A 50493-nucleotide genomic window follows, 5' to 3' on the forward strand; every position below is an offset into this window, starting at 1 on the left:
CGGCGCTCTCCTTCGCCGACCAACCTCTCACCCGGCTATCCGTTTCAGCCCGCTCGGACAGCGCTCTAGGAACGGCGGTCCTGGATTATGCGGTTCGGGTTGCTGGTCTTGGCCGTCGTCAGTCCTGAGGCTTCTGAGCGCGCTACAGGCCCTCGTATTTCCGGTAGAGCACTTCGAGGAGTTCGGGGGCGCCGCCCTGCTCGCGCCAAATCTTACGGACCATCCGCCTCATCGCTTGGCGCTGTGTGTCGTAGGACTTGCGGCGCTCTCCTACCAAGTTACTCCATCACCGTCTGTGCGCACACGATGCGCATGGCTCCGCCACTTTGGACTTGGGATTACGCCTGGGGTGGGCGCTGGACGGTAATGAGGTTCATTGTTGAACCTGCGGCGATAGAAGATCCCGAGCTTCCAGCGTTCCATATCTCGTGCGCACTTCGTCCTGGAGGGAACGGGCTTGCCCGCTATGAGGAGATCAATCGCCTCATCTGTCCGGCGCGGCCAATTTTGCGCGCGGCGGTGCTTGTGGTCGATCCGATGCGTCATGACAGCATCCTCTCGCCAGAGGAGCCCCGCCGCCTGGGGGTGGGAAAAGCGGCGGGGCCGTCGCTGTTCGGCGACTGAGCCGTGTCGCAGCGGCTCACCGGCAGGGTCGGCCGACGCGGTTAACGAGACTTGAAGATCCGGGAGGCCAGCCGCTTTAGTGCGGTTCACGGCAATCCAAGAAGCGCGGACATCATCAAGCCCGTCCCCTGGATTGCCGCCCGTTCGGGTTGAGGGGAAGCCGTCCCGGGACCGGGATCTGAGCACGAATGGAGATGATCCGGAAGCCGGGACGGATAGGAAAACGTCCCATCTTTCACCGCCTCAGTGGATGAATACAGCGCTCGCGCTTGCGGCAGAAATCAAAGCGTATTGCGCATCATGTAAATCAATTACACATCCATTGCTCAGATCTTTTCGACCATCTTTCACGCGTCCGCTGGAACATCCGCCTCCCGACCAGATTGGACTGATTATCTGCAATCCCAGGGGACCTCCCGTCATGGGTCAAGATGAACCGCCGCAACGTGCGTTAAACTCCGCGCTCCAAGCGGCACTGAACGCTTCCGGCTTCGTCGGCACATGGGAGACCGACCTCAGCAAGGCCACGGTCTACCCTTCAGGTTCGTTCGCAAGCCTCATCGGCGTTGACGCGCAGCACGCCACCAGCGGTGTTCCTCTCGCTGACTTTCTGCAAGGCGTCCATCCTGACGACCGTGAGCGGATCGCGGCCCTCACCCACGAAGCCCATGAAACCGCAGGACGCTTCGAGGCCGAATTCCGCACGCTCGACCTGAATGGCCTGACACACTGGATCGCTGCGCGCGGTCAGGTCGAAACCGATGCACACGGCAAAGGCTTGCGCTGCCTCGGCATTGCTGTCGATGTGACCGACACGCGCCAAGGCGATACGGCGGACGCAGAGAGGGCCCTTCGGACGACGAACCAGATCGTCGAGGCCATCGTCTCTGTGCGGCATTCGATCGGCACCCTCGGCGTGCCCGTCCTGCAGACGCTGGTCGACCTGCTATTGTTCGAACTCGGAATGGAGCTCAGTCGACGCGCCGGCCGGCCGGCGGGGGCAGAGCTCCAGTCTCGATCACAGCACCTTCACTGACGCGGCCGCGCAGCCGATTGGATGAAATCGAGGAGGTACTGACGTGTCCTATGATCCTCGATCTTGAGGTATGCCTGCAAGAGCACCGAGGCCTCGAACAAGCTCGGCACTTCACCAGCCCGTGCCCGCGCCTCATCGCCGCTTCGGCCAAGCAGGGCAGTGGTGATGCCAAGCGCATCTGCGATCTGGTTTAGTGCCTGCTCTGCGGCTGCCGGTAGCGGCACCATCCGAGGATCATTCCCGTCGCTCATGAAGCCATCAGCTTCTGCTGTCCCCCTCGTACTTCCAGCACCATGGTAAGCCATCTGGTCCTCTTTTGTGGCGCTCTGTAGCCACGCCTGTTGAGGCCAGGATCGCTTGCACCGAACGTTCCCAACCAAGCTGCATACAATGCACGTTATGCGATTGTTGGTTGCGTTCATTTTCAGGTTGTAACGAGAAGTTGAACGATGGGCGATCATCCCTTAGCGGTCGACGCTCTGGAAAGGTGATTTCGCGTGCGAAGTCGAACACACGATTGGTCGATCAAACCCTTTGGAGACCAGACAATCGTCGCGTCGGCCGGGGGAGTCGCTGGCACATGGGTTTGGACGGCCGAGAGCAACGTGCACGTCCTCGATCGTGATGCGGCAGAGATCCTGACCGGTGACCCAGATCTAGCTGACACCGAATTGCCGCTGGAGACGGTGATCCAGCGTCTCCATCCAGATGACCGGGCGACGTTCCTGGCCGCCGTGGAACGGGCTGAGCGCGAGAGTGGCGTGGTGGTTGTGGAGTACCGCGTACAGACGCCAGAAGGCACGCGCTGGTTACTGGATCACGGGCGAACTTACCCCGCAACGGCAGGCATGCCCGCTCACGGGCATGGTGTCCTAATCGATGTAACGCACCAGAAATTGCAGGCTGTAGAACCAGTCCATCAACCGGCTCAAGCGAGGGCTCCCTTGGATCGAGCGGCAGAGCACGCCATTGCGACCCGCGAGGCAATCGATGCGGACGGCAGCGCCTCGCTCCGTCTGCTAATCGACATGGTGCTTCTGGAAATCGGGCGTGTGATTGCGCGGCGCGTCGCGAAAGACCGAGCGACAGGCCTCAATTGAGCGAGCTGCCCCGCCGCCCGATCTGATCCCGGGCCGGCGGGGAGGGTCGTTCATCTCACGTGCGAGCCGGTCCGCAACTCGGCTCGTAGGCAGGGTGCCGGAGGCGCGCTACCTGAGCCTCAAGCTCCTGCGGCGTCCATCTGTCCAGAATGGGAATGTCGCGGCCTAACCCGCTTCGAAGAAGACGTATGGCCCGCCTATGCCCCCGTGGCCCCCGCATGAGAAATCGCCGGCGCTTCTGTCACGATGAAGTTCAAGCAGAACAGGATGAGACCGACGCTATCGGTCACCTCCAAGCGCCATTCTTCGCCCACGGCCAGCCGAGTAGCCTCATCCTCCAACAGCGCCCCAGCATAGCGGATCGCCTCTCGACGCGCGAACGTCGTATTCGGCAATTCCGTCCCGTCGTCATCAAGCAAGCTACGACCATCATGGACGTTGAAATGATAGCGAGGCACGCACTGCTCCGGGCCATAGGAAGCGAGAACGCAAGGCTCTCAGTCACCGGCTTGCCAAGGAGTAGGGCTGATGATGAGCTCTCATGACATACGGCCCAAAGATCGCGCCAACATATGACGTGTTTCGCGATGATCGTGGGCACGACAGCGAGCGCGCGGCGAATGCGCGATGATGAGCCTAACAGTGCTCTTCTGCATTGTCCGATTTTCGAATGAGAGGTCGATGCGCCACTGCGTGAGGCAAAAACGCATCATCTTCCCGGCGACACCGTAGGGCAGCCTCAAGCCATTCTGGGAGGTTGGCGGCCACACTGCGGCTCAGGCCGAACCGACACTACAGCTTCGGTTGGGGCAGATTTGGCCGCCAAGCTCATCATGCCCGCATAATGTTTGAGCATTTCTCGCAATTTGGCTTGAAGGATCAGCTCGGCGACGCGAGTTACGTCTGTGATGCGCAGGCGTTCATCGATCCAACTTGGTGATCTTGACCAGCACGGTGGCCCAAGCGCCCTCGTCCTCCTCAATCGCGTTCATCATCCGTTGCTGAAGCGACGTGAGTTGCTGACTATCCTCCTCGTGGCCTCCGGTGCATCGTTTGCCACGATTATTCCGCTGAAACTCGACTCGGTTGAGAAATTGTCGCTCGTCGATGTGCAGGTCGAACCGGCGCCGTTGGATCTGAGTGCTGAAGCACCTGATGTGGTTCCGCTTGCGTCTCCTCTCACAGTCGAGGCCGATAGAACACAACCGGAGGAGGCTCGTACGCTGGGTCCGGCAGCGGCACAGCAATCCAGATCTTTAGAGCTTGGCCTAAACGCGCATGGCAATGAGGCTGTGAAGGAACTCAACCCACTCGGATCAGTGCGGGTGGAAGGGGTTCGTACAACACTCGATGTTCAGCAGAGAGGCCCATCAGCGGAACGCTCACCACCAGTGCAGGCCGACCTTATCGAAGCGCCGTCCGTTGTCCCTTCTCAATTGACCAGCCCGGTTCGCATCACTCCGTCAGGACGACAGGTACGACCAGTTGAGCCTAGTCTGACATCTACGATCTCGCCAGACGAGAAGGTACAGCCTCTTGTCCCGCATCTCAGAAGGCCACGCCTGACGCTGCAATCACGCCGAGGTCGTGCTCCGAGCGCGCAATCCGCCTCATCGGAGATCGGTGCTACCGGCACGATTCTAGCATTGCGCGCAACGTCCAAGCTTCATCGCGGCTCCAGTCAAGTTTCCGCTCCACAGACGCTGAACAAACCCTCTGCGCCATGGGAATTGCCTTCGTCCCTCGCGCCGACTGATTGACAGCCACCCGCATACAACGACCAATATGTCTTCATCTCAGGCCGGAGCAACTTCATGATACGCAGGGCGATCCTCAGCGGCGTGCTCACTGCCTTCGCCTCAAGCATCTACTTCTTACTTGATCCACCCATCACGCTTGCGGCCGGGGAGGCGAACTCGTCCGCAGCCACATGGCAGATGCCATGGCAAATTTCGCCCATCTCGCCGGTGTCCGAGGCCAGCGGTGAGAAGACGGTTCTCTCGTTTGTCTGGGGCACGGGCTTTGTGAAGGGCACGCCGGAAGCATTGGCTTCGATCGGCCGCCCGCTTGCAGGCTCACCGATCCCCAGCCGGACGTTGGACACGTGCCGGACAACCGTTTGGAGCGAGGCGAGCAAGGTCGGTGCGAAGGACATTGAAGCTGTGCCGGTGGCTGCCGACAAGCAGGACCGAAAGGGACATTATTTCGCTCCGGTCCTGATGCGGGTCACGTATGTTCGACCGCTGGCTTTAGAAGTTCGCCAGTCGATGTTGATCTGCGTCGTTGACCGCTCCGGCAGCATCGTGGATGCCTACACGCCTGAGTAACAGAGCCTTGCTTCTCGCCGACTGGGCCCAGGTTAGCTTCGCCTGAGCCAAGCGCGGTATATTGAGTCCAATCACGCATACGTCCGCCGAACAGATCCCCACGTGCCCTTCTGCGGAACAGCGTGACCCAACGCCGCCGCTGATGCTCAGGGCGGTCGTGCAGCGTGTGACAGCATTGGCAGAAAGCCACGAGGTTCGCGTCCGCGTTGTTCGAGGTCTCTTGATCGCGATGGGCGGTGGCCGGCACCACCTTGGTCAGGCGCCTGGCCGTCAGATCCGCAATCATCGCGGGCTCACGAAGGGGCGGCCCGGCGGCATCGCGCCAGGTGCCGACCGGAGCGTCCCACCACCGATCATCATTGAGACAGTCGATCGACTGCCCATGCGGGCGTCCACAGCCCTCACAACAGCCCCCTGCCCTCCGGAACCGGATCACGGCTGAGAGCTGCGGCCAGTCGATGGGATCGAAGAAGCGGTGTTCGCGCCGGATGGGCTTGCCACAAGTGGCCACGCTTCCGGGCTGTTCGGCAAGCGCTCACCGGAGGGCGGGATCACGGGCGGCTCGCGTTCCGATAGGGTCATCGACGTCGGTTCCCTCACGGCTTTGGGTCACAGGCCCCAAGCGTGCAGAACCACTTCGGCGCGTGCGTCGACCGATCCCTTAGGTCAAGCCCTATTGGAACGACGTCCAAACAGGCAGGTGCCCCAGCCCACGAAACGGCCGTCCTGATGCAAATTGCCCGGGCAAACCCAATCCATGATGGCGCAGGCCCTGCCCGTCCGTGCGACAACGGACCATCGTTGGCCGAGATCCTGGCCGTCAGCGGCTGCGAGACCTGTGTGCTCCCGCCTGTCTTGCATTCTGCGGAGAGCCCAATGCCACGCTATTTCATTGATACTGACGATGAAGCGTTCGCGGTCCACGACGATGAGGGCCAGATCTTCCGCGATCTGAGTGCGGCGCGCGATATCGCGCACCGCGTTTTGCCCGAGATGGTGAGGCAGAAAAGGCCGAACGACGACGGCCACACCTTCACGGCCAGCGTGCGAGACGAGAGCGGCACAGTGGTGTACGTCGCTACTCTGGCGTTCGCGGGTGAGTGGAAAGTGCCTCGGCCAACGCGCTGAGTCACAGTTTTGCCTCTCTTGAAGCAAAGCACGCCAAAAATAATTTTCCGATAGAGACTTAGTTTACCTATGAGAGTGGTCGGTAGCCATTTGTGTTCTATGTTGCGCTCATCGCCCGCCGGTTGAGACAGGCGCGGGTGGCTGGAAGAGGCGCGCGCTTCCGCCTGCGAGGCAAGGCGCGGCATCGATGGCCTCCGATCATTCGCTGAACATGCTCGTCCGTAGATTGGACAGCATCGCCACCCTCTCAGACGCGGAGCGTCAGGCTATCGAGAGCCTGCCGGCCAGAACCCGCGTTCTGAAGCCTGGGCAGGATATCGTGCGCGACGGTGACCAGCCCTCGCAGTGCTGCCTGCTGCTCAGCGGCTGGGCCTGCCGCTACAAGGTGGTAGGCGAAGGCAAGCGCCAGATCCTGTCGTTTCACATTCCCGGCGACATTCCCGACCTGCAGAGCCTGCATCTGCACACCATGGACCACAGCCTCGGGACGCTGACCGAGGCCACGGTCGCCTTTATCCCGCACGAGAGCCTACGCGAGTTGACAGTACGCTCCCCTGGCGTCGGCGCCGTGCTCTGGCGTGAGACCCTGGTCGATGCGGCGACCTTCCGCGAGTGGATGACCGGCATGGGCCGGCGCTCGGCGTACGAGCGGATCGCGCACCTGTTCTGCGAGCTTTACCTCAAGCTTGAGGCGGTGGAGTTGGCCGGTGAGCATCGCTGTCCCTGGCCCCTGACACAGGTCGATCTTGGCGACGCTACGGGCTTGTCGAACGTGCACGTGAACCGAACGCTGCAAGAGATGCGTGGCCAGGGCCTGATCACGCTGCGCGGGTGCACGTTGGTGATCCAAGCCTGGGACGAGCTTATCCGTGCCTCGGAGTTTGATCCGACATACCTGCATCTGGAGAAGCGGGCCACCTGAACCGCTCCAACGGCTGGCGCCTTGCGACCGGTTGCTCCGTCTTGAATGCGCCAGGGATCAGGACGCCGCTTTGGGGGGTTGAGCCTCGAACGCCGCTCACGGCGTACGCTTCTGTTTCAGGTGGAGTTGTTGGTGCCGCGCTATTTTTTCGACATCAGATCTGCCGGCTCGCCGCAGGACCGGGACGACGAGGGTACGGAGTGCGCCGACCTCGCTGCGGTTCGCAAAGCGGCAATGAGGGTCCTGCCGGACATCGCCAGGGACGACATTCCGAAGGATGGCGACCGGCAGACATTCACCGTGGTCGCACGGGACGAGGACGGGCAGGCAGTCTACACGGCGACGCTCACGTTCGCGGGATTGCAGCTTCTCCGGTAGCCCAGTTGCGACGCATCATGATTCCACCTCCGCGAGCCGGGCGGTTCGATAACACCCATCCAGCGCACAGTGGCGCCCTCCTACGGAAACCCGCTCCCCGAGTGGCCCTTGAACGCGTTCACCCGGCGGAGGTAGCGGACGACCGTCCGGGTATATCGGTGCCCGCTCTGATCCATGATCCGAACGCGATCGGCGCCACGCTCGGCTGTCGTCGTGGTGTAGCCAGATCGAACGCCATGTGATCTACCCAAATTCACTCGGCTTCAGTGCCGAGCATAGTTGGATCCACGATCCACGAGCCGGCAAATTTGATCCAGATGCCGGCCAGTTGCCCTACTGCCTTTCAGGTTTTGGAGATCCGCGTGACGTTTCCTGCGACCACGGCGTTCTATACCGGACTGTTCGCCATGCTCTATGTCGGGCTGTCTGCCTGGGTTGTAGCCACGCGCGTCAATTCTGACGTCCTGCATGGAGATGGGGGAAACGAGACCCTAGAGAAGCGCATCCGTGCTCAAGGCAATTTCGGCGAGTACGTGCCATTCGCTGTGCTGCTGATCGCGCTCCTCGAAGCTGGTGGCTCCGGGCATACCTTGGTGCAGTCTTTGTTGATCGTCCTTCTGGTCGCCAGAATTCTGCATCCCTTTGGCATGCTCGCACCGAAGAACTCGGCCCAACAATATGCCTGTCGCGGTGGTGGTATCCTCGCGACGTTCATCGTCATCGCGGTCGCGGGAATCGCGCTACTTCTTCGCTAGGCCTAAACTTTTAGAAATGCCTGCGCTTAGTTTGCGGTCACGCTGGAGGCCGGAGATGTCGAGGCATTCCTCACCGCCTCATCTCGCTGCCAGACTTACAACGCGCGCTGGACCATCACCAATGTTTTGGTGCGCGATGCTTATGGCAGCCATTCTGGAAAAAGTGAGAGCCGCGCGCGAAACAGGACTTTCCCGGCCTCATCGGACACATGCGTCAGGCAATCTCGCCGATCCCCAGCAGGCCTTGCATCCTTGGCGACGTTGAACAGGGTGCTGAGAGCTTCGTCCCGTGCTGCGTTTATGTCAGGAAATTCCTGCCCGTCATCATCGAAGCTGCGGCGGCAGCCGTCATGAAAATCAAAATAGTAAAGCGGCATCAGGCCCTCCGCTTTATGCAAGAGCGAGCAAATCGACTCGCTATCCGCCAATGCAGAGAATTTCGGTCGATTGGCAGAGCGAGCGCCACCTTCGATAAATGTGCAATAACATGGATTATGTCTTCGGCAGTTAGGCGTTATCGCGGTACGTACTCATTAGTACGCGATCATGGTGACGTCCCCACTCTGTGAAGGTTGCTTTCGCGACAAGAATTGGGTGGGCAACGCCTACAGGAAACCCGATCCGAAGTGATCCTTGAAAGCGTTGGTCCTGCGGATGTAGCTGACGACCATCCGGGTGTCCCGGTGTCCGGACTGGCGCTGCAGAGGTGAGAGCGGGCGCGACATACGCACTGCGGAGCGGCGGCCTGAGCGCAACGACGCGCGTGCTGCACTGGAGCGTCGCACTCGGCATCCTCCTCATGCTGGCCTGCGGCTTCTGGATTCAGTGGCTGCCCGATGGCCCGGGCAGGGGCGTGGCGATCCGCGCACATAAATCCACGGGGCTGCTCGTCCTCGCGCTCGTCCCTGCCCGTGTTCTGTGGCGTTGGCGCGAGGGGCTGCCGGGTCCAGCCGGACGGCATGCTCCCTGGGAGCGACGCGCCGCCCGCATGATGCACGGCGCGCTGATCGCCGCGACCCTCTTGATGCCGCTCTCGGGGATCGCGCGCTCCCTGGCCTATCCGCGCGCACTCGCCCTGTTCGGGCTGCCCCTGATCCCGCAATGCTTCGAGACGCGGCAGCAGACGCTCTACGCCGCCTCGGCCGCGCTGCATGTCCGAGGCGATCGCCGACAACCCCACCCTGACGCTCCTGATGGCCGAGAGCGCGACCGAGGTGCTCGGCATCGCGGCCCGCAACACGGCCGGCAACGAGTTCCGCGCGCGCGCCGGTTCCGCCGACGGAGGCGCGGATCGGGCAGGCCGAGGGAAGACTGTGATGCCAAGTCTCGAACGACCCCGGGGCCTGACCCGCCGCGCCGGCCTCACGCTCGGGCTCGCGGCCGCCACCGCGTCAGCCTGCGGCCCGACCGGCGCGGACGCGGCCCCGCGCCGCTACGCCCTTGACCCCGTCCGCATCGCGCTGGGCGTCCGGACCATCTACGGCACGCAGGAGGCGATCACAGCGGAGAATGGCGGCGCCATTGCCAACGTCACCCTGCTGGACACCAGCGAGGGCTGCGTGCTCATCGACGCTGGCCCCTCGCACCGCTACGGCATAGCCCTCGACGCGCTGGCGTGGGAACTCACCGGCAAGCCGGTCGCCCGCGTCTACCTCACGCATTTCCACGCCGACCACAGCCTCGGCGCGACCGCCTTCTCGGACGCGGTGCTCTGGGCCGGACCCGGCCTGCGCGCCGAGCTCGCGCGCTTCGGCAACGATCTCCGCATCGGAATGCCGCGCATCGAAGCGAAACTCCCGATCACCGGGCGGCTGCCCCTCCGCACAGGCCGGTGCGGAGGCGCGATTTGTGAGAGGCGCTATCGCCCGCGGGATCTTGCGGCGCCCTGCCGCAGTTGGTGCAACCTCATCGCGATCCAGTCCGCTTCGCGGCGGAGAAGCGTCTTGAGCTCGTGCCGGCGCTTCGCGTCGAGACGCCCCTCGATGGCTCCGATCGACAGCGCGCCGATCGGTCGCCCATCCTCGCCGCGAATGGCCATGCCGATCGCCCACGAGCCGGACAGCATCAGGCCGGGATTGAACGCATATCCGTTCCGGCGTGTTTCGCTGACAAGTCGCGGCAGGGCCGGCCCGGCGTAGTTCGGATACTTCTCGGACAGGATATCCGCGTTGGCGGCGATGATCTGATCGACCTCCCTGTCCGGAAGGGCCGAAAGGAGCGCGAGACTTCCGGCGCCGACGCCGAGGGGATGGCGATCACCCGCCTCGAGCGACTGCACCTTGATCGGATAGGGACCGTCCTCGCGGTGAAGGCAGATCGAATAGACGTCGTGTGCGACGGAGAGAAAGGCGGAATCGCCCGATTCCTGGCTGAGACGCGTCAGGGCCCGCATCGAAACCGGATGCAGGCCGAAGCGAGCGCTCGCGAGCGTGCCGAGCACGTAGATCTCGGGGCCGAGATGGTAGCGGCGCGTCTGCGGATCCTGGTCCAGCAATCCGGCCCGCACGAGCGCGGTCAGCATGCGGTGCACGGTCGGTTTGGTCAGGTCCGTCTGGACGATCAGATCCGCCAGGCGCGCGCCCGAGGGACCCGCACGGCCCACGAGAATCAGGAGCGTCGCCGCTCGGTCGAGGCTCTGAGCGCCACGGGCGCCCGTGGTGGTCTGAACTGCCTTGCGGGCCGAGATCGATTTTGGATGTTCCATATGATGGATCTCTGGCCGACTCGGCCGCAGCCCTTCTCGAAGGGAAAATCAGGCCGCTACGAAGGCCGCTTGACACGGTGCTGCTGCGCTTGCCTGATGGGCTTACTAAAATAATAAGGTCCACAAGATGGACCTTCAGGGTTGAGGAAGCAAGAGCTCTCCAGGGGCTCCGTCCGGGAGGTTCATCCATGCACCCATCACGCCGCCGCCTGCTGACCCTCGGCTCCTCGGCCGCTGTCGGCAGCCTCGTCGGGGCCCCACGGGTCGTCCGCGCTCAGGCCGCCGAGTTCACCTACAAGTACGCCAACAACCTCCCCGACACGCACCCCATGAACCTGCGGGCCCGTGAGATGGCGGCTTCCCTCAAGGCGGAGACCAAGGGCCGCTTCGATCTGCAGATCTTCCCCTCGAGCCAGCTCGGCTCGGACACCGACACCCTGAGCCAGATCCGGGCCGGTGCCGTCGAGTTCTTCACGCTGTCGCCGCTGATCCTGGCGACCCTGGTTCCCGCCGCCTCGATCAGCGGGATGGGCTTCGCCTTCCCGGACTACGAGACGGTCTGGAAGGCGATGGACGGGGCGCTCGGCGCGCATGTCCGGCAGCAGATCTCGAAGGTCGGGCTCGTCGCCATGGAGAAGATCTGGGACAACGGCTTCCGTCAGACGACCTCGTCGTCCCGTCAGATCCGGACGCCCGACGATCTGCGTGGCTTCAAGATCCGGGTCCCGCCCTCGCCGCTCTGGACGTCCATGTACAAGGCCTTCGAGGCCGCTCCGACGTCGATCAACTTCAATGAGGTCTATTCGGCCCTGCAGACGAAAATCGTCGATGGCCAGGAGAACCCTCTGGCGCTGATCGCCACCGCGAAGCTCTACGAGGTGCAGAAGCACTGCTCCCTGACGAACCACATGTGGGACGGGTTCTGGTTCCTGGCGAACCGGCGCGCCTGGGAGCGGCTGCCGCCGGATCTGCAGGCCGTGGTCGCCAGGCACATCAACGCGGCCGGCATGAAGGAGCGCGAGGACGTCGCCGAGCTCAACGGCAAGCTCCAGCAGGATCTGACCGCGAAGGGCCTGACCTTCAACACACCGGATCCTACCCTGTTCAGCGATAAGCTTCGCAAATCCGGATTCTATACGGAATGGAAGGGGCGCTACGGGCAGGAGCCCTGGGAGATGCTCGAGAAATTCACCGGAAAACTGGCGTGACGACGATGGCCCATCCCGAGGCCCTTCCCCTGGACGGCAGCCTTCGTTTCCCACGCTGTCGACCGGCCGCATCACCGCCGTCCAAGACGACGCACGTCGGGACCCTGTGCGTCGAGGGCCGCAGCCGAACGTGTTCCCACGCAAGCCTGACGGGAGACCTGATATGACGCGTGCCTGCATCGTGGGCTGGGCCCACACGCCCTTCGGCAAGCTCGAAGACCCGGATGTCGAGAGCCTCATGGCCCGCGTGTCCGGCGCGGCGCTCGCCCATGCGGGCGTGGCGCCCGAGCAGGTCGACGGGATCTATGTCGGCGTCATGAACAACGGCTTCTCGAAGCAGGGCTTCGAGGCCGCCCAGGTCGCCCTTCGTCAACCGGCCCTCGCCCACGTGCCCGCGACGCGCGTCGAGAATGCCTGCGCCACCGGCTCGGCGGCGCTCTACACGGCCCTCGATTTCGTGGAGAGCGGGCGCGGGCGCGTCGCCCTCGTGGTCGGCGCCGAGAAGATGACCGCCAAGCCCGTCGTCGAGACCAGCGACATCCTGCTCAGCGCCTCCTACCGCCGGGAGGAGGGCGACATCGACGGCGGCTTCGCGGGCGTGTTCGGGCGCATCGCCGCCAACTACTTCCAGCGCTACGGCGACCGCAGCGAGGAGCTCGCCCGCATCGCCGCCAAGAATCATCGCAACGGCGTCGCCAACCCCTACGCCCAGATGCGGCGGGATTTCGGGTTCGCGTTCTGCAACAGCGTCTCGGACAAGAACCCCTACGTGGCGAGCCCCCTGCGCCGCACCGACTGCTCGCTGATCTCGGACGGGGCGGCTGCCCTGGTCGTGGCGGATGCGGAGACGGCAGAGACGCTGGAGCGCGCCATCGGGTTCCGCACGCGTCAGCACGTCAACGACCACCTGCCCCTGTCGCGGCGCGACCCCACGGCCTTCCAGGGCGCACGCCTCGCCTGGGAGAAGGCGCGGGCCGCGGCCGGCATCACGCTCGACGACCTCGACCTCGTCGAGACCCACGATTGCTTCACCGTCGCGGAGCTGATCGAGTACGAGGCCATGGGCCTCGCCGCGCCTGGGGAGGGCTACCGGGTGGTGCGCGAGGGCCTGGCCGAGATGGGCGGCAGGCTGCCGATCAACCCCTCGGGCGGGCTCAAGGCCAAGGGGCATCCCATCGGGGCGACCGGCGTGTCCCAGCACGTCATGGCCTGCCTGCAGCTGATGAACGAGGCCGATGCCATGCAGGTCAAGGGCGCGGCGCTGGCGGGTGTCTTCAACATGGGCGGGGCCGCCGTCAGCAACTACGTCTCGATCCTGGAGCGCCGCAGATGACCACGGCCTGCGAGGCTCCCAGGGGCGGTGTCGCACCGGTCTCGAAGCGCGTGATGAACCTCGCGCACTTCATGCGCCGGGCGGCCCGCCGCCAGCGCGATGAGACCGGTCTGGTGTGGGGCGAGAGGACCTGGACATGGTCCGAGCTGGACCGCCGCATCGACGCCATGGCGGCCGCGCTCGCCGCGCGGGGCGTGACGAAGGGCGACCGGGTGCTGGTGCAGGCCAAGAACTGCAATCAGCTGTTCGAGTCGATGTTCGTCTGCTTCCGCCTCGGAGCCGTCTGGGTGCCGACGAACTTCCGCCAGACGCCCGGCGAGGTCGCCTACCTTGGCCGCGCCAGCGGCGCCACGGTCATGATCTGCCACGGCGATTTTCCCGACCATGCGGCGGCCGTCCGGGCGGCGCTGCCGAACCTCCGCGCGGTCGTCTCGATCGGCGCCTCAGATCTCGGTGCCGATTACGATGCGCTCGTGGCGGCCTACGACGGACGGGCCGTCGCTCCGGCTCCGGTCGACCACGACGACCCGTGCTGGTTCTTCTTCACCTCGGGCACGACGGGCCGGCCCAAGGCGGCGGTGCTGACCCACGGCCAGATGGCGTTCGTCGCCACCAACCACCTGTGCGATCTCATGCCCGGAACCACGGATCAGGACGCCTCCCTGGTGGTGGCGCCCCTCTCGCACGGTGCGGGCATCCATCAGCTGGCCCAGGTCGCGGCGGGGGCCAAGACGGTGCTGCTGACCAGCGACCGCCTCGACACCGATGAGGTTTGGGCGCTCGTCGCGCGCTGGCGCATCACCAATATGTTCACGGTGCCGACCATCGTGAAGATGCTGACCGAACATCCATCCGTCGACCTCCATGATCATTCATCGCTGCGGTATGTCATCTATGCCGGCGCACCGATGTACCGGGAGGATCAGAAGCACGCCCTGCAGAAACTCGGAAAGGTTCTGGTCCAGTACTTCGGCCTGGGCGAGGTTACCGGCAACATCACCGTGCTTCCGCCGGCCCTGCATGAGCCGGCCGACGGTCCCGGTGTGAAGGTCGGAACCTGCGGATTCGAGCGCACCGGCATGCAGGTGCAGATCCAGGATGAGCAGGGCCGTGAAGCCGCGCCCGGTCAGACCGGTGAGATCTGCGTTTGCGGGCCTGCCGTCTTCGCGGGCTACTACAATGACGCCGAGGCCAATCAGCGTTCGTTCCGGGAGGGTTGGTTCCTTACGGGTGATCTCGGGCACGTCGACGAAGAAGGCTTCTTGTTCATCACGGGCCGTGCCTCCGACATGTACATCTCGGGAGGCTCGAACGTCTATCCACGGGAAACCGAGGAGAAGGTGCTCCAGCATCCGGCGGTGGCGGAGATCGCCATCCTGGGCGTGCCGGATCAGACCTGGGGCGAAGTCGGCGTTGCCGTTTGCGTGCTGAAATCGGGCGCAGCCCTGAACGAACGGGACTTGTTGTCCTGGCTGGAAAGCAAAGTCTCCCGATACAAGCTGCCGAAGCGTGTGTTCATCTGGGACGAACTGCCGAAGTCCGGCTACGGAAAGGTCACGAAGAAGGCCATCCGGACGGAACTCGAGGCGCGCGGTTGTCTGCCCGTCGATTAGGGCAACCGATCATCCGCCCCGATTTCCCGGACATAGTTCCATCGCGACGTCCCGACGAGGCGTCGGCATGAAGGCCCAGGCTAGCATCGCGAGCGAGCAGGCCGATGCCTCAAACGGTCCGCGATGTCGGCGCGCGCGGTCCACGTCGGCTCCTCGGGGGCCGGCAACATCGTTAAGCTCGTCAACAATCTGCTCGTGGCCGCCCACCGCGTCACGACGGGCGAGGCCATGCGGCTCTCGGAAGCCGCGGGCCTGTCCGCACAGGAAGCGGTGTCGGTGGTCAACGCGGCCACCGGGCGCAGCGCGATCAGCGAAGTGATGCTCCCGCGCTGGGTCCTCCCGGGCACCTTCGACAGCGGCTTCTCCGCCGGACTGATGCGCAAGGACGTGCGCCTCGCCCTCGAACTCGCGGCCGAGAGCGGCCTCGACTTGCCGCTCCCGGCACGCGTGGGGTCGATCTGGGAGGAAACGCGAGAGCGCATCCCGGACGCCGCCGACTTCACCCGAATGGCCGACGACCGCGACGGAAGAAGAGCCCGATGTTCGACAACCACCACACGGAAGCGGCCCGGCGCGCCGGGGCGATCCTCGCCGACCTCCTGCCCGGCGACCGGATCGGCAGCGTCGTCTTCGCCGCCTTCGAGGAGGCGCGCACCGCCGCGTTCGTGGCGCGCGAGCTTGCCGCCGCCGGCCTCGCGGTCCGAACCGGCATCGGGAGGACCGGGGTCGTCGGCACGCTGGTCCGCGGCGGCGGTCCGTCGGTCGGGCTGCGGGCGGACATGGATGCGCTGCCGGTCGCGGAGACGACCGGCCTGCCGTACGCCTCCCGCACCCCCGGGGTCATGCACGCGTGCGGCCATCACGGCCACGTGGCGATGCTCCTGGGCGCCCCGCGCCACCTCGCTGCGCGAGGCGACCTGCGGGGTACGGTGCATTTCATCTTCCAACCCGCGGAGGCGTGCGAAGGCGGCGGTCGGGCCATGGTCGAGGACGGCCTGTTTCGCGACTTCCCGTATGCGAGCGTCTGGGGGCTGCATAGCTGGCCCGGGATGCCGCTCGGTGCGTTCGGCACGCGCGCCGGGGCCATCATGGCCTCGCTCGACACGTTTGAGATCCGCGTGCGCGGTGCCGGCACGCAAGCGGCCATGCCGGAGCGCGGGATCGACCCCTTCGTCCCCGCGTCCGAGACCGTCCTGGCGCTTCAGACGGTCGTGAACCGGCGCATTGCCGCCTTCGCGCCTGCGGTGGTGAGCGTGACCCAGGTCCACGGCGGCGACGCTTGGAACATGATCCCGGACGACGTCGTCATACACGGGACAGTGCGCTGCCTCGCGCGCGGCGTGGCGTCGACCCATGGCGCTGGGGCCGAGGTCGCGGTGAACCCCGGATATTCCGCGACCGTGAACGAGTGTGCCGCCGCGCCGGTAGCGCTCGCCGCGGCGCGCAGGGTGGAGGCCATCCGCTCGGTCGACCCCGAGGTCACTCCGTCGATGGCCTCCGAGGATTTCGCCTACATGCTGCAGGCCTGCCCCGGAGCGTACGCATGGCTCGGCGTTGACGGGAAGACACCGTCGCGTCCCCTGCACAACGCGGGCTTCGACTTCAACGACGATGCGCTCCCGATCGGTGCCGCCTACCGGGTCACGCTCGCGGACGAAGCCCTCGGAGCGGCACGGCGGGCCGCGTAGGGCGGCTCTCTGCGCCGGGCGCACCAATGCGGGCCGCCCAAAACGACCGACCAGGGCGTGGCCGTGGCCGCCGCCCTCAACCTGAATCGCCTCGCAGCCTGGTTCTCACCCCGACCGCTGCTCCGGTGCATTTCTCGCGCTTCGACGCTCTCGCCGCAGAGCCGTCGAATTCGCCAACAATGTCCCGATGTTTCCGCGACGCTGCCTTTTGTCCGACGGCCACCGGCAGCCGTTCCGCAAACGTCTACGACATGTCCCCGGACGCGTTCCCAACCCCCGCAGATTGAGAGGCCTACGGGAAAGTCCTGGAAGAGTTGATACGGGCACCCTATGGGAAGTCTGCGCGGACAGGAACGTTCGAGGCGGCGCCCCTCAGGGAGCGGGTGTCTCGTATCTTTGATCGGAAAGACGGTCCCAGAGCGCGTCAGCCGCATGGTTGCGGAACTCAAGGGATCGGAACAGCCTGATTTCAATCGGGACATCGAACAGGTCTGGGCCCGCGCGGACGAGGCGTCCGCGCGCTTGATCTTCGGCCGCGACGGTCTGCGGAAGCCAAGCGATGCCGTGGCCGTCCCGAGCCATCGTCATGAGCGTCGCGGCAAGATGCGATGTGAGCGCCGTCGCCGTGTGCATGTGCTCCCGATCCTGACAGGCTGCGAGGATGCGGCCGAGCCCCGAGGCTTGGCTGTAAGCAAGATATGGGACCGGCTTGCCTGCTGTTCCCGGCAGCACCCACATGGCCTGTCCATCCGCGCCGACCGCGCTGTAGGGGATGAGCACGTCGCCTCCCACCGGCAGGCTTGGGAAGCGGTCGGCCTCGAAGCGGGTTGGCGCACCCGGATGAAAGTGACAGAGCAGAAAATGCACCTCACCGGCCAGCATGACGGCTTCACAAGCCTCCATGCTGTCCGAGATCAGGTTGAGCGAGCCGAAGGCTTGAACCTGCATCAGGCGACGTATCCAGCCCGGAAAGAACGTGAACGACAAGGCGTGTGTCGCCGCGACTGACAGCGTCACCGTATCCTGATCACCGACTGCGCGCGTCGTACGACGTGCACGCTCCAGGTTCCGCACCAACTCATCCGCGGCGGGCTGAAAGTGGAGACCCGCCGGTGTCAGCGTGGCTCCTTGCGCCCCACGCGCGAAGAGAGGAGCCCCGATCCAGTCCTCAAGCGCCCGGATCCGACGGCTGAACGCCGGCTGCGTCACGTTCCGGGCGTCAGCCGCCCGCGAGAACGTCTTCAGCTCGGCCAGCGCCAGGAAGTCTTTGAGCCAGTCGTGGTCCATGCCGATGCCGTTTGCGCATAACGCGCTTCGAACATGGCATTGGCCTCTCCTGAGTGTCCAGAACTATGTTGCCAGCAAGCTCCCGTCCGAGGAGCCGCTGCCCTCCAGCGCAGGGCACCAATAAGCGGAGGAAATCAGCCATGACGGGTTGGCTAAGCCGGCTGTATGTTCAGGTTTTCATTGCAATTATACTGGGTGGTCTGATCGGATATTTCCTGCCTGACGTCGGCATCACCCTGCAGCCGTTGGCGGATGGCTTCATCAAGCTGATCAAGATGCTGCTCGCGCCAGTCATTTTTGGCACGATCGTCGTCGGCGTGGCGAAGATGGGCAACTTGAAGGAAGTCGGCCGCATCGGCGTGCGCGCCCTCATCTACTTCGAGGTTCTCTCCACCCTGGCGCTCGTCATCGGCTTGATCGTCGTCAACGTCATGCAGCCTGGCGCAGGCATGAACATCGACGCCGCGCAGATCGATGGGAGTGCCATCGCGGGCTATGCGAAGCGGGCGGAGGCGCAGCCCGGTTTCGTCGGCTTCCTGATGGACATCATTCCCTCGACGATGGTGGATGCCTTCGCCAAGGGCGCCATGCTGCAGATCATCCTGATCTCAGTCCTACTGGGCGTCGCCCTCGTCCAGGCTGGCGAGCGCGGCAAGCCGGTGGTCGCCGTCATCGACAGCCTGCTGGACGCGCTGTTTCGCATCGTTGCTATGGTAATGCGGCTCGCCCCGATTGGCGCCGGCGCCGGTATCGCCTTCACCATCAGCAAGTACGGCCTGAGCACAGTCTGGTCGCTCGCGTACCTGATGCTGGGCGTCTACATTACCTCGATCCTCTTCGTGGCAATCGTTCTTGGTGCGGTCTGCACCTGGACCGGCTTCTCGCTCACCAAGGTCCTCAGCTACTTCAAGGACGAGATCCTCATCACTTTCGGCACCTGCTCGACCGAGGCCGTCATGCCGCGCATGATGGCCAAGCTGGAGCGGCTCGGCTGTGAGAAATCCGTGGTCGGGCTGGTCCTGCCGACCGGCTACACCTTCAACGCGGACGGCACTTGCATCTACCTGACCATGGCGGCGATCTTCGTCGCCCAGGCCACCAACACGCCGCTCGGAATCGGCGACCAGCTCGTCGTGCTCGGCGTCCTGCTCCTAACGTCGAAGGGATCGGCAGGGGTGGCGGGTGCAGGGTTCGTCACGCTCGCCGCGACGCTGTCGAGCATCCACACAGTCCCGGTTGCCGGCCTGGTACTGCTGCTCGGCGTCGACCGCTTCATGAACGAGGCGCGGGCGGTCACCAACCTGATCGGCAACGCGGTCGCCACCATCGCTGTCGCGAGGTGGGAAGGCGCCTTCGACCGCACCAAGGCCGAGGACGTCTACCGCAACCGGGCGGCTGTCGCGGCTGAGGATGCCATCCCCGAGACCGAAGCCGGGCACCCGCTGCCCCGTCCGGTGGCAGTCGCGCCGTAGGTTCCGGCCCCGCCTCTCAACACCCTTCCTGCCTGGTCAACATCAAGGAGAGAACCCATGCGTATCGTCGACGTCTGCGAGATCACCAAGCCGATCTCATCCCCCATCCGCAATGCCTATATCGACTTCTCGAAGATGACCGCGAGCCTCGTGGCCGTCGTCACGGATGTCGAGCGTGACGGTCGCCGCGTCGTCGGCTACGGCTTCAATTCGAATGGCCGCTACGGCCAGGGTGGCCTCATCCGCGAGCGGTTCCGCAACCGCATCCTGGAGGCAGACCCGAAGAGCGTCCTCAACGAGGCCGGTGACAACCTCTGCCCGCACAAGCTCTGGGCAACGATGATGACGAACGAGAAGCCCGGCGGCCACGGCGAGCGCTCGGTGGCGGTCGGCACCCTCGACATGGCGATCTGGGATGCGACCGCCAAGATCGCCGGCAAGCCGCTGTTCCGGCATCTCGCCGAGCAGAAGGGCGTCGAGGCCAACCCGCGGGTCTTCGTCTACGCGGCCGGCGGCTATTACTACCCGGGCAAGGGCTACAGCGCCCTGCGCGCCGAGATGCGCGGCTACCTCGATCGCGGCTATAACGTGGTGAAGATGAAGATCGGTGGCGCGCCGATCGAGGAGGATCAGCGCCGCATCGAGGAGGTGCTGAAGGAAATCGGCTCTCAAGCACAACTAGCGGTGGATGTGAACGGTCGGTTCAACCTTGAGCAGGGCATCGCCTACGCCAAGATGCTGCGGGAGTACCCGCTGTTCTGGTACGAGGAGGTCGGCGATCCGCTCGACTACGCCCTGCAGGCGGCTCTGTCGGAGTTCTATCCCGGTCCGATGGCCACTGGTGAGAACCTGTTCTCGCATCAGGACGCACGTAACCTCCTGCGCTACGGCGGCATGCGGTCGGATCGTGACTACCTGCAGTTCGACTGCGCCCTGTCCTATGGCCTGGTGGAATACCTGCGCACCCTCGACGTCTTGCATCAGTTTGGCTGGTCGCCTTCCCGCTGCATCCCGCACGGCGGGCATCAGATGTCGCTCAACATCGCGGCCGGGCTTGGGCTTGGCGGTAACGAGAGTTACCCGGACCTGTTCCAGCCCTACGGCGGCTTCCCGGACGGGGTGAAGGTCCAGGATGGTCACATCGTCATGCCCGAGCTGCCGGGCATCGGCTTCGAGGGCAAATCGGACCTGATCAAGGTCATGCGCGAACTGGCTGAGTAGGTCCGTCGAGGCTGGACGGCGCAATCGGCGCTGTCGAGCCTCTTCCATGGTTGCATTGAGCAGCTACGACAAGGATCCCGACAACTTCCTCGCCAGCGTCAAGCTCGCAGCCCTGCGGGTCTGCCTGCGAGCTTAATGAGCCCACGCTCTAGATCGAATGAGTGCTTTCCATGAAGCCGGACGTTCTGCTGCTCAAGGCAATTTTGCCGGATACGATCCAGGCTTTGGAGGAATGTTTTACCGTGCATCGCCTGGATCAGGCGAAAGACAGGAACGCTCTTCTAGCCGCGGTCGGCCCCGTCATCCGTGCCGTTGTCGTTGGTGGGCAGGCGCCTGCAGGATCGGAGCTGTTCGCGCAGTTGCCGGCCCTTGAGATCATCGCCAACTTCGGTGTCGGGTACGATACGATCGATGTCGCATCCGCCCGGCGCCATGGCGCCATTGTCACCAACACGCCCGATGTGCTCACCGAGGAGGTCGCCGATCTCGCCCTCGGCTTGCTCCTCGCCGTCGTCCGGCGCATTCCCCAAGCCGATCGATACCTGCGGGCGGAAGCTTGGCCGAAGGCGGCGTTTCCACTTTCGGCCTCCTTGCGCGAACGCCGGATCGGCATCCTCGGCCTCGGGCGGATCGGACGTGCCGTCGCCAGGCGTCTGGAAGGTTTTGGGAGCGCTATCGCTTATCACGGCCGGAACCGCCAGAAGGACGTGGCCTATACCTACCATGCCACCGCGATCGAGCTCGCGCAGGCCTGCGACGTTCTTGTCGTCGTGGCCCCGGGCGGCGGCGCCGAGGCCCTCGTGAACGCGGAGGTGCTCGCAGCGCTCGGTCCCGACGGCATCCTGATCAACGTGGCCCGCGGAAGCCTCGTCGACGAGGCCGCTCTGATCGTGGCCTTGCAACAGGGAGTGATCCATTCTGCCGGCCTCGACGTGTTCGCCGATGAGCCACGGGTTCCCAGCGCGCTCATCGCCTTGGACAATGTCGTGCTGCTCCCGCATGTCGGCTCGGCCTCCCACCACACGCGACGAGCCATGGGAAGGCTGCTCGTGGACAATCTCGTCTCCTGGTTCGCCGGCCGAGGGCCGGTGACGCCCGTATCCGAGACGCCCTGGCTGCCGAGCGCCGGCTGACACCCCAACCGAGCCCTCCCGCCCGCATGGAGCAGATCAGATGACATCACGCCGCTATTGCGTTGCCGTTATCCCTGGCGACGGGATCGGCAGGGAGGTGGTGCCCGAGGGCGTCCGCGTGCTCGAAGCCACAGCCAAGCGGCACGGCTTTACGCTCCAGCTCGACTGGTTCGACTTAGCGTCCTGCGACTATTACGAGCGGCACGGCCGCATGATGCCCGATGACTGGAAGGCGCAGATCGGTGCTCACGACGCAATCTTCTTCGGCGCCGTCGGCATGCCGGAGCGCGTCCCCGACCACATCTCGCTGTGGGGCTCGCTCATCCTGTTCCGGCGCGAGTTCGACCATTACGCCACCCTGCGCCCCGTGCGTCTGATGCCCGGCGTACCGAGCCCGCTCGTCAACCGGAAGCCCGGGGACATCGACTTCTGGGTGGTGCGCGTGAACACGGAAGGCGAGTACTCGAACGCAGGCGGGCGCATGTTCGCCGGCACCGAGCGCGAGTTCGCCATGCAGGAAACGATCATGACCCGCCACGGGGTTGATCGGATCCTGACGTTCGCCTTCGAGCTCGCGCAGTCGCGGCCCAAGAAGCACTTGACCTCGGCGACGAAGTCGAACGGCATCTCGATCACGATGCCCTACTGGGACGAGCGCGTGCGGGCCATGGCCGAGCACTACCCGGATGTCCGATGGGACCAGTACCACATCGACATCCTGACCGCGCATTACCGAGGTCGCGATGCGGAAGGCCGGCGTCGAGCCGAACATCGTGATGGAGATCGGCAGCCGCGAGGCGGTCCGGGAGGCGGTGGCGAGCGGGGTCGGGATCGGAGTGGTCTCGAGCGCCGAGCACGTCCCCGACCCACGCATCACCTGCCTGCCGTTCGCCGATGCCGAGATCTACAACTACGCGCATATCGTCTGCCTGCAGGACCGGCGCAGTTCGAGGCTGATCAGCGCCTTCATCGACGCGGCCAGGGTGAAGAGGCTGGCCTGAGGTCGGCATCTCGGCGCGCAGAGACGAACGACACCGATCGGGTGAGGCGGATTCACCGGGCTTGAGACCGCAGCGACATTCGACGTCCCACGACAGGCACTCGCGACCTCGACAGGCATGCCGCCTGTCGCCGGGCCCCGAACCTGATCCCATGCCTCGTCCAAGGGAGGCGAACACGGCGCGGAACACGGCGCGGAGCTAGACAGCCGCGAGAGTCGTTTGCGATACACAGACTCACGTCGCACTCGCAAAGGTTCCGGTGCTTGTCACGCTACGTCAGATCGGCCAGCGTCGCTCGCCGTATTTTCATCGTCGGCGCTATACCGGTCATCGTCGCCCTTCTGATCGCTGTCGCGGCGTGGATGCTTTTGATCGAGGCCGAGCGGGCCCGCGACGGGGCCGTGATCTCGAGCGAGACGTTCCATACGTTCACGTCCCTCAACAAGGCGCGCGACGATTACATCGCTCAGACCTCCGTCACGCGGGATGCGGCCCGCCTCCGGTTCGAGGCCCTGACGACGACCGTGTCGAGCCAGCTGGCGCGCCTCGCCAGGACCGCCCGAACCGACGATCAGTCCATGCGCGTCGAGACCGTGACGCGCGACCTCGCCGCGCAGAGGGATCAGATGCGGGGGCTGGTGACGCTCGAGACCGCGCTGGAGGGTCTCGCCACCACCATGGCGCAGCGCGCCGACACCCTCGTCGCCCTGACGGATGCGGAGCGACAGCGGCAGCAGGCCCAGAACGCCAGAGTCGTGTCCGTGCTCACGCGCCGGGACATGGACCTCGATCGGAAGCAGGGCGTGGTGACGGCGCTGCGGGACCTCCGGGAGGCGATCTCGGCGGTCGAGCTGAACAGGACCCGCGTCGGGCGCCCGGTTTTCCAGATCGAGTTCGACGAGCTGGAGGCGGATCTTCGGCAGCTCAACCGCGCGGGCGCGCGGCTGCACGCGGTGCTGGCCACGGCCGGAAGCAGGACGGAAGCCGCGGAACTGTCGGCCCTCTCGCAATCCTACAAGGAGCGTAGCAAGAACGACGTCGGCCTGAACCGCGTCATCGCGGAGGGCTTCGAGCTGACGCGCGCGACGCAATCCGGCCACGAGATCATCGCCTGGTGCGACGATCTCATCCGGGCGAACGGCGAGCAACAGCGCTCCCTCCAGGTCGAGGTCGCGGCGTTGATCCGGAACTCCGTAGCTGCGAACGAGGCGGAGCTTACGGCGCAGAACATCGCGTTGGCGGCCCTGCGGCTCGCTCAGCAATCGAAATCCGCGCTCGACCGCCGCAATCCCGACGAGGCCGCGAATGCCGTGAGCGAGGGAACGGATCTCGCCAAGCGCGCCCGGGCGCTCGCCATGCCGTCCGGGATTCAAGGCGGGATGGCGGCCGCGATCGAGGGCTGGCGCGAGCAGCTCTCGGCCACCGTCGCGAAGGTCCGCGACCAGAGCGCGCTGGTCGCCGACATGGATCGGCGGGCCGAGATCATCAACCAGAACGCCCAGGCCCTCAGCCGCGCGTTCATCGACGACGCGGACCGATTCGGCACCTCCATCCGGCGCCTTCTCCTCGCGGGCGCCGCCGGGGCCCTCCTTCTCGGAACCGCTGCGGTGGTCAGCGTCGCGCGCTCGATCACGCGCCCCCTGCGAGTGCTTCAGGACGACATGCTGCGGGCGGCCGTCGATCCCGCGATCGGCCATGTCGGTCTGGCCGGGCGGCGGGACGAACTCGGCGAGATCGCGCGCGCGTCGAACACCTTCCTGGCCGAGCTGCGACGGCGCGAGGAAGGCTGGCGGGATGCGGCCACCCGGGCGGACGAAGCCCTCAACCGGTTGCGTCAGACCCAGGACGACCTCGTGCGCTCCGAGAAGCTGGCCTCGCTGGGCCAGCTCGTGGCCGGCGTCTCGCACGAGATCAGCACACCCCTCGGCATCGCGCTCACGACCTCGACCCAGGTCCAGGCCGATTCGGCGGCATTCGAGGCTTTGGTCCACGAGAACCAGCTCTCGCGCTCGCGCCTGCTGCAGTACACCGCGCGGATGCGGGAGGGCGCCCACCTCCTGACCGCGAACCTGATGCGCGCGACGGATCTCCTCTACAGCTTCAAGCAGGTCGCCGCCGACCAAGCCCTCGAGGAGCGCCGCATCATCGATCTCGGATCCTGGATCCAAGAATTGCTGAAGAGCCTGAAGGCCCTCGCGCGACCCGGGGGACACGCGATCCGGCTTGACTGTCCGGATGCCATCGATCTGGACACCGACCCGGGCGCCCTGGCGCAGGTGCTGACGAACGCGATCAAGAACGCGATCGATCACGGCCTGCGCGACAGACGGAACGGGACGATCACCGTCACGGTGAGAAGCGGTCCCGCATCCGTGAGCATCGATATCGCGGATGACGGGGCCGGGATCCAGCCGGAGCATCTCGGCCGCATCTTCGATCCCTTCTTCACCACGGCGCGCGGGCGGGGCGGAACCGGCCTCGGCCTCCACATCGTCCACAACCTCGTGGTGAACCGGCTCCAGGGCAGCGTCGAGATGCACAGCGTCGTCGGCCAGGGCGCGCGGCTTCGCCTGAGGCTTCCCCGGCTCCTCGACGAAGCGGCCCCCTCGTTCCAGGGAGCGGCGTGATGCGTGCAGCACCCAGCGGCCTCACAGGCTCGCCGTCACGCCAGGGCCGCCCGTGAGCCCTCCGCGCAGCTTCCTCGCCGGCCTCGTCCTAGCGCTGCTCCCGGTGGCGGCGCACGCGGCGACCGAGCTTCAGCTCTGGCACTCGCTCGACGGCGCCAACGGCGCGCTGGTCGCGCGGATGGCGGACGATTTCAACGCCTCGCAGAGCGCCTACCGGGTCATCACGATCTACAAGGGCCCGTACGCGGAGACGATCAACGGCGGCATCGCCGCCTATCGGGCCGGCGAGGCGCCCCACATCCTCCAGGTCTTCGAGGTCGGCAACGGAACCATGGCGGCCGCGATCGGTGCGGTGAAGCCGGTTTCCGAGGTGCTGCGCGCGGCGGGCCGCGCCGTCGAGCCGGACGCCTTCCTGCCGGTGATCGCGACGAACTATCTGGCACGCGACGGCCACATGCTCTCGCTGCCCTTCAACATCTCCGCCATGGTGATGTGGATCAACCTCGACCGGTTCCGCCGGGCGGGACTCGATCCCGACCGCCTGCCGGAGACGTGGCCCCAGCTGTTCGATGCCGCCCGAGCGCTCAAGCGCACGGACCCCTCGGCCTGCGCCTTCTCGACCGCGTGGCCGACCTGGGCCCATATCGAGCAATTGTCGGTCTGGCACGATCGCCCGATCGCCACGCGCTCGAACGGGCTCGATGGCTTCGATGCCGAGCTCGTGTTCAACGCTCCCTTCCAGGTTCGGCACCTGCAGAACATCGTCGACCTGCACCGAGACGGTGCCTTCGAGTATACCGGCCGCACCAATCGCGGGGAGGCCCGGTTCATCGCCGGGGAGTGTGCGATCTTCCTGACCTCCTCGAGCATGTACGGCTCGATCGCCGCGCGCGGCCGCTTCCACTGGGCGATGCGGCCGATGCCGTATTACCCGGATCAGGCGGGCGCCCCGCAGAACGCGATTCTGGGCGGCGGTTCGCTCTATGTCATGCAGGGCAAGACGGAGCACGAATACGCGGGCGTCGCCGAGTTCCTCGCCTTCGTGCTCAGCTTCCCCCAGCAGGCGCTGCTCTATCGCAATTCGGGCTACATGCCGGTGACGCGGGCGGCCTACGAGGACGCGCGAGGTGCCGGCTTCTACGAGCGGAATCCGATGCTCCAGATCGCGGTCCGCTCCATCACCAACAAGGAGCCCACCCGCAACTCGGCCGGCCTGCGCCTCGGCAACATGCTGCAGATCCGCGACCTCTGGTCGGAAGAGATCGAGGCCGCCCTCGACGGATCCAAGACACCGCAGCGGGCTCTCGACGACGCGGTCGCGCGCGGCAACGCCGTGCTGCGGTTGTTTCAGCGCAGGACCGCACGATAACAGCCGGAGGGGTCACAAGAGCAAAGCAAGAGGCGGGTGTCGTTGGAACCGGAGTTTTCCTTAAGTCGGCTGCAAGCTCTCGAGGATCACTTCTCACGATATCATGGAACAAATTCCCTGCGAGCGCACAGTTTCAGCAACGCGCTTTTGGAAAATTCCTGGCAGCGCTTCGTCGACGAACCGTCAACAGGCGAGAGACGCGCAGCGCTGAGGTCCGCAACAGCATTCAGGTCTCGACAAGCCCGAAACCGAATCGGCCTCTCAGGCGTGCCGCCCGGCTCGGTTCGACCTCGATGCCGCGTGCGGCATTGTGATTGCTTGTCAACACAACAGTTGAGCTCGGAGTGATGTCAAGACGTTAGGAGATTTCCAGCTTGCACGATTGTGCGAGATGGCCTCCTATAGCCGCGCCGGGCCTTTTTCACTGTGGGCGATCACCCGATGGCGATGGATCAGGTTCAGGGACCTTTACCCTCCTCCACGCCCCTCGAGCGCGACGCCCGCTTGGCCTCCACCGACCATAAGGTCGCGCCGAGCGAGATCGCCATCGGCGTGATCATCGGCCGGGCCGCGGAATATTTCGACTTCTTCGTCTTTGCCATCGCGTCCGTGGTGGTCTTCCCCAAGGTGTTCTTCCCCTTCGCCGAGCCCCTGACGGCGACGCTCTACGCCTTCGCCATGTTCTCGCTGGCCTTCATCGCCCGGCCGGTCGGCTCGATCATCTTCACGGCGGTGGACCGGCGGCACGGCCGGGGCGTCAAGCTGGCCATCGCGCTGTTCCTGCTCGGCTTCTCCACCATGGCCATCTCCTTCCTGCCGAGCTACGCGCAGATCGGCGCCTGGTCCCTGTACCTCCTCGGGGTCCTGCGGATCGGGCAGGGCCTCGCCCTGGGAGGCGCCTGGGATGGGCTCGCCTCGCTCCTCGCGCTCAACGCGCCGATCGAGCGGCGCGGCTTCTATGCCGCCCTGCCGCAGCTCGGCGCGCCCCTCGGCTTCATGCTGGCGAGCGTCCTGTTCGCGTTCTTCATGCTGAACCTCCCCGAGGGCGAGTTCCTCGACTGGGGCTGGCGCTATCCCTTCTTCTGCGCCTTCGCCATCAACGTCGTGGCCTTGTTCGCGCGGCTGCGGCTCGTGGCCACCGACGAGTTCTCGCGCCTGCTCGAATTGCGGCGGCTCGAACCCTCGCCGATCCTCCCGCTGATCCGGAATCACGGCCGGGACCTTCTCATCGGCGCGCTGATCCCGCTCGCGAGCTTCGCGCTGTTCCACCTCGTGACCGTGTTCCCGGTCAGCTGGATCAGCCTGTTCACGCATCGTTCGGCGGGCGAGTTCCTGATGGTGCAGTGCTCGGGCGCCTTCATCTGCGCGGGCGCGATCCTGGCGTCGGGGCTGATCGCCGACCAGATCGGCCGCCGCATGCTGCTCCTGCTCTCGGCCTCCCTCATCGCCGTCTTCGCCGTCGGCAGCACCATCGCCCCGTTGCTGGTCGAGGAGAACGCGATCGGGCAGACGATCTACGTCAATGCCGGCTTCCTGCTGCTCGGCCTGTCCTACGGGCAATCGTCGGGCGCGGTGACGTCGCGGCTCGACCAGCGCTACCGCTACACGGGCGCGGCGCTCACGAACGACCTCGCCTGGCTGCTCGGCGCGGGCTTCGCGCCGCTGATCGTCCTGTTCCTGTCGGCGCGCTACGGTCTCGCCTGCGTCGGCCTCTACCTTCTCTCGGGGGCGGTGACGACCCTGCTGGCGCTCGGCCTCTCGCGCTCGGAGATCCGGCAGGTCTGAGGCAGGCGCCGTGTCATCCGTTCCACGCGGGACGCATCTCGCCGCTGAGACCGGCGAGGGATCATGGAGTGATCACCCTGGCCATTCCACTCGCCCCCACACCCGCCGGCCGCCGGCAGCGCCGGTCCGTCGCCCTCCGATCCCTGCGCGGCGTGGCGCTGCTCGCGATCGCGGGGCTGCTCGCCGGCTGCAACATGGTCGTGATGAATCCCGCGGGCGACGTCGCGGTCCAGCAGCGCAACCTGATCATCGCGTCCACCGCGCTGATGCTGCTCGTCATCCTGCCCGTGATCGCGCTCACCTTCCTGTTCGGATGGCGCTACCGGGCTTCGAACACGGAGGCGACCTACGACCCCGACTGGCACCATTCGACCCAGCTCGAGGTGGTCATCTGGACGGTGCCCCTGCTCATCATCATCGCGTTGGGAGCCATGACCTGGATCAGCACGCACACGCTCGATCCCTACCAGCCGCTGACGCGCCTCGCCCCCAACAAGCCCGTGCCTGCCGACGTGAAGCCCCTGACCGTCGAGGTCGTGGCGCTCGACTGGAAATGGCTGTTCATCTACCCCGAACTCGGCGTGGCCAGCCTGAACGAGATGGCGGCGCCGGCCAATGTCCCGCTCACTTTCAAGATCACCTCCTCGTCGGTCTGGAACACCTTCTACGTGCCCGCCCTCGCGGGCATGATCTACGCGATGCCGGGCATGCAGACGCCGCTCCACGCCGTCATGAACCAGGAGGGGGACTTCAGGGGCCAGTCGGCGCATTACAGCGGATCGGGCTTCTCCCGCATGAACTTCGACTTCCGGAGCCTGTCTCACCAGGGCTTCGAGGCGTGGGTGGCCAAGGTCAAGGACGCCGGAAAATCCCTCGACCGCGCGGCCTATCTCGATCTCGAGAAGCCGAGCGAGGCTGAGCCGGTCCAGTACTACGGCTCGGTCGAGGACGGCCTCTACGCCGCCATCCTGGGCATGTGCGTCGCGCCCGGCCAGATGTGCGTCGGAGAGATGCACCATATCGACAAGACGGGCGGTGCCGGCAGGGAGAGCGAGGCCAACCGCGAGCGCCTCGACTACGACAACCGCCGCCTGAAGACCGGTCACGAGCCGTCCGGCGCCACCTTCCCGGCGTCGGGCCGGCCGCCAAAGGGCACGGTCCAGCCGGAGGGCATGATGCCCCGCGATCAGGATCTGAGCCGGGGCGGCGTCAACGAGCCCAAGACCGCGCCGGATCAGGGGCAGGGCAACGCCCTGCCGGACGCCGACAGGGGGCCTGCGCCGGCCCAGCTGAACACCCGGCCCACCGAACGCCACCAGCACTGATCCAGACGAGCGCCCGCATGTTCTCGAACCTCGATCTGCAGCAACTCATCTTCGGGCGCCTGTCGCTCGAAGCCATTCCCTACCACGAGCCGATCCTGCTGATGACGTTCGTGGTCGTGGCCGTGGGCGGCGCCGCGCTCCTCGGCGCGATCACCTGGTACGGCAAGTGGGGCTACCTGTGGGAGGAATGGTTCACGAGCGTCGATCACAAGAAGATCGGCATCATGTACGTCGTGCTCGCCATCGTGATGCTGCTGCGGGGCTTTGCCGACGCGATCATGATGGTGACGCAGAAGGCGCTCTCGGTCGGCGCCGCGGAGGGCTACCTGCCCCCGCACCACTATGACCAGATCTTCACGGCCCACGGCACGATCATGATCTTCTTCATGGCCATGCCGTTCGTGACCGGCGTGATGAACTACGTCATGCCCCTGCAGATCGGCGCCCGCGACGTCGCCTTCCCGTTCCTCAACAATTTCAGCTTCTGGATGACGGCCGGAGGCGCCGTCCTCACGATGCTGTCGCTGTTCGTGGGCGAGTTCGCGCGCACCGGCTGGCTCGCCTATCCGCCGCTGTCGGGGGCGGCCTACAGCCCGGGCGTCGGCGTCGACTACTACATCTGGGGCCTCCAGGTCGCGGGCGTCGGCACCACGCTGTCGGGCATCAACCTGATCGCCACCATCGTGAAGATGCGGGCGCCCGGCATGAGCATGATGAAGATGCCCGTCTTCTGCTGGACGACGCTCTGCAGCAACGCCCTCATCGTGACGATCTTCCCGGTCCTGACCGCGACCTTGGCGCTCCTGTCGCTCGACCGTTACGTGGGAACGCATTTCTTCACGAACGATTACGGCGGCAACTCGATGATGTACATGAACCTCATCTGGATCTGGGGTCATCCGGAGGTTTACGTCCTCGTCCTGCCAGCATTCGGCATTTATTCCGAAGTCGTTTCGACCTTCTGCGGCAAGAGGCTCTTCGGCTACACGTCGATGGTCTACGCGACGGCGGTGATCGCCATCCTGTCCTGGCTCGTCTGGCTGCACCACTTCTTCACCATGGGCGCGGGTGCCAACGTGAACGCCTTCTTCGGCATCACGACGATGATCATCTCGATCCCGACGGGCGCGAAGGTGTTCAACTGGCTCTTCACCATGTATCGCGGGCGGATCCGCTTCGAGACGCCGATGATCTGGGTGATGGGCTTCATCCCGACCTTCGTGCTCGGGGGATTGACCGGCGTGCTGCTCGCGGTGCCGCCGGCCGACTTCGTCCTGCACAACAGCCTCTTCCTGGTCGCGCATTTCCACAACGTCATCATCGGCGGCGTCGTGTTCGGGCTGTTCGCGGGCGTCAATTACTGGTTTCCCAAAGCGTTCGGGTACAAGCTCGACCCGTTCTGGGGAAAGATGTCGTTCTGGTGCTGGCTCGTCGGCTTCTGGGTCGTGTTCACGCCGATCTACGCCCTCGGCCTGATGGGCGTGACGCGCCGGACCCAGCATTTCGACGATCCGACCCTGCAGCCCTACCTGACGGCGGCGGCGATCGGCGCCGTCATCATCATGGCCGGGATCGCGGCGTTCATCGTGCAGCTCATCGTCAGCTTCGTCCGGCGCGAGCAATTGCGCGACGTCACGGGCGATCCCTGGGGCGGGCGGACGCTCGAGTGGTCGACCTCCTCGCCGCCGCCGCCCTACAACTTCGCCGTCACGCCGGTCGTCCGCGATCTCGATGCCTGGTGGGACATGAAGAAGCGCGGCCAGAACCAGCCGCAGCAAGGCTACAAGCCGATCCACATGCCGAAGAACACCGGCGCGGGTGTCGTCCTGGCGGGGCTCAGCACAGTCCTCGGTTTCGCGATGATCTGGTACATCTGGTGGCTCGCCGCCCTGTCCTTCGTGGGTCTCGTCGCGGCGGCGATCGTCCACACGTTCAACTACAATCGCGACTACTACATTCCGGCCCAAGAGGTCGTGCGGTTCGAGAGCCTGAGAGAAGCGCAACTCGCGGAAAGGGTCCGAGCCGATGCATGAACTGACCGCTCCGCCCGGCGCGACGGCCCCGGTCGAGTACGAGGAGGAGCACGGCCACGGCGACGGCGGCACGCTGCTGGGCTTCTGGCTCTACCTGATGAGCGACTGCCTCATCTTCGCAGTCCTGTTCGCCACGTTCGGGGTACTCGGCCGCAACTACGCGGCGGGTCCCTCGGGGGCCGACCTGTTCGATCTGCGGCTGGTCGCGGTCAATACGGGCCTCCTGCTCCTGTCCTCCATCACCTACGGCTTCGCCATGCTGGAGATGGACAAGGACCGGATCGATGCAACGCTCAAGTGGCTGGCGATCACGGGCCTGTTCGGAGCGGGCTTTCTCAGTATCGAGCTCTATGAGTTCGCGCATTTATTTCACGAGGGCGCCACTCCGCAGCGCAGTGCCTTCCTGTCTTCGTTCTTCACCCTCGTCGGTACGCACGGGCTGCACGTCACGTTCGGCACGATCTGGCTGGTGACGCTGATGGTTCAGGTGCGCCGATACGGTCTGATCGCGGAGAACCGGCGCCGGCTGATGTGCCTGTCGATGTTCTGGCACTTCCTCGACGTGGTCTGGATCGGCGTGTTCACCTTCGTCTACCTGATGGGAGCCATGCGATGAGTGCGCTGATGGAGGCCGGGGCCGCGCGGGACGGTGGCGGCGGGCCCGGATCGGCTCACCCAGGATCCCATCCGCACGGGGCGCATGGCACATTCCGGAGCTACATGACCGGCTTCGTGCTGTCGGTCATCCTGACGGCGATTCCGTTCTGGCTCGTGATGGGCAACGTCCTGAACGACACGTTCATGACCGGCATCATCATCATGGCGCTCGCGGCGGTGCAGATCGTGGTGCACATGATCTACTTCCTCCACATGAACACCAAATCGGAGGGCGGCTGGACTTTCCTCGCCCTGGTCTTCACGCTCACGCTCGTGGTGATTACGCTCGTCGGCTCGATCTGGGTGATGTATCACCTTGACCAGAACATGATGCCGATGTCGCCGCACGAGGCTCTGCAGCGGCCCTGAGGGCCGGATCCATGGAAGAAATCATGAACGACCCCACCGGGATCCGCCCATTTTGGCGGTCGGATCCCGGTGCGGTCCGTCAGAGATCCAGCGTGACGCCGACGCGGGCCCGGGACACGCAAGGGGTCATCCGGTCCTGCCGGCTCGCCACCGGCAGGACGACGTCGCGGTGGATCACCACCCCGTCCCGGTAGCCGCAGGTGCAGGTGCCGCACACGCCGAGCTCGCAGGAGGAGGCGGTGGCGAGCCCGTGCTCGCGCAGGACCTGGAGCAGCGAGCGGTCGGCCGGCACGTGCAGCACCGCGCCGGTGGAGGCGATGCGCGCGTCGAAGGGCTCTGGCTTGAAGTTCTCGTCGAGGGTCGCCTGGAACACCTCGCTGTGGACCTGCGCGTCCGGCCAGCCGGCCGCGCCGAGGGAGGCCCGCACGGCGTCGAGCAGGCGCTGCGGCCCGCAGGCGTAGACGTGGGCGCCGTCCCGGGGCGGCCCGATCGCGGCGGGATCGAAGCGCCGGCCCCCGGCGGAGAACCAGCCGCGCAGGCGCTCGCCGCAGATGGCGCGCAGCTCGTCGAGGAGGGGGGCGCGGGCGGGCGAGGGCGCGCAATCGTGGAGGACGAAGGAGCGGCCCTGCGCGGCGAGCTGGCGCGCCATCGCCACGAGCGGCGTCACGCCGATGCCGCCGCCGATCAGGATGTGCTCGCGGGCGGCGTCCACGAGGGGGAAGTTGTTGCGCGGCGCCGAGACGTGGGCGACGGCGCCGGGCAGGAGGTTCCGGTGCGCCCAGGCCGAGCCGCCCCGGCCCGCCTCCTCGCGCTTGACCGCGATCTCGTAGCGCGTGCGGTCGGCCGGGTCCCCGCAGAGGGAGTACTGGCGCACGCGCCCGTCCGGCAGCCGCAGGTCGACATGCGCGCCCGGCGTCCAGGCCGGAAGCTCCGGGCGCTGCGGGTGGACGAGGCAGAGATGCAGCACCTCGGGCGTCGTCGGCCGCGCCGACGCCACCCTGAGCTTCATGATCATGCGGGCGGTCATGGGCTCAGTCCGCGTGTCCGTCGAGGAGGTGGATCGCGTCGCCGGGGCGGATCACGCCGCCGCGCTCGATGCTGCAGTTCAGCCCCGAGCGGTTGTAGAGCGGCAGGTAGACCGGCAGCCCGAGCAGCTCCTCCAGGTACTTGCAGGGGAAGTTCAGGCGCCCGCCCCGGAGGATCACCGAACCGACCCGGAAGCGGCGGCCGACGAGGTGGTTCAGCGGCACGCCCCGGACCGTGAGGTTGCGGCGGTGGTCGACCGGTGACAGCGTGATCGGGCCGCCCTGGAGCGGGGGATCGTTGCGCGCCAGGGCATCGAGGGCTTCCTGCTCGATCAGGGTGACCTCGCGCACGTCGGGCTTCGGCGAGTAGGTGCCGGTCCCGGAGAAGTAGCGGTCGCCCGCGATGCCGCGCCCGGCGACGCAGGTCGCCTCCTGCAATTCCTCCATCTCGTAGCTCGCCGCGGGGGCGATGTGGATGTGGAGCAGCGTGCCGCTCCAGGCCGTCGCGCCGCCGGGCACCGGGACGGCCGCCGATCCGGCGGGGTGCGCGAAGGCCTCGAGCATGGCCGGGCCGGCCTCGAGGCTGGCCTCCGGGCTCATGCGTTCGCTCCCGTCGCGAGGGCGATGGCCTCGATCTCCACGAGGACGTCGCGGGGCAGGCGCGCGACCTCGACCGTCGAGCGGGCCGGCGGCGCCGCGGGGAAGTGCTCGGCATAGACCCCGTTCATCGCCGCGAAGTCGTCCATGTTCTTGAGGAACACCGTCGTCTTGGCGATCGAGGCGAGGCTCGCGCCCCCGGCCGCCAGCACCGCCGCGAGGTTGGCGAGGGATTGCCGGGTCTGGGCCTCGACGCCGTCCGGGATCGCGCCGGTCGCCGGATCGATCGGGAGCTGCCCGGAGGCGAAGACGAGGTCGCCCACGCGCGTCCCCTGCGCGTAGGGCCCGACCGCCTTGGCGGCCCCCTCGGTGCTGAGTACCGTCCTGGTCGTCATCGATTCCTCCGTCGCTGCCTCGGTTTCGCCGCCCATCGTGGAGGAATTTCCATCATAATGGAACCGTCCTGGGCGGCGATGCTGCTTTTTCAGGCTCTGGCGATGTCGAGATGGCGCGTCTCCGCCGCCACCATCGTGGCGACGAAGCTCACGCCCGCGAGGACGATCAGGTAGAGCGCGATCGGCCAGGTCGCCCCCGCCCAGGCGAGGAGCCCGGTGGCGATGATCGGCGCGAAGCCCCCCGAGATCGCCGCCGCGACCTGGCAGCCCAGGGAGGCGCCGCTGTAGCGGGTGCGCGTGCCGAACAGTTCCGGCATGAAGGCCGCCTGCGGCCCGAACATCATCGCGTGGGTCAGACTCATGATGACCGCGATGGTCACCACCACGGTGGTCGGGTCGCGGGTGTCGAGGAGGCCGAAGAGCACGAGGGCGCAGGCCGCGCTGATGGCCGAGCCCGCAAAGTACATCGGCCGCCGCCCGACCTTGTCCGAGAGCCAGCCGAACAGCGGCATGGTGACGAGTTCGAGGGCCGCCGCGATCAGGATCGCGTTGAGGATCAGGGAGCGGGGAAGCTCGAGGGTCTTCGTCGCGTAGACGATCGAGAACACGGTCAGGATGTAGACCCAGGCGACCTCCGAGACCTTGAGCCCGACCGCGGTCAGGAAGGTGCGCGGCTGCCGCATGATCACGTCGAGGAGGGGCATCGGCGCCACCGCGGCCTCCTCCTTGACGCGGGCGAAGGCGGGCGTCTCGACGAGGCGCAGGCGCACGAACAGGCCGATGCCGATCAGGAGTGCGCTCGCCAGGAACGGCAGGCGCCAGCCCCAGGACAGGAAGTCGGCCTCGGGCAGGCTGGTCAGCCAGCGGAAGGTCGCGGTCGAGGCCGCGATCCCGAGGGGGAAGCCGACCTGGACGAGGCTGCCGTAGAGCCCGCGCCGGTGCTCGGGGGCGTGCTCGATCACCATCAGGACCGCGCCGCCCCACTCGCCGCCGATGCCGATGCCCTGCAGGAGCCGCAGGCTCACGAGGAGGATCGGCGCCCACAGGCCGATCTGCGCGTAGGTGGGCAGGCAGCCGATTAGGAAGGTGCCGACGCCCATGATCAGCATGGTGAGGGTCAGCATCGCCTTGCGCCCGAGCCGGTCCCCGTAATGGCCGAAGATCGCGCCGCCGAGCGGGCGCGCCACGAAGCCGACCGCGTAGGACGCGAAGGCCGCGAGCGTGCCGGCGACGGGGTCGAGGCTCGGGAAGAACAGCTTGTTGAACACCAGCGCGGCGGCGGTGCCGTAGATCAGGAAGTCGTACCACTCGATGATGGTGCCGAGCATGCTCGCCAGGATGATCTGGCGCATCTGCCGGTCGTCGGCGGGTGCGGCTTCGAGGTTCAACGCGGCGACAGCAGGGGTGCTGGTCATGACGGGCCCGCCTCTCTCTTTGGAGTGGAATGAATTCCACTATCGGAGAGGCAAACGGTGTGCCATGTTGGATCGTGCGAGCTGCCTGGACGCGGCTCCGTGCGAGCCGCCGGGGCTTGGACGCGGCTCGGCGCGAGCCGCCGGGAGGCAGGCCCGGTGCCGGGCCGGGTCTCAGCGCAGGCGGGACGCGTCGATCACCAGGAAGTATTCGCAGGGCTCGGAGCCGATGTTGGTGAAGGCATGGCCGGCGTCGGCCTCGAAATACAGGCTGTCGCCCGCGTTCGCGACCAGGACCCGGTCGCCGATGACCGCCTGCAGCCGGCCTTTGAGGACGTAGATGTACTCGGACACGCCCCGCCGGTGCGCCACGAACTCCCCCGTGCTCGCCCGGGGCGGCAGCGTGTTGAGCACCCAGTCGATGCCGCGTCCCGGCAGGACCGGCGAGAGGCAGCGGCGCAGAAAGCCCGAGGCCTCGTCGCGCAGGACGGGCTGGCGCGCGGCGGGGATCAGCAGGACCTCGCGCTCGGTCTCCGGCGCCATCAGGCGCGAGAAGGTGACCCCGAGGGCCTCGGCGAGGCGGGACAGCACGGCCGTCGACGGCACGGCCTCGCCTCGCTCGATCTTCGAGATCATCGAGCGGCTGACGCCGGACAGGGCCGCGAGCGCCTCGAGGGAGAGGTCGCGCTCCTTGCGGTGGAGGCGCACCTCGTCGGCCAGGATCGCGAGCTGGGAGCGTGCCTCGCCCTCGATCTGCTCCCGCCGCACTGTGGTTCGAAGTGTCATTCTGTCCCGTCCAGCCTGAAGGTCGATGGTCCTGCGACGGGACCGGCCCGGCGATCAAGAGGAGACTATCATGCGAGACCGGGACGCACCCGCGCGCATCGGCGTGATCGTGTATCCGGGCATCGAGCCCATCGACCTCGGCGGGACGGTCGGCGTCCTGTCGATGGCCCGGCGGATCCTGCCCAATCTCGGCGACGCCGTGATCGCGGCCGAGGCGGGGCCGGTCCGGATGGCGGGGGGCCTCGCCGTCGTGGTGCCCTTCGGGGTCGCCGACGCGCCGGATTGCGACGTGTTCGTGGTCTGCGGCGGGCCCGGCTGGCCGGAGGCGGCGCAGGATGACCGGCTCCTCGCCTTCCTGCGCGGCCGGCGGCCCGAGGCGCTCGCCTCCGTCTGCACCGGGGCCCTGATCCTCGCGGCGGCGGGCAGCCTCGACGGGCGCATGGCCACGACGCGCCGCGCGGCGGTGGGCGCCGAGGTGACCGCGCCCCTCGACCTGCTGGCCACGCGGGCCGACCGCGTCCGCCCCCGCGCGGCGGCGATCGTCGACGACGTCGTGGTCACGGGCGGCGGCGTCTCGCTCGCGATCGACACCACCCTCTACCTGATCGGCAAGCTCTACGGCGCCGACGCCTGCCAGGACGTGGCGCGGCTGATCGAGTACGACCGGGCGCTCGCGGCGAACGCGCAGGCCCTCGGCGTGGTGGCGCCCTGACGCCCGTGCCCGAAGGCCGAGGCGACTGGCGATGCGACTGCCGGCGCTACTGGCGGCGCCCCTCCTTCCAGACCTCGAGGATCGCCGTGCTGTTGGCGATGTCGGCGGCGGGATCGGCCGACAGCACCACGAAGTCGGCGCGCCGCCCCGGCTCCAGCCGGCCCCGATCGGACAGGCCGAGGAGCTCGGCGGCGCGGGCGGTCGCGATGGTCAGCGCATCCTGGGGCGTCAGGCCGGCCTGGACCATCAGCGCCAGCTCGCGGTGCTCGGACACGCCGGGGACCCGCTCCGGGGTCGCCCCGCTGTCGGTGCCGAAGCCGAGGCGCACGCCCGCCTCGTGCAGGGTCTTGAGGTTCTGCAGGTTCATCGCCAGCGAGCGGCGCGCGCCCTCGGCCTTGGCGCCCGCACGGGTCTCGCGCTGCCAGGCCGGGTCGTCGAACCGCGCCCGGAGCTCGGGCGAGAGGGCCTCGCGCACGAAGGCGCTCTGCGTCCAGTCCGGCCGCTCGGCGTACACGAAGGTCGCCTCGTCGAGGGCGAGCGTGGCGATGTACCAGGTGCCGCGCGCCTTCAGCAGCGCGACGAAGGCGGGATCGACGGGCTTGTCGCGCACCCCGTGCGCCAGGATGTCCGCGCCGGCCTGCACGATCGCCCGCGCATCCTCGAGGTCGTGGACATGGGCCGCCACCCGCAGGTCGAGCTTGTGCGCCTCGTCGATCACGGCCTCGTAGACCGCCGGCTGCATCTTGGCCGGCACCGAGCCCCCGAAATCGTCGAGCCAGAGCTTCACCAGATCGGTGCCCCGCGCCTTCATGGCGCGGACCGCCTCGCGGCCCTCCTCCGCATTGGCCGGACGCAGCAGCTGATCGAGGCCGACGCGCAGCATCGGCTGCGGCGGCGCCCCGTCCGGCACGCCGATGCCGCGGTCGACCCCGAACAGGTCGGCCCCCGGCAGCCGGCCGGCATGGGCCTCGGCCCGCAGATCCGGGAAGATCGCGCCGTTGAGCCCGAGCGCCATGATGGTGGTCACGCCCCGGGCCGTGTAGGCCCTCAGCTGCGCGAGGATGTTCTCGCGCGTGTAGTTCGCGGACCCGTTGCTGACGCCCTGCACCTGCCCGACATGCGAGTGGTCGGAGATGAGGCCGGGCAGGATCGTGCGGCCCGCATAGTCCCGGACCTGCGCGCCCTCGGGGATCACGACCGCACCGCGCCGGCCGGCCGCGACGATCCGGCCCCCGTCGATGACGAGCACGGCCTCGTCGGTCGGCGCATTCACCCCGTCGATCAGGCGGATCCCCGTCAGGGCGACCGGCTGCGCCCGCGCCCCCGGACCGGCCAGGATGAGCATCACGGCCGCAGCCAGGACCCAACCGACGTGCATGGCACCCTCCTCCCGGGCCCGCCTCCGGCGACGGACCGGCCCCGATCGGCCCCAGGATGCCGGGCCGTCACCGGGACGCCCCGACAAGATGGTTCGGGCCGGCGCGAAGTCGAGCCGGGCGGTGCCGCGGCGCGATCCGCCCCGTCGGGTTGCCGCCCCCCCTTAGTCCCAGTCGATATCGAGGGACCGCTCGAAGGCTGCCGCCGCGACTTCCCGGCCGCCGGGTTCGACGACCACGATGTCCCGGAAGCCGCGCCGCTGCAGCTCCCAGGTCTTCTCCATCGCCTGCTCATCCGTCCCGCAGGCGAAGGACATGGCCCTGCCCGATGGATCGACACCCTTCACTGTGAACACGACTCGCTCTCCGCTGTTGACCGGAGAGATAGGGTCGGCAGGCGGTGGACAGTACCGGCCTCGCCCCGCTCCGATCTGTCCCCGGGACATCTGTCCCCGGGACCCTGCGCGCGCAGCGGCCTCGCGTGCCGAAGCGGCTCGGGCCGTGCAGGCTTGGCGCGGCGCTTCCGTCGCAGACCGTCCGCGGAACGCCGGGACCCGGCCCACGTTGGCCGCCGGACCGGGCGGCCTCCGGGTGGTCGCCCCCTCGAACCGGAGGTGACAGATGGCCGAGACTGACGATCACGCGGACACCTACAGGGCGTTCAAGGCGGCCGTGAACATGACGGCCTCCGCCCTGGAGAAGCACCTCGGGAGCGAGGCGAGCCAGTCGGTCGGCCAGAAGACGGGCGGCTCCGGCGAGGCAACGGGCCATCGGGAGGGCCGGCGCATCGTCGAGATCCTGCACAAGGCGAAGTCCGACCTCTCGGACGCGGATTACGGGCACATGCGCAAGGTGGTCGGCTACGTGCACCGGCACCTGAAGCAGGGCGGCCCGAAGGACAAGGCCGCGGTCGAGGACTCGCCCTGGCGGCTGTCGCTGATGAACTGGGGCCACGATCCTGCGAAGGATTCGTGAGGATGGATGACCCGGCCCCGTGGCCGTCCCCGTCGGGGCCTGCGGCGAGACCCGTGAGCGCTTGCGCCGGCACCTGACCGACGCGGGCGGCGCGTCCATCGGAAGCCCGCGAGACCGGCCGGCCGCACGGTATTCATTTCACAGTATTCCTTTCCGCGGCGATCGTACGCAATGGAACAACGCCGCCGCGCAATCCGATGCGCATCAGTGCCCGTGCCATCGAGCACAGATCTTTCTCTGCCGATCAGTCAATTCTATGCGGGCAATTGGCGAGGAGATCAGCGATGTTTGCGTCGGTGGCCCGCATTGTACAGCTTTGGTACTGCACGCGACGTGCCTATCGGGAGTTGGAGATCCTCGACGACAGGAGCCTGGCCGATATCGGCCTCCACCCTTACGAGGTCCCCCATCGCCGCACCTGGCCCTGAGCGGCGCAGGAGCGACCGGCGGGAACCGGCCGCGCCCCGAGGAACGTCCCGAAGCGCCGGCGCCAGCCCTGCGGCGCTGGGTTCGCGATCCGTGGCCGGTTCGGTCGAGCCGCGGCGGACGAGGCGCCGCCGCTAAGGCCTCACCCGCATCGCTTCGAGATAGGATCGGCGACAGCGCAGGGCCGCGATGATGGCCTCGATCTCGGTCAGGATGCGCTCGGCCGCGACCGTGCTCTCGGCCTGCCGGGTCAGGTGCTCGATCAGGACGACCTGCTCGATCCGGTGCTCCTCGGCCTCGCCGAGCAGGTGATCGACGACGTCGAGCGTGAGGTCCTCGGGCAACCCGACCATGTCCGGCCCTCCCTGTCGGGCGGACGATAGCACTTCCGGCGAGAAGCCAGAATGAGGCCCGGTCCGCCTGCGCGGCGGGCGGTCGGAGGCCCCGGATTCCTGTGGCCGCGCAGGCACACCGGCGGGATCACGGGATCGTGTGCCCGCGCGAGCACAGCCGTGCCGCGCGGCCGGATCTAAAGTCGCGCTTCGACGAACCGGTGTGACGGCGATTGCGGAAGCGTGAGATGTCGGATCTGAGCCAGGAAGCATTCGCGGGCGCGCTGGAGGCGGCCTGGGAGCATGTCCAGCGGGTGCGCGAGGAGACCGGTGTCGTGGTCGAGCTGCGGCTCACCACGGTCGGGCTGACCGCGCTGGCCGTCGACATGCCGTGCAACCGGATGGCCACGGTGTCGTGGCGCGAACTCGCCCGGTCCGAGGACCTGCCCGGGCTCCTGTTCGCCCGGATCTCCGACGTCGCGCAGGGTCAGCGGCGCGCGCGCCGGACCGGGCCGGTCCCGCTTGCCTCGGCGGCTTAGCGGCCATCGCTCACCGCGCGCCGACGGCGAACTGCTCGATCCCGCGGATCTGCGAATCCGTCCTCGCCCAGGAGACGATCACCAGCGCCGCGCAGAGGCATAGCGCGACGGCGGCCAGGATCCTGGTCGCATGGCTCGAGCCGTTCCGAATCGGTGTGCGCATCATTCCATCCGTCTCTGGACGGGGGATGCGGCAACAGCTTGACCGTTTCACATGATTGTCCCGTCCTGGACCTCCTCGCTCGCGCTGAGATCCGGGTGGTACGAGCGGCCGATCGCCGAGGCGGCAACCAGGGCCAGGACCGACAGAACCACCAATCCGATGAGCTTGATCGTGCGCATGGAACGCTCCTCCGTGACGGGAGCATCATCCGCCGACCGACCCTCGCCGACCGTGATCCGGATCACGCCGGTTTCCGCGATCCGCGCCCCGGGCGATCGAGCCTCGTCCGTGATCCGAGGATCCCCTGACGGGCGCTAATCCGCGTTCAGCGTCCGAAGCGAGCCCGCGATCTCGCGCGCGCCGAGGTCGTGCAGGCGCAGCGCCCCCGAAACCGTGAAGGTGGCGACGGTCACGAGGAGAGCGGCCCCGAGAAGGCCCATGACGGCGTCGTTGGAATGCGGGCGATGGATGATCTGCATGACCACCTCCGAATCCCCCGATTGCCCGGACACCATGAGCCCGCCGCGGCGGAACGGCGGTGCCGGGCCGCACACGGCCATCGTCGAGGCGGATGGGGCACTCCCGAAGCGCCGCCCGAGCGGACGTCAAAAGACGTTGCGGACGGGTGGAGGGAGGGTCCACAACGATCCGGCGCGGACGATTTCCGGAAACGGGAGTGTCATAGGCCGATGGCAGTCAGTTCGCCCGAGCTGAAGGCGTTCCTGATCGATACCCCCTTCTTCGGTGGTCTCTCGGACACGAGCCTCGAACGTCTGATCGCGATGCTGGTCGAGCGTCGCTTCGAGGCGGGCGATACGGTCATGACCGAGGGAGAGGCGGGGCGCTCGATGTATATCGTCCGCTCCGGGACGCTCCTGGTGAGCAAGCTCGGGGCCACGGGGTGCCTGATCGACATGAACCGCCTCGGGCCCGGTGACTTCTTCGGCGAGATGACGCTCATCGAGGTGCAGAACCGGTCGGCCACCCTCGTCGCGGAGAGCCCGATCAGCCTGTACGAGCTCACGGCCCGGAACCTCTACACGTTCTACAAGGCCGACATCTACGCGTACGCGATGGTGATGCAGAACATCAATCGCGAGATCTGCCGGCGGCTCCGCCGCGCCGACAATCGCATTGCCGAGCTGATCAACGCGGCGCGCGGCTCGGCGACGTAGCCTCGTCTCCGTTCCGGGGCGTGAGGACGGGTCGGCGGCGGGATCTCCCGACGGAATCCGAGCCGGTCGCGCTCGCGCCGGACGCTCCCTGCCGGCGCCCTGCCCAGGCGGGGTGAGGCCGGCCGAGGGGGACGCGACACGGGCCGGGGGGCCGGGCGATCACCCGCCGCGCGACTGCGGGCCGGGGGTGCGCGCGACGTTCATCAGCCAGCAGACCATCGCGAAATAGCCGACCAGGGTGAGAAGCTCCACGGTCTCCGGCTCGCCCCAGGCCGAGAGGGATCGCCCGTAGGTCTCCTCGCTCAGGCGGTGCCCGGTCAGGAGTTCGCGCACGACCAGGCGCGCGAGCGCGAGATCACTCCGGAGGTCGGCGGGCGTCGGTGCGCCGCGCTCCACGGCGGCCAGGGCTGCGGGCGGCACGCCGGCGGCCTCGGCCAGGGGCAGGTGCATGTCCCACTCGAACACGTTGGAGGCTTCCCGCGCCACGACGCAGATCGTCCACTCGCGCAAGGCGGTGTCGAGCCTGCCCTCAAAACGCAGCGTCTCGCCGACCCGGGCGATTGCCTGCAGGAGCGGCGGCCGATGCAGCAGCGGCCGGAAGGGACCGTAGATGCCGCCACGCGGACCGTTGATCAGCGCGTCGGCCGCCGCCTGCTGGGCGGCGTCGAGTGGGTCCGGTGGCCCCAGCCGTTCGGGCAGGCCGGCCTCCGGGAAGGCGGGGGTCGCGGTGGCGGAGGGGTTCGGCTTCATTCGGCTTGCCTCACGAGTGGGGGAACGTGTTGCGGATCACGCCACAGCCACGCCGCCGTCACCACGAGCAGCGCGGTCGCCAGGGCTCCGACCAGGCCGAGGGCATCCCAGCCGGCCCAGCGGCCGTCCCCGAGACTGCGGACCAGCACCGGGCCGGCGATCTGCCCCGCGGCGAACGCGGCGGTCATTCGGGCCAAGAGCGGCGTCGGATTGTCCGGACGCGCCTCGCGGGCAAGCTGCAGGCCGGCCATGGTCGCGACCATGAACGTGCCGCCGACGAGCACCGCCGATGTGGCCACCGCCCAGAGCGCCTGGGCGGCCAGGGGCAGCGCGGTGCCGAGCGCCATGACGCCCTGCGCGAAGGCCCAGACGCGCCGGCGCGGTGCGTTCGGGAGCCAGCGCGCGACGGCAGCGACCGACAGAGCGGCGGCCATCCCGAAGAGCGGCCATGTGAGCCCGAACACCAGCGGGTCGGGCGCGAGTTCGCGGGCCATGGCCGGCAGGAAGGTGGCCGGCACGATGTAGCCGAAGCCGAAGGCGCCGTAGCAGAGAACGAGCGCCGGCTGCCCGCCGCGCGCGCGCGGCGCGAACGCGGCGGCTTCGCGCTCCGCCGGCGCGGCCACCCTTGTGCGCTGCCCGCGAGTGCGCCACCAGACGAAGAGGGCGCCCGCTCCGGCGATCAGCCCCAATTCGAGCCACAGCCGATCGGCCGGCTGGCGGCCGCCGAGCCAGGCCAGCATTCCGGTCAGCGCGATGCCCAGGCCGACGCCGGTGTAGATCCAGGCTCCCAGCTGCGGCACCCTGCGCCGGGCAAGCTCGGCCAGGCACCAGCTGCTCGCGCAGACCAGCGACCAGGCACTGAACACGCCTGCGGCGGCGCGCAACGCAGCACCCGGGAGCCCGCTCGCCCCGCCATCGACCCACGTCACCGCGAGCGTGGCCAGGGCGACACCGAGGAGGCTCAGCAGCACGCCGCGCCGCGGATCGCGCGAGAACCAGGAGGCGGTCAGGGCGCCGATGAAGTAGCCGCCGTAATTCGCGGCCGCCCATTCGGCACCGACGGCCGTGGTCAGGGTGCCGTCGCGGATCATCAGCGGCATCAATGGCGTGAAGGCGAACCGGCCGATCCCCATGGCGACGGCGAGAGCCACGAGCCCGCTGACGACGACGAGCCCGCTCGCGCGGTCGGGCAGAATGGCGGCAGGGCGCACGGTGCTCATGGCATCCCCGGCATAAGACCATTTCGGCTTCTTGAAAAATGAATTTATCTGACACATCATTCTCTCGATGAGAACGATGGACCTCGACGACCTGGATATCTTCCGCTGCGTGGTGCGGGAGGGCGGGATCACGCGCGCGGCCAGCCAGCTTCACCGGGTCCCGTCCAACGTCACCACCCGGATCAAGCAGTTCGAGGCGCGGTTGGGCGTGTCCCTGTTCCGCCGCCAGGGTCGCGCCCTCGCCCTCACCGAGGCCGGGCATCGGTTGCTCGGGCACGCCGAGCGCCTGCTCCAGATGGCCGACCTCGCCGAGCACGAGCTGCGCAGCGGCACGGTCCGCGGCATCCTGCGGCTGGGCTCGCTCGAGAGCGCGGCGGGCGCGAGGCTGCCGCCGATCCTGTCGGCGTTTCACGCCCAGTACCCCGACGTATCCCTCGAGCTGCAGACCGGCACCACCCGCACGCTCCTCCGGCAGCTGGATCGTTTCGAGATCGAGGCGGCCTTCGTGTCGGAGCCCTTCGAGAAGGGAAGCCTCTCCTCCGTTCCGGCCTTCGACGAGGAGCTGGTGCTGATCACCGCCAGGGGCGTCCCCGCAATCCGCCTCGGCTCGGACCTGAGCGGGCAGACGCTGGTGGCGTTCCCGCACGGTTGCTCGTACCGTCAGCGCCTCGTCGAGTGGCTGGCCGAGGGCGGCGCCTGGCCCGGACGGATCCTCGACCTGGGCTCCTACCACGCCATCGTGGCCTGCGTGGCAGCCGGCACCGGCGCGGCCATCGTCCCCGCGGAGGTGCTCGATCAGGCCGTGTTGAGCCGGGCGGTGGAGCGCCATCCCCTGCCGAGACCGCTGCGGGTCAACCGTACGCACCTCGTGTGGTCGGGCGCGCCGAGCACGGCCCTGCAGGCGCTGACGGCGCTGCTGCCGGACCCCGCCGCCGGCGCTCATCCGCTCGCCTGAGCATCCGGGGCTTCGAGGGCCTCGATCTTCGGGCTTTTGGCCATTGCAGCCCGCACGTCGTCGGAGCGGAATGTTCGGGCGCGGAGGTGGGCGATCGTCCCGAAGGCAGGCCCGTCGGGGCCGCGGCCCTCGAACCGGACGGGCTGATGGGCGGCGCCCTCGTGCGGCTCGAAGGAGGTCCCTGCCCGGGCGCGCCCGGGCGCGTCCGCTACGCCGGCCCGACCGTCTCCTGGGTGCCCCCCGCGACGGCGTCCTTGGCCGAGCGCGCCACGGCTCGCAAGGTCGTGGAGACCAGCCCGGCGTCGCTGCCCGCCCCGATGAAGGTAACGCCGGCCCGGGCGTATTGGGCGACGGCAGCCGCGTCGTACTGGATGATCCCGGCCGCCTTCCCGGCCGCCCGGATGCGCTCGATCAACCGGTCGATCTCGGCCAGGACCTCCGGCTCCGTGGGGCGCCCCGGAAAGCCCATGTCGGCGGAGAGGTCGGCAGGGCCGATGAAGACCGCGTCCACCCCGTCGACGGCCGCGATGGCATCGATCCGGTCGGCCGCCGCCCGCGTCTCCACCTGCACGATGACGCAGATCTCGTCGTTGGCGGTCGTGACGTAATCCGCGACCGCGCCGTATCCGGAGGCCCGCACGATCGGCGCGGCCACCCCCCGGATGCCCTGGGGCGGGTAGCGGCAGGCGGCGACGGCCCGCGCGGCCGCCTCGGCGCTCTCGACCATCGGGACGAGGACGGTCTGTGCGCCGAGGTCGAGCACCTGCTTCAGGAGCCACGCCTCATTGATGGGAACGCGAACGACCGGCGCCGCGCGCTCACCGATGGCCTGAAGCTGCGCGCGGATGTCCGTGACGGTGTTCGGCCCGTGCTCGGCATCGACGAGGCACCAGTCGAAACCCGCGGAGGCGGCGATCTCCGCGATGAGCGGGTCGGTCAGCCCGAGCCAGAGGCCGATCTGCACCCGTCCCTGCGCGAGCGCGGCCTTCAGCGGGTTCCGAGGTGCGGGCATGGCGATCTCCTCCGGCTTCGTGGACAATCCTCGACGGACCCTCACGGTTACCCCGGCGCGTCGGAGCTGGGAACAGGGCCTATGCCGCTCGCGCCGGCAGGGCCGACAGCCGAGTCGAGGCCGGCGCCCCGATGGCAGCGGTTCGCCGAGCCCCCGGTCGGTCGGATCGGCATCGTGTGGCCGCGCGCGCGGTCCCCCATCTCGGCGGGCCTCCCGGTCCGAGATGCCGACCCCTCACCGGATCCCGCCCGAACTTCGACGGGATGGATCGGTCCGAGGCCGCCCTCGGCCCGTCCGCGCCAAGGACCGTCTCGCCGAGACCATCCGGGACGGTGCCCCTGCTGGACCTATCCGTGCGGATGCCACGACCCGTGTCCGGGTCCCGTGCCGGTTCGCGGCAGGCTGCGAGGCTGCGTGCTTCTCGCCGGATCGTCCGGTCGCGATGCTGCGCGTCGGTTCGCCCTCCGGACCGTCGATCTCGGGTCCTGATCGGCAGCCGGCACGCCAGGTGGCCGCCGCGTGGTCCGAGAGATCTCGCGATCCCTCCGTCGCTGCGCTAGACTTACCCGGGACGCAGGAGGAGCGCCGTATGCCGATCGTCGTTTCCGCCAAGATCATGGAAGAAGGCAAAGCGGCGCGGGCCGCCGGCAAGACCATTTCGGCCGATCCTTATCGGGCAGGCTCGCAACAGAGCGCGGATTGGCTCGCGGGCTATCTCCACGACGAGCCCGAGCAGAACGTCGATCGGCCGGAAGGGGCCGAGGGCTGAGGCGATCGGGCGCGCCGCATCGCCGCCCTGCGGGCGTGCCCCGGCGGGCGCCGTCGCGGCGGCTGCCCGATCGCGCCCGGTGCCCGGCTCCGGCGAGCGGTTCCGTGCCGGCCGTGCAGCGGCTGGGAACACGGAGCTTGCGCGATACCGTACCGATGGCGGTATACCGCCATCATGGAAACCTTGCTGCTCCCCTCGGCCCTGTCGTCGCTCTTCGTCGTCGGATGCCTGACCATCAAAGCGCTGAGCCGTTGGCCGGATCAGGTCCGCAACGGCCTCGCGATCTGCCTCGTGGCGGCGGTGTCGCTCATCTTCGTCGAAGTGATCCTGGACTACGCACCGCGGCAATCCGCCCATCGCGCGGCCGAGCCCGTGGCGTCGGCGACGGCGCTGTATGGCGGCGTGGCCGGCACCCACCTCGCGGGCGAACCGGAATAAGCCGGCGGCCGGCAGGGGCACAATGCCGTGAGCCCGATGCCCTGGGCCCTCGGCATTGGGCGCGGCGGGCGCCCTACTTCGCGCCTTCGCTCCCGCTGTTGTTCTGTTCGCGGCAGCGATAGCCGACGAAGCATTGCGCGTTGTCGAGGGTCGGCTCAAAGGCCGGCAGCGCGGTCATCTCGCGGCCGCACGCGCCGCTGGCGTTGTGGACCATCTCGTACGCGTTCGCGCTCGATGCCAACGTGATGTCGCGTTGCTGGGCGACGGTCGCCTGGGCGGCCTGGCAGGACATTCCGGGCGTGAACGGCCGCTCCTGCGCGCTGGCGGCGCCGGCCGCGAGGCAGAGGCAAACGGCGGCCAAGGGCAGCGATCTCATCGATTGACGTCCATCCGGTGCAGGCAGCGGCGCCCTTCATAACCGCTCGGCACCCGGATCCCAACTGCGTTGATCCGTCTCCGGGACAGGTTTCGCTTCCAAGATTCGAATCCTGTCCGCTGACATCGACGAGCAACACGACGCGGTTAACGCTAACCCCTGCACCGAGGGAAATGCGTCATGATCGACGATGCTGATGACGGCCGGGCGGCGCTGATCACCGATCTTGCTCTGTCGGCGATCTTCTCCAGCGTGTTCCTGACCGCGATCTGCCTGCTGATGCTCGGCTTCTAGCCCTACCCGGTGAGATGGCGATGTGGGCCGCGATGTCGCGCGAGATGGCGAGGATGCGTTGCGTCAGGCCGCGCGCGTCGGGTCTTCCTCCCCCCGATTTCGCGGTTCTTCCGCATTTTGCGTGGATCAGGCCGCGATGAGGATTGGATCGCGACCATGGTGCTGATGGTTGGCGGTGAGCCGCACGAAAGCGGCGACAAGGGCCGGCCCTTGGATCTCCCCATCATCATCGACGCGCTCAGGGCAGAGATCGGCCGGCGTGCCGCGGCGTGGTGTCAGGGGGTCGGTGTCAGCCGCTGACCTTCACCCCTTCCTGCGCTCGCCCGGTGGCGCGGACCGTGAACGTGTAGGCGCCGACCAAGGCCAGCACGGTGGCGATGATGTCGATGCGACGGGGGATCTCGGGCAGGTAGATCATGGCGGCATCAGCCACGACGAGCACCGCGAACGCACCTGCCCATACGGCCGTGATGTTGCGGTTGACGGCATAGAACTGCGGCGTCGACCACACCTCCCGTGGGGCGCTCTCCCGCGCGTATTGCAGCGTGAACGGCACCCGGATCGCCAGGGAGAACAGAGCGATCAGCAGAAGTCCCCCATCCACGATCAGGCGCACGGCCGGGATGGTCCATTCGTGGTCGACCCGGCTGGTGTAGGCGGCCAGTCCCGCAAACAGCACCATCGTGCCGAGTTCGAGGATTTTGATCGAGCGGCCGAGCACCAGACGATCACGAAGGAGCAATCCCCCTGCCGTGAGCGCGCCCGCCCATAGTCCGGCTTCAGCATACCCGAGGTGGATCAGGACGGCGAAGACGATGAAGGGGGCGAAGCTGAATAGCAGGTTCATGCCGGCCGCCCATCATCCTGGGTTCCCACTTCGAGGATCTTGGCGGGCAATTCAGGCTGGAGGCAATGGCGGCCCTCGTACCAAGATTGTCGGATTGCCGCTCTGGCACCCGAAGATCAATGAAAGACCGGCGAATTGGCGCCGAGGAAAGCAAAACATGACACAAGGGTTAGGCCGCCAGCCATCTCGAAAGTTGCGGTCCGTGCGTGGGCACGCGGTGCGCAAGACGCCAGAGTAACGCCCACACACAAGGTCATAAGGCTCAGCGCCGCGATCGTCCCAACTCCTGGCTCGCACTGGAACCGCGCGTAAGCACACGGGGACGCGTGACGCTGCCAATAGCACCCTCCATCGTGAGCGATGCCCTTCTGCGAGCGACAATCGAGCAAGTTCCGGCCTCCCGGATGGCCAGGGCTCATCCGGTGCAGCGATGACGCGAAACCTGCACGCTCCCGTTGATAAGCTTTGCCATTTCAGGAAGCAGCGAGTTTGCCGACAAGCTGAGCGTTAACCAAATTTCAAACTTCGTTAACAATTCCTTAGCGGAATACTCGAAAATTTGGTACATCGACATACCGCCTGAGTCGTCCTCCCTCACTGTTGAGCGCCGCTATGCGCAGTCCCTCCCGGATGTGGTCTCTCGTCGCGTCCACATTGATCATGGGTTTGCCTCTGCTCTGGAGCAGCGAGGCAAGCGCCCACGTGAAGTGGTTCTGCGCCTACAACGTCGCGGGCGCGCCTCAGGGACTAGAGAATGTGCTCTGCGCCGATTTCGAGTGGCTCGTCGCGGTGGCGCTCGTCTGCCTGATGTTCGGCTGCCTTGC

55 protein-coding genes and 5 pseudogenes are annotated in these 50493 nt (G+C 67.1%); 37 read left to right on the plus strand and 23 right to left on the minus strand.

All coding sequences use genetic code 11. The features are described 5' to 3' along the window. Positions 1 to 366 precede the first annotated feature (366 nt). Together F6X51_RS24435 and F6X51_RS24440 are read left to right on the plus strand one after the other, a co-directional pair. Positions 367 to 624 carry a hypothetical protein gene (locus tag F6X51_RS24435; protein ID WP_150966392.1) on the plus strand — a complete coding sequence of 86 codons (258 nt, stop codon included), beginning with the start codon at positions 367 to 369 and terminating at the stop codon, positions 622 to 624. A 421-nt stretch (positions 625 to 1045) separates the two neighbouring features. Beyond that, on the plus strand, positions 1046 to 1660 hold the full coding sequence (locus F6X51_RS24440; protein ID WP_191970249.1) for a PAS domain-containing protein: 615 nt from the start codon (positions 1046 to 1048) through the stop codon (positions 1658 to 1660). Here the strand turns inward: F6X51_RS24440 and F6X51_RS24445 are convergent. Continuing rightward, positions 1654 to 1911 (minus strand): hypothetical protein, encoded by a 258-nt coding sequence (locus tag F6X51_RS24445; RefSeq protein WP_150966396.1) that lies wholly within the window; start codon positions 1909 to 1911, stop codon positions 1654 to 1656. The genes F6X51_RS24440 and F6X51_RS24445 overlap by 7 nt on opposite strands. A gap of 354 nt (positions 1912 to 2265) precedes the next feature. On the opposite strand from F6X51_RS24445, the gene F6X51_RS24450 reads away from it, so the two are divergent. After that, entirely contained in the window at positions 2266 to 2760 is a 495-nt protein-coding gene (locus F6X51_RS24450; RefSeq protein WP_191970250.1) for a PAS domain-containing protein, read from the plus strand. Between the two features lie 197 nt (positions 2761 to 2957). Here the strand turns inward: F6X51_RS24450 and F6X51_RS24455 are convergent, their stop codons facing one another. Then, entirely contained in the window at positions 2958 to 3218 is a 261-nt protein-coding gene (locus F6X51_RS24455; RefSeq protein ID WP_150966400.1) for a DUF6894 family protein, read from the minus strand. Positions 3219 to 3668: 450 nt separating this feature from the next. Here F6X51_RS24455 and F6X51_RS24460 point away from each other — a divergent pair, with 450 nt between their 5' ends. Beyond that, on the plus strand, positions 3669 to 4520 hold the full coding sequence (locus F6X51_RS24460) for a hypothetical protein (protein WP_150966402.1): 852 nt from the start codon (positions 3669 to 3671) through the stop codon (positions 4518 to 4520). Positions 4521 to 4574: 54 nt separating this feature from the next. Beyond that, positions 4575 to 5087, plus strand: a complete 513-nt coding sequence (locus F6X51_RS24465) for a hypothetical protein (RefSeq protein ID WP_150966404.1) — start codon at positions 4575 to 4577, stop codon at positions 5085 to 5087. Positions 5088 to 5169: 82 nt separating this feature from the next. Here F6X51_RS24465 and F6X51_RS28750 read toward each other — a convergent pair. Next, a pseudogene (locus F6X51_RS28750) lies at positions 5170 to 5598 on the minus strand (HNH endonuclease); the annotation flags it as partial. 365 nt (positions 5599 to 5963) lie between these two features. Here F6X51_RS28750 and F6X51_RS24475 point away from each other — a divergent pair. From F6X51_RS24475 to F6X51_RS24495, 4 genes are all read left to right on the plus strand, one after another. Continuing rightward, a complete protein-coding gene (locus F6X51_RS24475) occupies positions 5964 to 6215 on the plus strand; it encodes a DUF6894 family protein (protein WP_150966406.1) in 252 nt (83 codons plus the stop codon). A gap of 187 nt (positions 6216 to 6402) precedes the next feature. Further along, entirely contained in the window at positions 6403 to 7137 is a 735-nt protein-coding gene (locus tag F6X51_RS24480) for a Crp/Fnr family transcriptional regulator (protein WP_150966408.1), read from the plus strand. A gap of 78 nt (positions 7138 to 7215) precedes the next feature. Beyond that, on the plus strand, positions 7216 to 7515 hold the full coding sequence (locus F6X51_RS24485) for a DUF6894 family protein (RefSeq protein WP_407658676.1): 300 nt from the start codon (positions 7216 to 7218) through the stop codon (positions 7513 to 7515). A 317-nt stretch (positions 7516 to 7832) separates the two neighbouring features. Next, on the plus strand, positions 7833 to 8270 hold the full coding sequence (locus tag F6X51_RS24495) for an MAPEG family protein (protein WP_407658678.1): 438 nt from the start codon (positions 7833 to 7835) through the stop codon (positions 8268 to 8270). A gap of 140 nt (positions 8271 to 8410) precedes the next feature. On the opposite strand, the gene F6X51_RS24500 is transcribed toward F6X51_RS24495, so the two are convergent. Then, positions 8411 to 8647 carry a DUF6894 family protein gene (locus F6X51_RS24500; RefSeq protein ID WP_150966412.1) on the minus strand — a complete coding sequence of 79 codons (237 nt, stop codon included), beginning with the start codon at positions 8645 to 8647 and terminating at the stop codon, positions 8411 to 8413. A 329-nt stretch (positions 8648 to 8976) separates the two neighbouring features. Between F6X51_RS24500 and F6X51_RS29100 the strand changes: the two genes are divergently transcribed. Both F6X51_RS29100 and F6X51_RS29105 read left to right on the plus strand, forming a co-directional pair. Further along, a complete protein-coding gene (locus F6X51_RS29100) occupies positions 8977 to 9714 on the plus strand; it encodes a cytochrome b (protein WP_150966415.1) in 738 nt (245 codons plus the stop codon). Between the two features lie 76 nt (positions 9715 to 9790). After that, positions 9791 to 9964: pseudogene (locus F6X51_RS29105) on the plus strand (MBL fold metallo-hydrolase); the annotation flags it as partial. 164 nt (positions 9965 to 10128) lie between these two features. Here F6X51_RS29105 and F6X51_RS24520 read toward each other — a convergent pair. Next, positions 10129 to 10974 (minus strand): IclR family transcriptional regulator, encoded by an 846-nt coding sequence (locus F6X51_RS24520; RefSeq protein WP_150966417.1) that lies wholly within the window; start codon positions 10972 to 10974, stop codon positions 10129 to 10131. A gap of 188 nt (positions 10975 to 11162) precedes the next feature. Between F6X51_RS24520 and F6X51_RS24525 the strand changes: the two genes are divergently transcribed. Next, the gene (locus tag F6X51_RS24525; protein ID WP_150966419.1) at positions 11163 to 12182 is read left to right on the plus strand and encodes a TRAP transporter substrate-binding protein; all 1020 of its coding nucleotides are present in this window, start codon (positions 11163 to 11165) and stop codon (positions 12180 to 12182) included. Between the two features lie 71 nt (positions 12183 to 12253). Here the strand turns inward: F6X51_RS24525 and F6X51_RS29110 are convergent. Beyond that, a pseudogene (locus F6X51_RS29110) lies at positions 12254 to 12355 on the minus strand (hypothetical protein); the annotation flags it as partial. Between F6X51_RS29110 and F6X51_RS24535 the strand changes: the two are divergent. The 4 genes and pseudogenes from F6X51_RS24535 (at position 12346) to F6X51_RS24550 (ending at position 16816) form a co-directional block, all read left to right on the plus strand. Further along, positions 12346 to 13515, plus strand: a complete 1170-nt coding sequence (locus F6X51_RS24535) for an acetyl-CoA acetyltransferase (protein ID WP_150966421.1) — start codon at positions 12346 to 12348, stop codon at positions 13513 to 13515. The pseudogene F6X51_RS29110 and the gene F6X51_RS24535 overlap by 10 nt on opposite strands. Next, positions 13512 to 15128, plus strand: coding sequence for an acyl-CoA synthetase (locus F6X51_RS24540; protein ID WP_150966423.1), 1617 nt, complete (start codon positions 13512 to 13514; stop codon positions 15126 to 15128). The genes F6X51_RS24535 and F6X51_RS24540 overlap by 4 nt, the downstream gene beginning before the upstream one ends. Before the next feature lie 123 nt (positions 15129 to 15251). Continuing rightward, positions 15252 to 15629, plus strand: a pseudogene (locus F6X51_RS24545) (NAD-binding protein); the annotation flags it as partial. A 38-nt stretch (positions 15630 to 15667) separates the two neighbouring features. Further along, on the plus strand, positions 15668 to 16816 hold the full coding sequence (locus F6X51_RS24550; RefSeq protein ID WP_150966425.1) for an amidohydrolase: 1149 nt from the start codon (positions 15668 to 15670) through the stop codon (positions 16814 to 16816). 372 nt (positions 16817 to 17188) lie between these two features. On the opposite strand, the gene F6X51_RS24555 is transcribed toward F6X51_RS24550, so the two are convergent. Then, entirely contained in the window at positions 17189 to 18103 is a 915-nt protein-coding gene (locus F6X51_RS24555) for a LysR family transcriptional regulator (RefSeq protein ID WP_150966427.1), read from the minus strand. A 140-nt stretch (positions 18104 to 18243) separates the two neighbouring features. Here F6X51_RS24555 and dctA point away from each other — a divergent pair, with 140 nt between their 5' ends. From dctA to cyoD, 11 genes are all read left to right on the plus strand, one after another. After that, positions 18244 to 19575 carry a C4-dicarboxylate transporter DctA gene (dctA, locus tag F6X51_RS24560; protein WP_150966429.1) on the plus strand — a complete coding sequence of 444 codons (1332 nt, stop codon included), beginning with the start codon at positions 18244 to 18246 and terminating at the stop codon, positions 19573 to 19575. A gap of 57 nt (positions 19576 to 19632) precedes the next feature. Beyond that, positions 19633 to 20796, plus strand: coding sequence for a mandelate racemase/muconate lactonizing enzyme family protein (locus tag F6X51_RS24565; protein WP_150966431.1), 1164 nt, complete (start codon positions 19633 to 19635; stop codon positions 20794 to 20796). Positions 20797 to 20966: 170 nt separating this feature from the next. Next, positions 20967 to 21929 carry a 2-hydroxyacid dehydrogenase gene (locus tag F6X51_RS24570; protein WP_150966433.1) on the plus strand — a complete coding sequence of 321 codons (963 nt, stop codon included), beginning with the start codon at positions 20967 to 20969 and terminating at the stop codon, positions 21927 to 21929. Between the two features lie 40 nt (positions 21930 to 21969). Then, entirely contained in the window at positions 21970 to 22995 is a 1026-nt protein-coding gene (locus tag F6X51_RS24575; protein ID WP_281407661.1) for an isocitrate/isopropylmalate family dehydrogenase, read from the plus strand. Between the two features lie 297 nt (positions 22996 to 23292). After that, positions 23293 to 25557 (plus strand): sensor histidine kinase, encoded by a 2265-nt coding sequence (locus F6X51_RS24585; RefSeq protein WP_150966435.1) that lies wholly within the window; start codon positions 23293 to 23295, stop codon positions 25555 to 25557. Between the two features lie 52 nt (positions 25558 to 25609). Continuing rightward, complete coding sequence (ugpB, locus tag F6X51_RS24590) at positions 25610 to 26926, plus strand: sn-glycerol-3-phosphate ABC transporter substrate-binding protein UgpB (RefSeq protein WP_150966437.1); 1317 nt, start codon at positions 25610 to 25612, stop codon at positions 26924 to 26926. A gap of 441 nt (positions 26927 to 27367) precedes the next feature. Beyond that, positions 27368 to 28711, plus strand: coding sequence for an MFS transporter (locus F6X51_RS24595; RefSeq protein ID WP_150966439.1), 1344 nt, complete (start codon positions 27368 to 27370; stop codon positions 28709 to 28711). Positions 28712 to 28905: 194 nt separating this feature from the next. Beyond that, the gene (gene cyoA, locus F6X51_RS24600) at positions 28906 to 30036 is read left to right on the plus strand and encodes a ubiquinol oxidase subunit II (RefSeq protein ID WP_407658680.1); all 1131 of its coding nucleotides are present in this window, start codon (positions 28906 to 28908) and stop codon (positions 30034 to 30036) included. Positions 30037 to 30053: 17 nt separating this feature from the next. After that, positions 30054 to 32069 (plus strand): cytochrome o ubiquinol oxidase subunit I, encoded by a 2016-nt coding sequence (gene cyoB, locus F6X51_RS24605; protein WP_150966441.1) that lies wholly within the window; start codon positions 30054 to 30056, stop codon positions 32067 to 32069. Continuing rightward, a complete protein-coding gene (gene cyoC / locus F6X51_RS24610; RefSeq protein ID WP_150966443.1) occupies positions 32062 to 32685 on the plus strand; it encodes a cytochrome o ubiquinol oxidase subunit III in 624 nt (207 codons plus the stop codon). The genes cyoB and cyoC overlap by 8 nt, the downstream gene beginning before the upstream one ends. Beyond that, a complete protein-coding gene (cyoD, locus tag F6X51_RS24615; protein ID WP_150966445.1) occupies positions 32682 to 33095 on the plus strand; it encodes a cytochrome o ubiquinol oxidase subunit IV in 414 nt (137 codons plus the stop codon). Before cyoC ends, cyoD begins: the two co-directional genes overlap by 4 nt. Positions 33096 to 33174: 79 nt before the next feature. On the opposite strand, the gene F6X51_RS24620 is transcribed toward cyoD, so the two are convergent. The 5 genes from F6X51_RS24620 to F6X51_RS24640 all read right to left on the minus strand — a co-directional run bounded on the left by F6X51_RS24620 (position 33175) and on the right by F6X51_RS24640 (position 37310). Next, complete coding sequence (locus tag F6X51_RS24620) at positions 33175 to 34122, minus strand: PDR/VanB family oxidoreductase (protein WP_150966447.1); 948 nt, start codon at positions 34120 to 34122, stop codon at positions 33175 to 33177. A 4-nt stretch (positions 34123 to 34126) separates the two neighbouring features. Continuing rightward, on the minus strand, positions 34127 to 34720 hold the full coding sequence (locus F6X51_RS24625) for an MOSC domain-containing protein (protein ID WP_150966449.1): 594 nt from the start codon (positions 34718 to 34720) through the stop codon (positions 34127 to 34129). Next, positions 34717 to 35112 (minus strand): Rid family detoxifying hydrolase, encoded by a 396-nt coding sequence (locus F6X51_RS24630; protein WP_150966451.1) that lies wholly within the window; start codon positions 35110 to 35112, stop codon positions 34717 to 34719. Before F6X51_RS24630 ends, F6X51_RS24625 begins: the two co-directional genes overlap by 4 nt. 89 nt (positions 35113 to 35201) lie before the next feature. Further along, complete coding sequence (locus F6X51_RS24635; protein WP_150966453.1) at positions 35202 to 36527, minus strand: MFS transporter; 1326 nt, start codon at positions 36525 to 36527, stop codon at positions 35202 to 35204. A 171-nt stretch (positions 36528 to 36698) separates the two neighbouring features. Beyond that, positions 36699 to 37310 (minus strand): helix-turn-helix domain-containing protein, encoded by a 612-nt coding sequence (locus F6X51_RS24640; RefSeq protein ID WP_150966455.1) that lies wholly within the window; start codon positions 37308 to 37310, stop codon positions 36699 to 36701. 70 nt (positions 37311 to 37380) lie between these two features. On the opposite strand from F6X51_RS24640, the gene F6X51_RS24645 reads away from it, so the two are divergent. Then, the gene (locus F6X51_RS24645; protein ID WP_191970251.1) at positions 37381 to 38022 is read left to right on the plus strand and encodes a DJ-1/PfpI family protein; all 642 of its coding nucleotides are present in this window, start codon (positions 37381 to 37383) and stop codon (positions 38020 to 38022) included. 46 nt (positions 38023 to 38068) lie between these two features. On the opposite strand, the gene F6X51_RS24650 is transcribed toward F6X51_RS24645, so the two are convergent. Further along, complete coding sequence (locus F6X51_RS24650; RefSeq protein WP_150966459.1) at positions 38069 to 39400, minus strand: amidohydrolase family protein; 1332 nt, start codon at positions 39398 to 39400, stop codon at positions 38069 to 38071. Between the two features lie 162 nt (positions 39401 to 39562). Next, the gene (locus F6X51_RS24655; protein WP_150966461.1) at positions 39563 to 39754 is read right to left on the minus strand and encodes a hypothetical protein; all 192 of its coding nucleotides are present in this window, start codon (positions 39752 to 39754) and stop codon (positions 39563 to 39565) included. A 265-nt stretch (positions 39755 to 40019) separates the two neighbouring features. On the opposite strand from F6X51_RS24655, the gene F6X51_RS24660 reads away from it, so the two are divergent. Both F6X51_RS24660 and F6X51_RS29120 read left to right on the plus strand, forming a co-directional pair. Continuing rightward, positions 40020 to 40373 (plus strand): DUF3140 domain-containing protein, encoded by a 354-nt coding sequence (locus F6X51_RS24660; RefSeq protein ID WP_150966463.1) that lies wholly within the window; start codon positions 40020 to 40022, stop codon positions 40371 to 40373. Positions 40374 to 40657: 284 nt separating this feature from the next. Beyond that, positions 40658 to 40801 (plus strand): DUF1127 domain-containing protein, encoded by a 144-nt coding sequence (locus tag F6X51_RS29120; RefSeq protein WP_407658677.1) that lies wholly within the window; start codon positions 40658 to 40660, stop codon positions 40799 to 40801. A gap of 132 nt (positions 40802 to 40933) precedes the next feature. Here the strand turns inward: F6X51_RS29120 and F6X51_RS24670 are convergent, their stop codons facing one another. After that, positions 40934 to 41152, minus strand: a complete 219-nt coding sequence (locus F6X51_RS24670) for a hypothetical protein (RefSeq protein ID WP_150966467.1) — start codon at positions 41150 to 41152, stop codon at positions 40934 to 40936. A 227-nt stretch (positions 41153 to 41379) separates the two neighbouring features. On the opposite strand from F6X51_RS24670, the gene F6X51_RS24675 reads away from it, so the two are divergent. Then, positions 41380 to 41670, plus strand: a complete 291-nt coding sequence (locus F6X51_RS24675) for a hypothetical protein (RefSeq protein WP_150966469.1) — start codon at positions 41380 to 41382, stop codon at positions 41668 to 41670. 10 nt (positions 41671 to 41680) lie between these two features. On the opposite strand, the gene F6X51_RS28195 is transcribed toward F6X51_RS24675, so the two are convergent. From F6X51_RS28195 to F6X51_RS28200, 3 genes are all read right to left on the minus strand, one after another. Further along, a complete protein-coding gene (locus F6X51_RS28195; protein ID WP_191970253.1) occupies positions 41681 to 41833 on the minus strand; it encodes a hypothetical protein in 153 nt (50 codons plus the stop codon). A gap of 47 nt (positions 41834 to 41880) precedes the next feature. After that, positions 41881 to 42012: a hypothetical protein gene (locus F6X51_RS28945; RefSeq protein WP_281407662.1), complete on the minus strand. Its 132-nt coding sequence runs from the start codon at positions 42010 to 42012 to the stop codon at positions 41881 to 41883. A 135-nt stretch (positions 42013 to 42147) separates the two neighbouring features. Continuing rightward, a complete protein-coding gene (locus F6X51_RS28200) occupies positions 42148 to 42312 on the minus strand; it encodes a hypothetical protein (protein ID WP_191970254.1) in 165 nt (54 codons plus the stop codon). Between the two features lie 210 nt (positions 42313 to 42522). On the opposite strand from F6X51_RS28200, the gene F6X51_RS24680 reads away from it, so the two are divergent. Then, on the plus strand, positions 42523 to 43008 hold the full coding sequence (locus tag F6X51_RS24680; RefSeq protein WP_150966471.1) for a Crp/Fnr family transcriptional regulator: 486 nt from the start codon (positions 42523 to 42525) through the stop codon (positions 43006 to 43008). A gap of 159 nt (positions 43009 to 43167) precedes the next feature. Here F6X51_RS24680 and F6X51_RS24685 read toward each other — a convergent pair whose 3' ends face one another. Both F6X51_RS24685 and F6X51_RS24690 read right to left on the minus strand, forming a co-directional pair. Then, positions 43168 to 43758, minus strand: coding sequence for a carboxymuconolactone decarboxylase family protein (locus F6X51_RS24685; protein WP_150966473.1), 591 nt, complete (start codon positions 43756 to 43758; stop codon positions 43168 to 43170). After that, a complete protein-coding gene (locus F6X51_RS24690; RefSeq protein ID WP_150966475.1) occupies positions 43755 to 44978 on the minus strand; it encodes a YbfB/YjiJ family MFS transporter in 1224 nt (407 codons plus the stop codon). The genes F6X51_RS24685 and F6X51_RS24690 overlap by 4 nt, the downstream gene beginning before the upstream one ends. A gap of 76 nt (positions 44979 to 45054) precedes the next feature. Here F6X51_RS24690 and F6X51_RS24695 point away from each other — a divergent pair, with 76 nt between their 5' ends. Continuing rightward, a complete protein-coding gene (locus F6X51_RS24695) occupies positions 45055 to 45933 on the plus strand; it encodes a LysR family transcriptional regulator (protein ID WP_210250341.1) in 879 nt (292 codons plus the stop codon). 208 nt (positions 45934 to 46141) lie between these two features. Here the strand turns inward: F6X51_RS24695 and F6X51_RS24700 are convergent, their stop codons facing one another. Then, a complete protein-coding gene (locus tag F6X51_RS24700; protein WP_150966479.1) occupies positions 46142 to 46945 on the minus strand; it encodes an HpcH/HpaI aldolase family protein in 804 nt (267 codons plus the stop codon). Between the two features lie 589 nt (positions 46946 to 47534). On the opposite strand from F6X51_RS24700, the gene F6X51_RS24705 reads away from it, so the two are divergent. Beyond that, positions 47535 to 47714: a hypothetical protein gene (locus F6X51_RS24705; RefSeq protein WP_150966481.1), complete on the plus strand. Its 180-nt coding sequence runs from the start codon at positions 47535 to 47537 to the stop codon at positions 47712 to 47714. A 174-nt stretch (positions 47715 to 47888) separates the two neighbouring features. Then, positions 47889 to 48152, plus strand: coding sequence for a hypothetical protein (locus tag F6X51_RS24710; RefSeq protein WP_150966483.1), 264 nt, complete (start codon positions 47889 to 47891; stop codon positions 48150 to 48152). A gap of 73 nt (positions 48153 to 48225) precedes the next feature. On the opposite strand, the gene F6X51_RS24715 is transcribed toward F6X51_RS24710, so the two are convergent. After that, entirely contained in the window at positions 48226 to 48528 is a 303-nt protein-coding gene (locus tag F6X51_RS24715) for a hypothetical protein (protein ID WP_150966485.1), read from the minus strand. Between the two features lie 450 nt (positions 48529 to 48978). Between F6X51_RS24715 and F6X51_RS28205 the strand changes: the two genes are divergently transcribed. After that, positions 48979 to 49122: a hypothetical protein gene (locus F6X51_RS28205; protein WP_191970255.1), complete on the plus strand. Its 144-nt coding sequence runs from the start codon at positions 48979 to 48981 to the stop codon at positions 49120 to 49122. Here the strand turns inward: F6X51_RS28205 and F6X51_RS24720 are convergent. Continuing rightward, positions 49112 to 49669, minus strand: a complete 558-nt coding sequence (locus F6X51_RS24720) for a hypothetical protein (RefSeq protein ID WP_150966487.1) — start codon at positions 49667 to 49669, stop codon at positions 49112 to 49114. The genes F6X51_RS28205 and F6X51_RS24720 overlap by 11 nt on opposite strands. 630 nt (positions 49670 to 50299) lie before the next feature. On the opposite strand from F6X51_RS24720, the pseudogene F6X51_RS28755 reads away from it, so the two are divergent. Beyond that, positions 50300 to 50493, plus strand: a pseudogene (locus F6X51_RS28755) (hypothetical protein); the annotation flags it as partial.

Source organism: Methylobacterium planeticum, from assembly GCF_008806345.1.
Taxonomy (GTDB): domain Bacteria; phylum Pseudomonadota; class Alphaproteobacteria; order Rhizobiales; family Beijerinckiaceae; genus Methylobacterium; species Methylobacterium planeticum.

Coding starts and splice junctions, on each gene's coding strand:
- F6X51_RS24435 (WP_150966392.1), top strand. CDS start 367: ATGAGGTTCATTGTTGAACCTGCGGCGATAGAAGATCCCGAGCTTCCA.
- F6X51_RS24440 (WP_191970249.1), top strand. CDS start 1,046: ATGGGTCAAGATGAACCGCCGCAACGTGCGTTAAACTCCGCGCTCCAA.
- F6X51_RS24445 (WP_150966396.1), bottom strand. CDS start 1,911: ATGAGCGACGGGAATGATCCTCGGATGGTGCCGCTACCGGCAGCCGCA.
- F6X51_RS24460 (WP_150966402.1), top strand. CDS start 3,669: ATGCGCAGGCGTTCATCGATCCAACTTGGTGATCTTGACCAGCACGGT.
- F6X51_RS24465 (WP_150966404.1), top strand. CDS start 4,575: ATGATACGCAGGGCGATCCTCAGCGGCGTGCTCACTGCCTTCGCCTCA.
- F6X51_RS24475 (WP_150966406.1), top strand. CDS start 5,964: ATGCCACGCTATTTCATTGATACTGACGATGAAGCGTTCGCGGTCCAC.
- F6X51_RS24480 (WP_150966408.1), top strand. CDS start 6,403: ATGGCCTCCGATCATTCGCTGAACATGCTCGTCCGTAGATTGGACAGC.
- F6X51_RS24495 (WP_407658678.1), top strand. CDS start 7,833: ATGCCGGCCAGTTGCCCTACTGCCTTTCAGGTTTTGGAGATCCGCGTG.
- F6X51_RS24500 (WP_150966412.1), bottom strand. CDS start 8,647: ATGCCGCTTTACTATTTTGATTTTCATGACGGCTGCCGCCGCAGCTTC.
- F6X51_RS24520 (WP_150966417.1), bottom strand. CDS start 10,974: ATGGAACATCCAAAATCGATCTCGGCCCGCAAGGCAGTTCAGACCACC.
- F6X51_RS24525 (WP_150966419.1), top strand. CDS start 11,163: ATGCACCCATCACGCCGCCGCCTGCTGACCCTCGGCTCCTCGGCCGCT.
- F6X51_RS24535 (WP_150966421.1), top strand. CDS start 12,346: ATGACGCGTGCCTGCATCGTGGGCTGGGCCCACACGCCCTTCGGCAAG.
- F6X51_RS24540 (WP_150966423.1), top strand. CDS start 13,512: ATGACCACGGCCTGCGAGGCTCCCAGGGGCGGTGTCGCACCGGTCTCG.
- F6X51_RS24550 (WP_150966425.1), top strand. CDS start 15,668: ATGTTCGACAACCACCACACGGAAGCGGCCCGGCGCGCCGGGGCGATC.
- F6X51_RS24555 (WP_150966427.1), bottom strand. CDS start 18,103: ATGGACCACGACTGGCTCAAAGACTTCCTGGCGCTGGCCGAGCTGAAG.
- dctA (WP_150966429.1), top strand. CDS start 18,244: ATGACGGGTTGGCTAAGCCGGCTGTATGTTCAGGTTTTCATTGCAATT.
- F6X51_RS24565 (WP_150966431.1), top strand. CDS start 19,633: ATGCGTATCGTCGACGTCTGCGAGATCACCAAGCCGATCTCATCCCCC.
- F6X51_RS24570 (WP_150966433.1), top strand. CDS start 20,967: ATGAAGCCGGACGTTCTGCTGCTCAAGGCAATTTTGCCGGATACGATC.
- F6X51_RS24575 (WP_281407661.1), top strand. CDS start 21,970: ATGACATCACGCCGCTATTGCGTTGCCGTTATCCCTGGCGACGGGATC.
- F6X51_RS24585 (WP_150966435.1), top strand. CDS start 23,293: ATGCTTTTGATCGAGGCCGAGCGGGCCCGCGACGGGGCCGTGATCTCG.
- F6X51_RS24595 (WP_150966439.1), top strand. CDS start 27,368: ATGGCGATGGATCAGGTTCAGGGACCTTTACCCTCCTCCACGCCCCTC.
- cyoA (WP_407658680.1), top strand. CDS start 28,906: ATGGTCGTGATGAATCCCGCGGGCGACGTCGCGGTCCAGCAGCGCAAC.
- cyoB (WP_150966441.1), top strand. CDS start 30,054: ATGTTCTCGAACCTCGATCTGCAGCAACTCATCTTCGGGCGCCTGTCG.
- cyoC (WP_150966443.1), top strand. CDS start 32,062: ATGCATGAACTGACCGCTCCGCCCGGCGCGACGGCCCCGGTCGAGTAC.
- cyoD (WP_150966445.1), top strand. CDS start 32,682: ATGAGTGCGCTGATGGAGGCCGGGGCCGCGCGGGACGGTGGCGGCGGG.
- F6X51_RS24620 (WP_150966447.1), bottom strand. CDS start 34,122: ATGACCGCCCGCATGATCATGAAGCTCAGGGTGGCGTCGGCGCGGCCG.
- F6X51_RS24625 (WP_150966449.1), bottom strand. CDS start 34,720: ATGAGCCCGGAGGCCAGCCTCGAGGCCGGCCCGGCCATGCTCGAGGCC.
- F6X51_RS24630 (WP_150966451.1), bottom strand. CDS start 35,112: ATGACGACCAGGACGGTACTCAGCACCGAGGGGGCCGCCAAGGCGGTC.
- F6X51_RS24635 (WP_150966453.1), bottom strand. CDS start 36,527: ATGACCAGCACCCCTGCTGTCGCCGCGTTGAACCTCGAAGCCGCACCC.
- F6X51_RS24640 (WP_150966455.1), bottom strand. CDS start 37,310: ATGACACTTCGAACCACAGTGCGGCGGGAGCAGATCGAGGGCGAGGCA.
- F6X51_RS24645 (WP_191970251.1), top strand. CDS start 37,381: ATGCGAGACCGGGACGCACCCGCGCGCATCGGCGTGATCGTGTATCCG.
- F6X51_RS24650 (WP_150966459.1), bottom strand. CDS start 39,400: ATGCACGTCGGTTGGGTCCTGGCTGCGGCCGTGATGCTCATCCTGGCC.
- F6X51_RS24660 (WP_150966463.1), top strand. CDS start 40,020: ATGGCCGAGACTGACGATCACGCGGACACCTACAGGGCGTTCAAGGCG.
- F6X51_RS29120 (WP_407658677.1), top strand. CDS start 40,658: ATGTTTGCGTCGGTGGCCCGCATTGTACAGCTTTGGTACTGCACGCGA.
- F6X51_RS24670 (WP_150966467.1), bottom strand. CDS start 41,152: ATGGTCGGGTTGCCCGAGGACCTCACGCTCGACGTCGTCGATCACCTG.
- F6X51_RS24675 (WP_150966469.1), top strand. CDS start 41,380: ATGTCGGATCTGAGCCAGGAAGCATTCGCGGGCGCGCTGGAGGCGGCC.
- F6X51_RS28195 (WP_191970253.1), bottom strand. CDS start 41,833: ATGCGCACACCGATTCGGAACGGCTCGAGCCATGCGACCAGGATCCTG.
- F6X51_RS28945 (WP_281407662.1), bottom strand. CDS start 42,012: ATGCGCACGATCAAGCTCATCGGATTGGTGGTTCTGTCGGTCCTGGCC.
- F6X51_RS28200 (WP_191970254.1), bottom strand. CDS start 42,312: ATGCAGATCATCCATCGCCCGCATTCCAACGACGCCGTCATGGGCCTT.
- F6X51_RS24680 (WP_150966471.1), top strand. CDS start 42,523: ATGGCAGTCAGTTCGCCCGAGCTGAAGGCGTTCCTGATCGATACCCCC.
- F6X51_RS24685 (WP_150966473.1), bottom strand. CDS start 43,758: ATGAAGCCGAACCCCTCCGCCACCGCGACCCCCGCCTTCCCGGAGGCC.
- F6X51_RS24690 (WP_150966475.1), bottom strand. CDS start 44,978: ATGAGCACCGTGCGCCCTGCCGCCATTCTGCCCGACCGCGCGAGCGGG.
- F6X51_RS24695 (WP_210250341.1), top strand. CDS start 45,055: ATGGACCTCGACGACCTGGATATCTTCCGCTGCGTGGTGCGGGAGGGC.
- F6X51_RS24700 (WP_150966479.1), bottom strand. CDS start 46,945: ATGCCCGCACCTCGGAACCCGCTGAAGGCCGCGCTCGCGCAGGGACGG.
- F6X51_RS24705 (WP_150966481.1), top strand. CDS start 47,535: ATGCCGATCGTCGTTTCCGCCAAGATCATGGAAGAAGGCAAAGCGGCG.
- F6X51_RS24710 (WP_150966483.1), top strand. CDS start 47,889: ATGGAAACCTTGCTGCTCCCCTCGGCCCTGTCGTCGCTCTTCGTCGTC.
- F6X51_RS24715 (WP_150966485.1), bottom strand. CDS start 48,528: ATGAGATCGCTGCCCTTGGCCGCCGTTTGCCTCTGCCTCGCGGCCGGC.
- F6X51_RS28205 (WP_191970255.1), top strand. CDS start 48,979: ATGGTGCTGATGGTTGGCGGTGAGCCGCACGAAAGCGGCGACAAGGGC.
- F6X51_RS24720 (WP_150966487.1), bottom strand. CDS start 49,669: ATGAACCTGCTATTCAGCTTCGCCCCCTTCATCGTCTTCGCCGTCCTG.